The sequence below is a fragment of the Natrialba sp. PRR66 genome, assembly GCF_034808065.1.
Classification (GTDB): Archaea; Halobacteriota; Halobacteria; order Halobacteriales; family Natrialbaceae; genus Natrialba; species Natrialba aegyptia.
This window is the reverse complement of sequence record NZ_JAXHGN010000001.1, coordinates 57,672-115,342: the sequence shown is the minus strand read 5'-3', so window position 1 is coordinate 115,342 and position 57,671 is coordinate 57,672. Positions and strand designations below refer to the sequence as shown.

At 62.4% G+C, this 57,671-nt stretch carries 47 protein-coding genes, 1 tRNA gene and 1 pseudogene (2 of these 49 cut by a window edge); 26 read left to right on the top strand and 23 right to left on the bottom strand.

Annotated features, from left to right (window positions below):
• From SM755_RS00495 to SM755_RS00475, 5 genes are all read left to right on the top strand, one after another.
• Positions 1-169: the end of an FAD-dependent oxidoreductase gene (locus SM755_RS00495; protein ID WP_323170982.1), read on the top strand. Its footprint begins 1,349 nt before the window's first position; 169 of the gene's 1,518 nt are visible here — the last part of the coding sequence; the start codon falls outside the window, past its left edge; its stop codon occupies positions 167-169.
• A 6-nt stretch (positions 170-175) separates the two neighbouring features.
• Entirely contained in the window at positions 176-994 is an 819-nt protein-coding gene (gene nadC / locus SM755_RS00490) for a carboxylating nicotinate-nucleotide diphosphorylase (protein WP_323170981.1), read from the top strand.
• A gap of 260 nt (positions 995-1,254) precedes the next feature.
• On the top strand, positions 1,255-2,463 hold the full coding sequence (locus SM755_RS00485; RefSeq protein ID WP_323170980.1) for an ATP-binding cassette domain-containing protein: 1,209 nt from the start codon (positions 1,255-1,257) through the stop codon (positions 2,461-2,463).
• The gene (locus SM755_RS00480) at positions 2,460-3,338 is read left to right on the top strand and encodes an ABC transporter permease (RefSeq protein WP_323170979.1); all 879 of its coding nucleotides are present in this window, start codon (positions 2,460-2,462) and stop codon (positions 3,336-3,338) included. The genes SM755_RS00485 and SM755_RS00480 overlap by 4 nt, the downstream gene beginning before the upstream one ends.
• Positions 3,339-3,566: 228 nt before the next feature.
• Positions 3,567-5,045: an aldehyde dehydrogenase family protein gene (locus SM755_RS00475; protein WP_323170978.1), complete on the top strand. Its 1,479-nt coding sequence runs from the start codon at positions 3,567-3,569 to the stop codon at positions 5,043-5,045.
• Positions 5,046-5,204: 159 nt separating this feature from the next.
• On the opposite strand, the gene SM755_RS00470 is transcribed toward SM755_RS00475, so the two are convergent.
• From SM755_RS00470 to SM755_RS00450, 5 genes are all read right to left on the bottom strand, one after another.
• Positions 5,205-5,288: transfer RNA gene (locus tag SM755_RS00470), tRNA-Leu, on the bottom strand.
• 88 nt (positions 5,289-5,376) lie between these two features.
• A complete protein-coding gene (locus tag SM755_RS00465) occupies positions 5,377-5,730 on the bottom strand; it encodes a ferredoxin (RefSeq protein WP_006826527.1) in 354 nt (117 codons plus the stop codon).
• A 123-nt stretch (positions 5,731-5,853) separates the two neighbouring features.
• Entirely contained in the window at positions 5,854-6,249 is a 396-nt protein-coding gene (locus SM755_RS00460; RefSeq protein ID WP_323170977.1) for a hypothetical protein, read from the bottom strand.
• A 50-nt stretch (positions 6,250-6,299) separates the two neighbouring features.
• Positions 6,300-7,259 carry an oxidoreductase gene (locus tag SM755_RS00455; protein WP_323170976.1) on the bottom strand — a complete coding sequence of 320 codons (960 nt, stop codon included), beginning with the start codon at positions 7,257-7,259 and terminating at the stop codon, positions 6,300-6,302.
• Positions 7,260-7,447: 188 nt separating this feature from the next.
• Entirely contained in the window at positions 7,448-7,966 is a 519-nt protein-coding gene (locus SM755_RS00450) for a peptidylprolyl isomerase (RefSeq protein WP_323170975.1), read from the bottom strand.
• 193 nt (positions 7,967-8,159) lie between these two features.
• Here SM755_RS00450 and SM755_RS00445 point away from each other — a divergent pair, with 193 nt between their 5' ends.
• Positions 8,160-9,632: a sulfatase-like hydrolase/transferase gene (locus SM755_RS00445; RefSeq protein ID WP_323170974.1), complete on the top strand. Its 1,473-nt coding sequence runs from the start codon at positions 8,160-8,162 to the stop codon at positions 9,630-9,632.
• Between the two features lie 267 nt (positions 9,633-9,899).
• Positions 9,900-10,871: a succinylglutamate desuccinylase/aspartoacylase family protein gene (locus SM755_RS00440; RefSeq protein WP_323170973.1), complete on the top strand. Its 972-nt coding sequence runs from the start codon at positions 9,900-9,902 to the stop codon at positions 10,869-10,871.
• Positions 10,872-10,903: 32 nt separating this feature from the next.
• Here the strand turns inward: SM755_RS00440 and SM755_RS00435 are convergent, their stop codons facing one another.
• The 3 genes from SM755_RS00435 to SM755_RS00425 form a co-directional block, all read right to left on the bottom strand.
• Complete coding sequence (locus SM755_RS00435; protein ID WP_323170972.1) at positions 10,904-11,101, bottom strand: hypothetical protein; 198 nt, start codon at positions 11,099-11,101, stop codon at positions 10,904-10,906.
• A 30-nt stretch (positions 11,102-11,131) separates the two neighbouring features.
• Positions 11,132-11,896: an SDR family NAD(P)-dependent oxidoreductase gene (locus tag SM755_RS00430; RefSeq protein ID WP_323170971.1), complete on the bottom strand. Its 765-nt coding sequence runs from the start codon at positions 11,894-11,896 to the stop codon at positions 11,132-11,134.
• A 109-nt stretch (positions 11,897-12,005) separates the two neighbouring features.
• A complete protein-coding gene (locus tag SM755_RS00425) occupies positions 12,006-12,443 on the bottom strand; it encodes a hypothetical protein (protein ID WP_323170970.1) in 438 nt (145 codons plus the stop codon).
• A 437-nt stretch (positions 12,444-12,880) separates the two neighbouring features.
• Here SM755_RS00425 and SM755_RS00420 point away from each other — a divergent pair, with 437 nt between their 5' ends.
• Positions 12,881-14,866, top strand: coding sequence for an archaea-specific SMC-related protein (locus SM755_RS00420; RefSeq protein WP_323170969.1), 1,986 nt, complete (start codon positions 12,881-12,883; stop codon positions 14,864-14,866).
• A gap of 249 nt (positions 14,867-15,115) precedes the next feature.
• Here SM755_RS00420 and rdfA read toward each other — a convergent pair whose 3' ends face one another.
• The 3 genes from rdfA to SM755_RS00405 all read right to left on the bottom strand — a co-directional run bounded on the left by rdfA (position 15,116) and on the right by SM755_RS00405 (position 18,246).
• Positions 15,116-15,991 (bottom strand): rod-determining factor RdfA, encoded by an 876-nt coding sequence (gene rdfA, locus SM755_RS00415; protein WP_323170968.1) that lies wholly within the window; start codon positions 15,989-15,991, stop codon positions 15,116-15,118.
• A 140-nt stretch (positions 15,992-16,131) separates the two neighbouring features.
• Complete coding sequence (locus tag SM755_RS00410; RefSeq protein ID WP_323170967.1) at positions 16,132-16,923, bottom strand: IclR family transcriptional regulator; 792 nt, start codon at positions 16,921-16,923, stop codon at positions 16,132-16,134.
• Between the two features lie 159 nt (positions 16,924-17,082).
• Positions 17,083-18,246, bottom strand: coding sequence for an acyl-CoA dehydrogenase family protein (locus SM755_RS00405; RefSeq protein ID WP_323170966.1), 1,164 nt, complete (start codon positions 18,244-18,246; stop codon positions 17,083-17,085).
• Positions 18,247-18,444: 198 nt separating this feature from the next.
• Between SM755_RS00405 and SM755_RS00400 the strand changes: the two genes are divergently transcribed.
• The 4 genes from SM755_RS00400 (at position 18,445) to SM755_RS00385 (ending at position 24,731) form a co-directional block, all read left to right on the top strand.
• Complete coding sequence (locus SM755_RS00400) at positions 18,445-19,482, top strand: TAXI family TRAP transporter solute-binding subunit (RefSeq protein WP_323170965.1); 1,038 nt, start codon at positions 18,445-18,447, stop codon at positions 19,480-19,482.
• 135 nt (positions 19,483-19,617) lie between these two features.
• Entirely contained in the window at positions 19,618-21,723 is a 2,106-nt protein-coding gene (locus tag SM755_RS00395) for a TRAP transporter fused permease subunit (RefSeq protein ID WP_323171863.1), read from the top strand.
• 109 nt (positions 21,724-21,832) lie between these two features.
• On the top strand, positions 21,833-23,404 hold the full coding sequence (locus SM755_RS00390) for a long-chain fatty acid--CoA ligase (RefSeq protein ID WP_323170964.1): 1,572 nt from the start codon (positions 21,833-21,835) through the stop codon (positions 23,402-23,404).
• Between the two features lie 187 nt (positions 23,405-23,591).
• Entirely contained in the window at positions 23,592-24,731 is a 1,140-nt protein-coding gene (locus SM755_RS00385; RefSeq protein ID WP_323170963.1) for an acyl-CoA dehydrogenase family protein, read from the top strand.
• Positions 24,732-24,791: 60 nt separating this feature from the next.
• Here SM755_RS00385 and SM755_RS00380 read toward each other — a convergent pair whose 3' ends face one another.
• Complete coding sequence (locus tag SM755_RS00380; RefSeq protein ID WP_323170962.1) at positions 24,792-25,934, bottom strand: thiolase family protein; 1,143 nt, start codon at positions 25,932-25,934, stop codon at positions 24,792-24,794.
• A 134-nt stretch (positions 25,935-26,068) separates the two neighbouring features.
• Between SM755_RS00380 and SM755_RS00375 the strand changes: the two genes are divergently transcribed.
• From SM755_RS00375 to SM755_RS00365, 3 genes are all read left to right on the top strand, one after another.
• Positions 26,069-26,959 carry a 3-hydroxyacyl-CoA dehydrogenase family protein gene (locus SM755_RS00375; RefSeq protein ID WP_323170961.1) on the top strand — a complete coding sequence of 297 codons (891 nt, stop codon included), beginning with the start codon at positions 26,069-26,071 and terminating at the stop codon, positions 26,957-26,959.
• Complete coding sequence (locus SM755_RS00370) at positions 26,952-27,773, top strand: enoyl-CoA hydratase-related protein (protein WP_323170960.1); 822 nt, start codon at positions 26,952-26,954, stop codon at positions 27,771-27,773. The genes SM755_RS00375 and SM755_RS00370 overlap by 8 nt, the downstream gene beginning before the upstream one ends.
• 840 nt (positions 27,774-28,613) lie before the next feature.
• Positions 28,614-30,650, top strand: coding sequence for a flippase (locus SM755_RS00365; protein WP_323170959.1), 2,037 nt, complete (start codon positions 28,614-28,616; stop codon positions 30,648-30,650).
• Between the two features lie 56 nt (positions 30,651-30,706).
• Here SM755_RS00365 and SM755_RS00360 read toward each other — a convergent pair whose 3' ends face one another.
• Positions 30,707-31,798 (bottom strand): GNAT family N-acetyltransferase, encoded by a 1,092-nt coding sequence (locus tag SM755_RS00360; RefSeq protein ID WP_323170958.1) that lies wholly within the window; start codon positions 31,796-31,798, stop codon positions 30,707-30,709.
• Positions 31,799-31,807: 9 nt separating this feature from the next.
• On the bottom strand, positions 31,808-32,755 hold the full coding sequence (locus SM755_RS00355; RefSeq protein WP_323170957.1) for a polysaccharide deacetylase family protein: 948 nt from the start codon (positions 32,753-32,755) through the stop codon (positions 31,808-31,810).
• 562 nt (positions 32,756-33,317) lie between these two features.
• Here SM755_RS00355 and SM755_RS00350 point away from each other — a divergent pair.
• Positions 33,318-36,392: an FAD-linked oxidase C-terminal domain-containing protein gene (locus tag SM755_RS00350; RefSeq protein ID WP_323170956.1), complete on the top strand. Its 3,075-nt coding sequence runs from the start codon at positions 33,318-33,320 to the stop codon at positions 36,390-36,392.
• 123 nt (positions 36,393-36,515) lie between these two features.
• Here SM755_RS00350 and SM755_RS00345 read toward each other — a convergent pair whose 3' ends face one another.
• Positions 36,516-37,580: an Lrp/AsnC family transcriptional regulator gene (locus tag SM755_RS00345; RefSeq protein WP_323170955.1), complete on the bottom strand. Its 1,065-nt coding sequence runs from the start codon at positions 37,578-37,580 to the stop codon at positions 36,516-36,518.
• 255 nt (positions 37,581-37,835) lie between these two features.
• Between SM755_RS00345 and SM755_RS00340 the strand changes: the two genes are divergently transcribed.
• Both SM755_RS00340 and SM755_RS00335 read left to right on the top strand, forming a co-directional pair.
• A complete protein-coding gene (locus tag SM755_RS00340) occupies positions 37,836-38,825 on the top strand; it encodes a linear amide C-N hydrolase (RefSeq protein ID WP_323170954.1) in 990 nt (329 codons plus the stop codon).
• Between the two features lie 730 nt (positions 38,826-39,555).
• Entirely contained in the window at positions 39,556-39,774 is a 219-nt protein-coding gene (locus SM755_RS00335) for a hypothetical protein (protein ID WP_006110295.1), read from the top strand.
• 317 nt (positions 39,775-40,091) lie between these two features.
• Here SM755_RS00335 and SM755_RS00330 read toward each other — a convergent pair.
• Positions 40,092-40,434, bottom strand: a pseudogene (locus SM755_RS00330) (transposase); the annotation flags it as partial.
• Between the two features lie 351 nt (positions 40,435-40,785).
• On the opposite strand from SM755_RS00330, the gene SM755_RS00325 reads away from it, so the two are divergent.
• Together SM755_RS00325 and SM755_RS00320 are read left to right on the top strand one after the other, a co-directional pair.
• The gene (locus SM755_RS00325) at positions 40,786-41,268 is read left to right on the top strand and encodes a hypothetical protein (protein WP_006664747.1); all 483 of its coding nucleotides are present in this window, start codon (positions 40,786-40,788) and stop codon (positions 41,266-41,268) included.
• A 723-nt stretch (positions 41,269-41,991) separates the two neighbouring features.
• Positions 41,992-42,885 (top strand): hypothetical protein, encoded by an 894-nt coding sequence (locus tag SM755_RS00320; RefSeq protein WP_323170953.1) that lies wholly within the window; start codon positions 41,992-41,994, stop codon positions 42,883-42,885.
• Between the two features lie 182 nt (positions 42,886-43,067).
• Here the strand turns inward: SM755_RS00320 and SM755_RS00315 are convergent, their stop codons facing one another.
• Positions 43,068-44,771: a PQQ-binding-like beta-propeller repeat protein gene (locus SM755_RS00315; RefSeq protein ID WP_323170952.1), complete on the bottom strand. Its 1,704-nt coding sequence runs from the start codon at positions 44,769-44,771 to the stop codon at positions 43,068-43,070.
• A 310-nt stretch (positions 44,772-45,081) separates the two neighbouring features.
• Here SM755_RS00315 and SM755_RS00310 point away from each other — a divergent pair, with 310 nt between their 5' ends.
• The 3 genes from SM755_RS00310 (at position 45,082) to SM755_RS00300 (ending at position 48,467) form a co-directional block, all read left to right on the top strand.
• On the top strand, positions 45,082-46,419 hold the full coding sequence (locus SM755_RS00310) for a PQQ-binding-like beta-propeller repeat protein (protein WP_323170951.1): 1,338 nt from the start codon (positions 45,082-45,084) through the stop codon (positions 46,417-46,419).
• 121 nt (positions 46,420-46,540) lie between these two features.
• Positions 46,541-47,224 carry a hypothetical protein gene (locus SM755_RS00305; protein WP_323170950.1) on the top strand — a complete coding sequence of 228 codons (684 nt, stop codon included), beginning with the start codon at positions 46,541-46,543 and terminating at the stop codon, positions 47,222-47,224.
• Positions 47,225-47,399: 175 nt separating this feature from the next.
• Positions 47,400-48,467 carry an anthranilate phosphoribosyltransferase gene (locus SM755_RS00300; RefSeq protein ID WP_323170949.1) on the top strand — a complete coding sequence of 356 codons (1,068 nt, stop codon included), beginning with the start codon at positions 47,400-47,402 and terminating at the stop codon, positions 48,465-48,467.
• A 457-nt stretch (positions 48,468-48,924) separates the two neighbouring features.
• Here the strand turns inward: SM755_RS00300 and SM755_RS00295 are convergent, their stop codons facing one another.
• The 6 genes from SM755_RS00295 to SM755_RS00270 all read right to left on the bottom strand — a co-directional run bounded on the left by SM755_RS00295 (position 48,925) and on the right by SM755_RS00270 (position 54,452).
• Positions 48,925-49,635, bottom strand: a complete 711-nt coding sequence (locus SM755_RS00295) for a hypothetical protein (RefSeq protein ID WP_323170948.1) — start codon at positions 49,633-49,635, stop codon at positions 48,925-48,927.
• Between the two features lie 5 nt (positions 49,636-49,640).
• Positions 49,641-50,351, bottom strand: a complete 711-nt coding sequence (locus SM755_RS00290; RefSeq protein WP_323170947.1) for an ATPase domain-containing protein — start codon at positions 50,349-50,351, stop codon at positions 49,641-49,643.
• 65 nt (positions 50,352-50,416) lie between these two features.
• Positions 50,417-50,944, bottom strand: coding sequence for a chemotaxis protein CheD (locus SM755_RS00285; protein ID WP_323170946.1), 528 nt, complete (start codon positions 50,942-50,944; stop codon positions 50,417-50,419).
• A gap of 90 nt (positions 50,945-51,034) precedes the next feature.
• Positions 51,035-53,128 carry a chemotaxis protein CheA gene (cheA, locus tag SM755_RS00280; RefSeq protein WP_323170945.1) on the bottom strand — a complete coding sequence of 698 codons (2,094 nt, stop codon included), beginning with the start codon at positions 53,126-53,128 and terminating at the stop codon, positions 51,035-51,037.
• The gene (gene cheB, locus SM755_RS00275; RefSeq protein WP_323170944.1) at positions 53,116-54,171 is read right to left on the bottom strand and encodes a chemotaxis-specific protein-glutamate methyltransferase CheB; all 1,056 of its coding nucleotides are present in this window, start codon (positions 54,169-54,171) and stop codon (positions 53,116-53,118) included. Before cheB ends, cheA begins: the two co-directional genes overlap by 13 nt.
• On the bottom strand, positions 54,171-54,452 hold the full coding sequence (locus SM755_RS00270; RefSeq protein ID WP_006826490.1) for a hypothetical protein: 282 nt from the start codon (positions 54,450-54,452) through the stop codon (positions 54,171-54,173). Before SM755_RS00270 ends, cheB begins: the two co-directional genes overlap by 1 nt.
• A 148-nt stretch (positions 54,453-54,600) precedes the next feature.
• Here SM755_RS00270 and SM755_RS00265 point away from each other — a divergent pair, with 148 nt between their 5' ends.
• The 3 genes from SM755_RS00265 to SM755_RS00255 form a co-directional block, all read left to right on the top strand.
• Positions 54,601-55,395, top strand: a complete 795-nt coding sequence (locus SM755_RS00265) for a ParA family protein (protein WP_323170943.1) — start codon at positions 54,601-54,603, stop codon at positions 55,393-55,395.
• Positions 55,392-56,636 carry a chemotaxis protein CheW gene (locus SM755_RS00260; protein WP_323170942.1) on the top strand — a complete coding sequence of 415 codons (1,245 nt, stop codon included), beginning with the start codon at positions 55,392-55,394 and terminating at the stop codon, positions 56,634-56,636. The genes SM755_RS00265 and SM755_RS00260 overlap by 4 nt, the downstream gene beginning before the upstream one ends.
• Before the next feature lie 140 nt (positions 56,637-56,776).
• On the top strand, positions 56,777-57,671 hold the 5' portion of the coding sequence (locus SM755_RS00255) for a globin-coupled sensor protein (RefSeq protein ID WP_323170941.1). The gene runs 782 nt beyond the window's last position; only the first 895 of its 1,677 coding nucleotides appear in the window; it begins with the start codon at positions 56,777-56,779; its stop codon lies beyond the right edge, outside the window.

Below are 57,671 nucleotides of genomic sequence, written 5' to 3'. Positions count from 1 at the left end.
GGTGGACGCCTACATCCGCACCCGGACGGCGCGGGACCTGTACGAACTTCGCAACGCCTGCGTCGTGGCGCTGCTGATCGCGCGCGCCGCGGGCGAGAATCCGGAGTCAGTGGGGTGTCACTCCGTCGTCGAAGACGAGCCAGCGCCGGAACAGACGGCGAACGATTGAGCACCGATGATCACCGACGCACAAATCGAACGCTGGCTCCGCGAGGACGTCGGCCACCACGACGTGACGAACCAGGTCCCCGGCGAGACGACCGGTGAACTCGTTGCCAAAGAAGCCGGCACTGTCGCGGGACTCGAAGCCGCGGCGGCCGTCTTCGCGTTCATCGGCGCGACCGTGACGGACCGACTCGAGGCGGGTACACGGGTCGATGCCGGCGACGAACTCCTCGCCGTCGAGGGCGAGGCGCGCGACGTGCTCCGCGGCGAGCGCGTCGCCGTCAACCTCGCCGGCCACGCCTCGGGCATCGCGACGCGAACGAACCGAGCCGTCGCGGAAGCGCGGACCGAATCCGACGACGTACGAATCGCCGCGACCAGGAAGACCACGCCCGGCCTGCGCGGCCTCGAGAAGCGCGCCGTGGTGGCCGGCGGCGGCGACACCCACCGGCTTGACCTCTCGCACATGGTCATGGTGAAGGACAACCACATTGCGGAGATGGGGCTCGAGGGTGCCGTCGAACACTTCCGCGAGCGGGCCTCGTTCGCGACGAAACTCGACGTGGAAGTTGAAACGGTCGAGGACGCGCCCCGGGCCGCCGAAGCCGGGGCGGATATCGTCCTGCTCGATAACATGTCCCCCGCGGAGACACGCGAGGCCGTCTCGCTGCTCGCGGAGTACGAGGGCGTTCTCGCGGAGGCGAGCGGCGGGATCACGCTCGAAGCCGTCGCCGACTACGCCGCCGCGGGCGTCGACGTGATCTCCATGGGGTCGCTTACCCACTCCGCGCCGTCGCTCGACCTGTCGTTTCAGACGGCGAGTGACTGAACTCGATCGGTCGGGAACCGTCTCCGGCCGGCGATTTTGTCGGGGGAGCGAAAGTGAACAGACAGGGGCCGTGCCACCCGAATGTGGCGGATTGCAGCGCCTCGTTTTATCACTTTCACTCCGCCTGGCGCAGGTTCATACGTGTGCGAACCGTACCCACATTGAGGAGCGCGTATGAATCGTTCTACCCATCCCAAAACGACGACAGCGGAGTGCTTCGCCCGAAATCGGCCCCGACTCGTGGAAACGGAGGGGGTCGGATGACCGAACGCACGTCACCGACGAACGCCGCCGATCGCAAGCGTCACTCGAGTGCCGGCACGACCTCGACGGTCTCAACCCGCAACGGAGCCGCGTCGGTAACTGACGACCGGCAACGAGATCGAGGGACTCGCAGCACGACCGATGGAACCGATCCGACCGATACTGCGGCGACAGCGCAGACCGCGACCGAAACGGAACCGGAACGCGAGCACCCTCTCGCCATCGAAACGACGGGCCTCGTCAAACACTTCGGCGAGACGAAAGCCGTCGACGGCATCGACCTGGCCATCCCGGCCGGCGGCATCTACGGGCTTCTCGGTCCCAACGGGGCCGGCAAGACGACCGTGATTCGCATGCTCGCGACGCTGTTACAACCCGATGCGGGCACGGCGCGGGTGTTCGGTCACGACGTTGCGACCGACGGCGACGCAGTCCGTCGTCGCGTGAGCATGACCGGCCAGTTCGCCTCGGTAGACGAGGATCTCACCGGCCGCGAGAACCTCGTCCTCCTGGCTCGCCTGCTCGGCTACTCCCGAGCGCAGGCCGCCGAACGCACGCGTGAACTCATCGACGCCTTCGGGCTGACCGAGGCGGCGACCCGGCAGGTGAAGACCTACTCCGGCGGGATGCGCCGCCGTCTCGACATCGCAGCGAGCATCGTCGTCACGCCGGAGCTCCTGTTTCTCGACGAACCGACAACCGGACTCGACCCGCGGAACCGAAACCAGGTCTGGGACATCATCCGCGCGCTGGTCGCCAACGGAACCACCGTTTTGCTGACCACGCAGTACCTGGACGAAGCCGACCAGTTAGCCGACCGGATCGCCGTCATCGACGAGGGACGGATCATCGCCGAGGGCACGCCCGGCGAACTCAAAGCCTCCGTCGGTTCCGGCGTCCTGTCGGTCCGGTTGCGTGACCCCGAGTGCCGCGACGCAGCCAGGGACGTGCTGACCTCAGTCCTCGACGCGCCAGTTGAACTCGAGTCCGATCCGGCGGCCCTCTCCGCTCGGATCGAAGACCCCGATCGCGTCACCCAGGCACTCGACGCACTCGCAGAATCGCACATCGAAGTCACCGAGTTCACGCTCGGCCAGCCGAGTCTGGACGAGTTCTTCCTCGAAGTGACCGATCGGCCGACGCGCGGTGATGCGGATCGGGATACGATGACGGGCGATGAGATGCGTCAGGAGGGAGTCGAATGACCGCCGAACGGTCACCGACGGCCACGGAGACGGAGCTGAACTCGGATCCGGCTCGGCAGCCGGATCCCAACGTCGACATCCTTCACGCGGCGGTGTCGGACAATCCGCGGCCGCCGCGGCCGAGTGCGGTGTCGGCCTCGCTCACGTTCGGCTGGCGGGCGCTCCTGAAGATCAAGCACGTCCCCGAGCAACTGTTCGACGTGACCGTCTTCCCGATCATGTTCCTCCTGCTGTTCACCTACCTGTTCGGCGGCGCGCTCGCCGGCTCGACGAGTGCGTATCTTCAGGAACTCTTGCCGGGAATCCTGGCCATGACGGTCGTGTTCATCACGATCTACACCGGCGTCACGCTGAACGACGACATCGACGAGGGCGTCTTCGATCGCTTCCGAACGATGCCGGTCTGGCAGCCGTCGGTCATCGTCGGTGCCCTGCTCGGGGACGCCGTTCGGTACACGATCGCATCGACGATGGTCATCGGACTCGGCCTGCTGCTCGGGTTCCGTCCGGAGGGCGGCGCAATCGGCGTGATTTCGGCAGTCGCGCTCTTGCTGGTGTTCTCGTTTAGCCTGTCGTGGATCTGGACGGCGCTCGGGTTCATCATGCGGACACCGGAGTCGCTCATGGGCGTGAGCATGCTGATCCTGTTCCCGCTTACGTTCATCAGCAACGTCTTCGTCGATCCGCGGACGATGCCCGGGTGGCTCGAGGCGTTCGTCTCGATCAACCCCGTCAGTCACCTGGTCACGGCGATGCGCGGGCTGATGCACGGTACCGCCACGGCTGGAGACGTTGTCATCGTTCTCGGCCTCTCCGCGGTGTTCGTCGTCGTCTTCGGTCCCGCGACGATGTACCTCTTTCACGCTCAGCAGTAGCGGTCGCCATCCGTTCGGCTGCGAACGGTGGCGACTACAATTGCCGATTCGCTTGTGACTGTTGCTGTCCGCTATGGGCCGCTCGCGCGGCAGTCACCGAACGCGAGTTCGTATCGGGTCTCGACTCTCTGCAGGTCGAACGGATCGAGTGTTCGCCGTCCCCGAACGGAGTGCACGGTTGCAGTTGCTGGTTGCTCGCTTTTCGTGTCCGGTAGCAAACCACACCCCATGACGGAACGACCACTGCGTCCCGATTCCGAACTCGGCTGGAACGCGCTGTATCTCGCCGGCGAGTGGACAGCACCGGGCGACCGCGATTCGATCACAGTTGAGAACCCCTATACGCGCGAGGAGTTCGCGTCCGTTCCCGCCGGGACGCCGGATGACGTCGACCGGGCCTACGAAGCCGCCGCCGAGGCCCAAGAGTCGTGGGCCGAACAGCCGCCACAGGGGCGTGCACAGGTCGTAACCGCAGCCCTCGAGTTCATTCGCGAGAACCGCGAGGAGATCCTGGCGTTGCTCGCCCGCGAGTCCGGGAGCACGCGGGTCAAGGGCAACGCCGAACTCCAGACGGCCCGCGGGATGATGCAGGAGGCGGCGAGTTACCCGTTCCGGATGGCGGGACAGCACTCGGAGTCGATCGTCCCCGGCAAGGAGAACACCGCCGTTCGCGTGCCGGTCGGCGTCGTCGGCGTCATCTCGCCGTGGAACTTCCCGCTGCACCTCTCGATGCGCGCCGTCGCGCCCGCCATCGCAGCCGGGAACGCCGTCGTCCTCAAACCCGCCTCGAACACGCCGATCACGGGCGGCCTGCTGCTCGCGCGCATCTTCGAAGCCGCCGGGCTCCCCGAGGGCGTGCTCAGCGTTGTTCCCGGCTCCGGTTCCGACATCGGCGACGCGGTCGCCGACCACGAAATCCCCCGCGTGCTCGCGTTTACGGGGTCGACGGAAGTCGGCCAGCACGTCGCCAGCCAGGCCGCCGAAACCTGTGCGCTGCCCGCACTCGAACTCGGCGGCAACAACGTCCACGTCGTCACCGAGCACGCCGACCTGGACCGGGCCGTCGACGGCGGCGTCTTCGGTTCGTTCCTCCACCAGGGCCAGGCCTGCATCTCGATCAACCGCCACCTCGTCCACGAGGATCTGTACGACGAGTACGTCGAGCGCCTGGCCGACCGCGCGGCGAGTCTCCCCGCCGGCGATCCGACCGACGACGACACCGTCATCGGCCCGATCATCGACGAGAGCCAGCGCGACCAGATCGTCGCGTACATCGACGACTCGATCGAGGCGGGAGCCACGCTCGAAACCGGCGGCGATCACGACGAACTCGTCGTCGAGCCGACGGTGCTTTCTGCCGCCGATAACGACATGGCTGCGGCGGAAAACGAGCACTTCGGTCCCGTCGCTCCCGTGATTCCCTACTCGAGCGACGAGGAGGCGATCGAACTGGCAAACGACACGATCCACGGCCTCTCGGGCTCGGTCCACAGCGAGGATCTCGAGCAGGCCCGTACGATCGCGGACGGGATCGAAACCGGCATGGTCCACATCAACGATCAGCCGCTCAACGACGAACCCCACGTTCCCTTCGGCGGCATGAAACAGTCCGGCGTCGGCCGCTACAACGGCGACTCGATCCTCGACGAACTCACGACGACGAAGTGGATATCGGTCCAGCGCGAGCCGCGAGAGTACCCGTTCTAGCGGCGCTCCCGCGTTCTAGCGCGCTATGGCCGAGTACTCGAGCACAGTTCACCGTTTGGTGACTCCCAACTGGGAACGGATCTGGACTCGTGAGCTCATAGCCAGTCACGGACTCATCTCCGTTTCGCATACGCGACTCTCACTGGTTTCGAGTCAGCATGCGAGGGAAGGGATTTGAACCCTCGGACCCCTACGGGAGCGGGTCTTAAGCCCACCGCCGTTGGCCTGCTTGGCTACCCTCGCGCAAAAGCGCACTCGGGGATATCCGCCCCGCTACAATGTGCGTTTCGGTGTGCGTCGACCGACTCGCCCGATCGAAACTCGGTTTCGACTACCAGTCGACGCTCAACGTCCCGTCCCCATGCGGGTCCGGCGCGATCTCCTCGTCCGTCCGGCGGTCGATGACGTGAATGCACCCCTCGTCTTTCTTCGCCGGGCAGATCTCGGCAGCGCGGACGTTGTGATCCAGGTCCGCCTCGTCGATGAAGTAGGTGTTCGGTTTGGCGATACCCGAGGCGAGCGACATCTCCCAGTTGTCGCTGACTTCGGCGCACTTGCCGGCCCCGAAGCACTTGTTAGCCTCGAAGATGATCTTGTAGGGCTTTTCCTCGATCGATGGCGCATCGGCCGAGCCGACATCGCTCGCGCGCTGGATCTCGCCGCCGTTCTCATCGCCGTCGGTCATTATACGACTGTTCGACTGCGTCACCTTTCGCGTTACGGTTGGGTGCCGAACGCGCTTCCGGAACGAGTTCTCGAGCCGCGGCCGGGTTCGATCCTGAACTCGTCGCGAGCCCTCCGGGGCGCTTCACCGAGGTCGGGACGCGCGGTACCCGGCGACCGACTCGTTCACGAGGTACGCGACCACCGCGAGAGCGATCACTGCGAGTCCAACGGTCCGAAGTTCGAGATCGGTCGGTCCGATGGTACTCTCACCGGCATACTGGATCGTTGCACCCGCGCCGAGCACGACGACAAGCACGGCGACGTACCGCCATCTCGCTTCGACCGGAATCAGGCCGTCCTCGCCGCGGATAGCGAGGACCAAGTGCGCGCCGCCGAGAACGAGTCCGTAGAACAGCAGGAATACCGCGACCGATCCCGGGCCGGTTTCGAGCCCGATAGCGAGATAGTCGGCCAGCACCAGGACGAAAAGGCCCGACAGTACCGCCCCGATGTGAACGGTTGTGTCTCGAGAGAGCATACGAATGATTACCGCGAACTGGTCAAAACTGTTATGGAAACACAGGGCGCTCAGGGAGTGGCGCGCTCGGCCGCCGGCCGCGGGAGGTCGTACGTCACACCGGTCAACTCGCGGGAGACATCCCAGAGACGGCGGGCCATTTCACGGTCGTAAGACCGGTCCGAAGAGGCCTGGCGTTCGGGCGTGCCGCGCATGTTCGCGAGCCCGCCGGGACCGTAGTACGCGCCGCCCTCGGCGTCCGGCGCAGTCCCGGCGTACAACAGCGGAAGCGCGCCCCGTTCGGCCGACTGCGCCACCAGCGTATTCGCGAGTCGCATCGCGAGCTTTCGGAGCCGGTCCCCGCTCTGCTCGGGCCCGCGAATCTGGAGCTGCGTGGCCGCGTAACCTGGGTGGACGGCAATGCTCTTCGCGTTCAGATTCGCGGTAAGCAGCCGACGCTCGAGTTCATATGCGAACAACACGTTCGCCAGTTTCGCCTGGCCGTAGGCCTCCCAGCGATCGTAGGACTCCTCGTGGTGCAGGTCGTCGAAGTCGATGTCACCGCTCTCGTGAACGGCGCTGGAGACGGTGACGATGCGCGAATCCGCCTCGTCGTCGAGATGGAGGTTGTCCAGCAGCAAGCCGGTAAGAGCGAAGTGCCCGAGGTGATCGACGCCGAACTGCGTCTCGAAGCCGTCCTCGGTCTCCGAGCGTGGGATCGCCATGACGCCGGCGTTATTAACGAGCACGTCGAGTCGCTCGTCGCCGAGCCGCGTTGTGAACTCGCGGACGGAGTCGAGGCTCGCGAGGTCGCACTGTTCGACGCGGAGGTCGCCCTCGACGCGCGAGAGGTCGTCGCGAACGTCGTCGGCCGCCTCCTCGCCGCGTTCGACGCTTCGACAGGCCATGATCACGGTTGCACCCTTGCGGGCGAGTTCGCGCGTGGTCTCGAGACCGAGGCCGCTGTTTGCGCCGGTGACGACGAACGTCCGGCCGTACTGGTCGGGGATATCGGCAGCTGTCCAGCCCATAGTATCGGTACGGGTCGAACCACCCTAAAACCGTCTCCGCTCTACGGTGGTGGCGGGAGTCGAGCGGCGGATATGGTATTCACGTTCGATTTCGAACGTAACTCTCGCCGAAATATTGGCTTCGAGCGTGCTGTCAAGCGGTGACCTGTAGAACGGAAGATCGTCTTTCGAGTGCAGCCCAGCGCAGGTTACTCGTAGTCGATCGACACCGACTCGAGCACGACATCTTCCTGGGGCTGATCGTTTCGGTCCGTGTCGACGTTGCCGATCTCTCGGACGACGTCCATCCCGTCGGTAACCTTGCCGAAGACGGCGTGGCGGTCGTCGAGGTGGGGCTGGGCGTCGAGCGTGATGAAGAACTGCGAGCCGTTCGTGTCCGGGCCGGAGTTCGCCATGCTCAAAACCCCCTCGTCGTCGTGGCGGAGTTCGTCGTGGAACTCGTCATCGAACTGGTAGCCGGGACCGCCGCGGCCGGTTTCGGTCGGGTCGCCGCCCTGAATCATGAAGCCCTCGATGACGCGGTGGAAGGCCACGTCGTCGTACAGCGGTTCGCCCTCGATTTCCTCGCCCGTCTCGGGATCGGTCCAGGTCTTGCCGCCGGTTGCGAGGCCGACGAAATTGTCCACGGTGCGCGGGGCACGGTCGTCGTAGAGTTCAGCCTCGATGTCGCCGCGGTTCGTGTGCAGGGTCGCAGTAACGTTGCCCATACGTCGGCGACGATGGGACGCGTGAAAACGGTAGTGGTCTTCGCCAGTGTGATCCGGGATAGTTCGGAAGCGGTCGGTCGTCTCTAGTAGCCATTGAAAGCCGACAGCCGCTTATTATCGTGATGTAGTTCTATAAATAGCACACAAGGGAAGAATTTATTCGGTTCCGTTGCGATGCTGAGGAATATCAAAGATGGAATCGGACAGCGACAAACCCAATATTCTACTTGTTATCTTAGACACAGTCCGGGCAAAGAATACGAGTCTTCACGGCCATTACAACCGTACAACCCCCGCGCTAGAACAGTTCGCTGCGCAGGCGACAGTCTACCGACAGGCGCGTGCGCCGAGCATTCATAGCGTCGCAAGTCACGCGAGTATCTGGACGGGGCTTCACGTTCCGGAGCACAACGTCACAGAACACGAGGGGCGACTCTCCCCCGAAGCAACAATTTGGACCAGACTGCAACGGGAGTACGAGTATCAGACGGGGTTGTTCACCCCAAATTACGTTATCGCAAACGCGTCTAACTTATTCGAACCGTTCGAAACCGTTGAGACTCCCGATTTCGGAAACATAGAAAATGCTCGCTTGTTCGATGCCTTCGATCCGACTGACGTGAAAGAGCTAGAAGGTGTTTCCGGGAATCTAAAGCGCGCGATCACGTCCGGGAAGCCGGTGCGTGCGTTGGCGAATACGTTCTGGCGGGGGTACCGAGAGTTCAATCCCAAATGGCACGACTATCAGAAAGCCGACGGCGCTGAATTTGCGGACAGGTTCCTCGAGTGGGAAGCCGAACGGGACGGACCGTGGGCCGCGTGTGTCAATGTGCTCGATGCGCATTATCCGTATATTCCAACGGCAGAATACGATAACTGGTCCGGGGAGAAGATTCGTGATCTTCACGAGTCACTAGCCGGGCGGACGTTGAGTGACCAGTATTACGGCTCGAACGGCCGGCCGTGGGGAGAACTCAAAGCGCTCGAATCGCTCTACGACGGTGGTATTCGACAGGCAGATGCGGTGGTCAAACAGCTTGTAACGGCACTCCGAGAGCGCGGCGAGTTAGACGAGACGCTTCTCGTTATTACGAGCGACCACGGTGAAGGATTCGGGGAGCGGTCGTTCGTGGCCCCGGATTGCCGTGCGGTGACACACAGTTGGGGCGTCCACGAGGAGATAACGCACGTGCCATTGGTGGTGAAGTGGCCGGAGCAACACGCGTCCCGGACCGAGACGGCTCCTGCATCGTTGACCAATATTCCCGCAGCGATGGAGCGGGCTATAGACAGACCGACTGGTATACCCGATCCATCGGACGACCCGCTTCTCGACGGCCCGGTCCTCACGATGACCGAACGGCTCCGGAAAGAAGATCGACCCGACCGGCCCGAACCGTATTTCGGTCCGTGGAAAGCGGTTTACGAACCGATTGGAGATGATGGTGCCGTTCGGAAGCACGTGGTACGTGGGGAGACGGATCCGGACGTCGCTACCGTCGACTGCTTCAGCGCCCAGGCTGCCGTGGAATCGCATTCGAGCGATTCGAGAACGATCGTTACAGAGGCGTTCGATTCGCTGTCTCCAAAGCCGGTTGCTGATGGGACAAATGAGGTCGATGATGATGTAGAGAATCGACTGGCTGATCTCGGTTATCTCCGATAATCGCGCCGAGCAAGACGACCGAATCGGTTTTCGCGTGCGAGCGTCTCGCCACTGACCAGACTACGGACGATCGTAGCCAGTGTAAGTCACTGTGCATCCGATCGCACGACGGCTCTGCGATCGGTGGGTGAACTGTTGCACGTGTTCCTATTCCTACCACAGTCCTCAGGTAATTTCGTTCCTCTTACAGAGATAGCAGTACCCCGCTCTGCAACCGGCGGCCGCAACTACATACCGCCAGCCGTAGAACCACAGTACAAGAGGACTATGAGCCACGAAACGCACACCGATGAGGTGGTGACGCTCGCACGATTACCCTCCGGCGTCGCGCTCACAACGACAGTGCACACCTACAGCGGCTCTGCGGACGGCCCGACACTGTATGTCCAGGCCGCACAGCACGGCCGCGAAATAAACGGTACCGAAACCCTCCGGCGCTTTCACGACCGGCTACCCCTCGAGTCGCTGTCCGGAACGATCGTCGCCGTTCCCGTCGCAAATCCGCTCACCTTCGACCGCGTCTCCTACACCGCGCCGGAACAGTTCGACAGCGTCAACCCCAACATGAACCGCGTCTGGCCTGGCGACGCCGACGGCAGCCTCCACCAGCGGATGGCCGCCCGCCTCTGGGAGTTTGCCATCCAGGCCGACGCCATCGTCGACCTCCACACCGGAAGTCCCGATTTGCTTCCGCACGTCGTCTACCGGGAAGGCGATGATCGCGCTCGAGACCTCGCCAAAGCGTTCGGAACGGACATCCTGCTCTCGGAGGAGGCTGGCGAGGACGCCCCCGAAGAATGGCACCGCCGCGATTTCGCGGGCAAACTCCGCGTCGCCGCCGCCGAGGCGGGAGTTCCCGCAATCACACCCGAACTCGCACACAGCAAACAGATCGTCGAAGACGCCGTCGAAACCGGCGTCGACGGGTTGCTCAACGTCTGTCGCTCGCTCGGATTGCTTCCCGGAAACGCGCCACGCCGCGAGCAAACCGTCGCCCGAAACCACCTCGGGCAGGTCACTGCCGACGACTCCGGACTGTTCCGTCCCGCTCCTACCCCCGAGTTCGGCAGACTCGTTTCGGCCGGCACTGAACTCGGGACAGTGTACGATCCGACGACGTACGAGGTGTTGCAGACGGCGACGGCGGATCGGGAGGGGCTGTTGTACTCGCTGACACAGGAGGCGACGGTGACCGCGGGTGACAAACTCGCCAGTGTGGCGCTGGTGCGCGAGCAATAGCGGCGGCTGAGCCACGGGGATGGTCAGAAAGATCATAAGAGGCCGAGCAGCGAGAAGCCGTACGTGGAGGCGGAGACGAGAACGATTGTCCACGCGCCGAGTCCGACTGTTAGCCAGCCGACGGTGGTGCGAGGGCGATCGTCGACGAGTAGCGCGAACAGGGACGTGAGATGTATTCCGACGAGGATCGGTCCGACAAGGACGAGCCCGGGAATCCGTACCGATCCCACGCTCGGCGGGTGCTCGACGGATCGGTCGGCCTACGCGGAAAAGCCGCCGTCGACGACGAGGCCGTGACCGGTGATAAACGACGCCTCGTCGCTCGCCAGGAACAGAATTGCGTCCGCGACTTCCTCGGGTTCGGCGAGGCGCTTGAGCGGATACTGTTCGACCATCTGCTTGCGGGCTCGTTCGGGATCGTCCTGTTGGGACAGGTACTGATCGAGGAGTTGCGTCTCCGTAAAGCCGGGACAAACAGTGTTCGCGCGGACGCCGTACGGGCCTGCTTCGGCAGCGACCGCACGGGTCATATTGAGGACGGCTCCCTTCGTCATCGAGTACGCAGCCTGTTTTGGCAATCCGAGGATACTCGCCAGCGAACCGACATTGACGATCGAGCCGTGTCCCTGTTCTTTCATGTGGGGAAGCGCGGCGTGACAGCCGTTCCAGGCCCCGTTGATGTTCACGTCGACGACGAAGTCTCGAATCGAGTTCTCGAGTTCTTCGAGGCTCCCGCCCGGGTGGCCGGTACCGGCGTTGTTCACGAGCACGTCGAGCCCGTGCGTCTCGGTGATGTCGTCGATCACGTCGTGAAACTGGTCGCTGTCGGTCACGTCGAGTTCGTAGAACGAAGCAGTGCCGTTCGAGTCCGCGTTCTCGAGTTCGTCGGTGACGGCCTGTCCGCCGTCGCTGTCGACATCCGTGACGATGACGTGTGCGCCTTCCGCCACACACCGTTCGGCGGTTGCCTTGCCGATCCCTGCCGCTGCACCCGTGATGACGACGGTTTTCTCGGAGAGTCGCATGCATCCAGTATCGGGCGGACGATACATAAATTCGTTCATCGTTTAGCGGCTGTTCGTTGTCACTGTTTGCTGCTGTGACGATACGAAGAACAGTGGTAACTACACTGGCTTACAGGCAGTCACGTGTAGCGTCCGAGCGAGTTCCGGCGTGCGATCGTAGGGCGGTCTCCGGGTCGGCGTCCTCGCCAGGTGCTTTCGACTCGCGACACGGGCGCTCGGGGAGGATACGGTAGTCGATGAGTTCGTCGTCTGCAACGATGACGACCAGAATATCGCCCTCTGCGACGGTGTCGAACGCCGATCTGGAAACGACGAGTTGGTCGACGATCTGTCCGTCCTCCTCGAGCAGGAGCACGACGTGCTCGCCGTCGACGATTCGGTCGACGACGGCGACGTAGCGCTCCGTATCGGCGGGCGTCTCGGCGGCGGTTGGGCGGGTACCGGCGGCAGTAACCGTTCCGAGTCCACCGAGCGTCGTCCCGGTGAGGACGGCGAGTCCGGACAAAGCGGTGCGTCGCGACAGGATGCGGGAGCGATCCGAAACCATGGGCTCGTTGGCTGCGGTATCCTATATAAACCCACGTCGGCAGAGCATCAGTGGTGGCCACAACGTGTGAGACGATACCGTTGCTACTTCCACCGCAGAGAAATAGACACAATAAAAACATATACTGGGACATGACGAGTAGTATACATTCTGGACAGTAGTATTCTGACGATGGAAAGCGGATGTTCCGTGTATCTATCGCATATATACAGGCTGTTTAACCCAAAATATGGGCCACTAACGGAGACAGCAGACCAACAAGAACTGGACTGAACTGTAGGGACAACATATAGAAATAATGTCTATTATGCGCTCAGTATCTGTACTGACGACATTCACGATCGGCCAGGCAGTCGACCGATTACCCGACGCAACTCCGACCCACTAGCCGAGATTCCTCCAAAGCTTTATCAACTGACTAGGAAGTAATTCGAATGATGGCTACACAGGAGTCCGTCGCCCATGAGGCACGATTACGGGCGCAGAACATCGGTGGGATCGACGAGACGACAGTCGAACTCGAATCAGGGATTACCGTCCTTGCAGGACGAAACGCGACGAACCGAACGTCGCTTCTCCAGGCGTTTATGGCCGCTCTCGGGGGCTCATCAGCCTCCCTCAAGGCCGACGCCGAGGAGGGATACGCCGAGCTCGAACTCGACGACCAAACCTACACCCGAACGCTCAGACGAGCGGGGAACTCCGTCGTCACCGACGGTGAGCCGTATCTCGACGACCCCGAACTCGCCGATCTCTACGCGTTCCTGCTGGAATCGAATCCGGCCCGTCGCGCCGTCACGACCGAAGACGACCTGCGCGAAATCATCCTTCGACCGGTCGACACCGACGAGATCGAGCGCGAAATCTCGCGGCTAACTGACGAGAAAAACGAAATCTCGAACGAACTCGATCGTCTCGACTCCCTCAAGAACGACCTCCCCTCACTCGAACAGCAACGCACCGATCTCGAGGGGAAAATCGAAGACAAACGGGACGAACTCGAGGCCGTCAAAGCGGCAATCGAAGAGGCCGAAGCGAACGCGGACACCCAACAGGAGGGCCAGGACGAACTCGAGGAGAAACTCAGCGAACTCCGCGAGCGACGCTCCGCGCTCGAAGATGTCCGATTCGACCTCGAGACCGAACGCGAGAGCCTCTCCGCCCTGCGCGAGGAACGTGACGACCTCGAAGCCGAACAGGAAGACCTCCCCGCACTCGACTCGCTCGACCGCGAGGAAGTCGACGACGAAATCGACCGACTCCAGCGCCAGTCCCAGTCGATCGACGGAATTATCAGCCAGCTACAGAGCATCGTCCAGTTCAACGAGGAGATGCTCGAGGGCTCTCACCCCGAGATCCGACAGCTTCTGGCCGACGACGACACCGAGTCGACCGACCAGGCGATCACCGACCAGCTAGTCGACGACGGAGCGGAAACCGTCCGCTGTTGGACCTGCGGCAGCCAGGTCCAGCGCAGCGAAATCGAAGCGACGATCGATCGCCTTCGCGAACACCAAGAGACCAAACTTAGCGAGCGCGACGACCTCGAATCCCAGATCGAATCGCTGCGCAGCGAACGGCGAGAGATCGACCAGACGCGACAGCGCCACGAGCGCGTCGACCGACGACTCGACTCCGTCACCGACGAAATCGAACAGCGCGAAGCCCGACTCGACGACCTCACCGATCGCCGCGAAGAACTCGAGCACGAAATCGACGACCTCGAAACCGAGGCCGCCGAACTCGAAGCCGAAGCCGACGACGACACCGAGGACGACGACGAAGAGAGCCTCCTCGAACTCAACCGCCGCGCGAACGAACTCGAGTTCTCCCTGGGCAGACTCGAACGCGACCTCGAGACGACGACCGACGACATCGAGGACATCGAATCCGCACTCGAAGACGAAGACCAACTCGAACAGCGCCGCGACGAGATTCGCGACGAACTCGAGGAACTCCGCACTCGGATCGACCGGATCGAGCGCGAGGCCGTCGAGTCGTTCAACGAGCACATGGACGCCGTACTCGAGGTGCTCGAGTACGAGAACATCGATCGGATCTGGATCGAACGCGTCGGCAAGACGGTCCGCGAAGGCCGGCGGAAGGTCGAGCAGACGGCGTTCGACCTCCACATCGTGCGCAGTACGGCAGACGGCAGCACGTACGAGGACACGATCGATCACCTGAGCGAGAGCGAACGGGAGGTCACCGGCCTGATATTCGGGCTCGCTGGCTATCTGGTCCACGAAGTCTACGAGGAAGTGCCGTTCATGCTGCTCGACTCACTCGAAGCGCTCGACTCGAACCGTATCGCGGCACTGGTCGAGTACTTCGAATCCCACACCGACTTCCTCGTCGTGGCACTGCTGCCCGAGGACGCGTCGGCGCTCGACGACGAGTACGACCGCGTGACCGAAATCTAGCGCTCACTTTTAGCACCCGTTCTGGTTCCGAACGTGGGTTCCGATTTTCGAAATCAGTACTGTCCCCGAGCGTTCCGCAGATTGCCACGAGTGGTGACCAGTATTCCGCAACTTGAAATCCGATCACTGTTCCCGATCGTGGCCGTATCCCATAACAATAGTACGGCTGTTATGGGTTGTTCGAGAAGCAAGGTGGTCTACAGTCCAACTGGCACCCGGACACCGACGGTCTCCGGCCGACGATTCCCGCTACGGCTCATAACAGTCACACGCGCCCGATTCCAGTAAGTCCGCTACATCGTACTGTTTTCCACACCGTTCACACAGTACCTGCACGTCCGCGAAAACCCGGCGCGGACCGACCCGCAACTGCTCTGTCTCCTGTAGTCGATCGAGTTTACTCTCCGTGACCGAGACCGTTCGCTGGCGCAATTCCTCGATCGTTCGAGCCGTCGCCGCTGCACTCGGACCGTCAGTACTCGACGGCGCAGTGGCGTTTCGACATCCCGTCAAGTACGACCTGATCGCTCCGTACGAGACGAACTCGTCGGTTACCGTCTCGACAGCGACGCCATCCCGTTCGAGTCGCCGTTCGAGCTGTGTTCGTTCGCCGCGGCTCCCGGTTTCCCCGGAGAGCACCGCATAGAGATGCGAGACGTCTTCCGTGATCGTTTCGATTCCTGCCGCCGTGAGGACCGCCCGCAGCAGTTGCTCGTTGAACCAGTCTGCAAGCGATCGAAGACTCGCATCGGTTTCGGGGTTCGTCCAGCGGGCCTCGAGTTCATCGCCGACACCTGCAAGTTCGCGGTCGTACTCGGAGATGAGTCGGGCGACCTTCGGTTGCGGGCCGGGTTTCGAGCGCGATGCGGGGGCAGCAGGTGTGGACGTATCGGATTCGGTCGACCCGGAAGGAGTCGTCTGGGGGTCCTGTCCCGCGTTTTCGTGGGCGCTCCGATCGGGGCTGTCGTCCTGGTCGTCCATCGAGAGTCGTCCGAAGAGTTCACGTTCGCGAGGAAAGCCGTTTCGGTGCTCGGCGTTGGACTCGCGGTCGAGTGTTTCGGCGTGGCCGGTGAAAGATTCCGCATACTGGAACGCGACGGGAAGAGACGACAGCGTGCACACCACGCGGCAAGAACGCATATGTATGCGGTGTGAACTGGCAGGGTAGCAGAGAGATTGGTTCCGTATTGCGGACGGAGGGGGATATTCGACGGGACGAACGGGTGTCTGCAACGGACGATTCCAGCATCCGAATCGAGGGGGCGTTATCCGTAGGCGAGCGTGACCCTGATCTCCCCGGCTTTGTCCCGGAGCCGGTTCGGGAGGTCGTCGTGGACGTACTCGTCCGTGAAGCGACTCGTCGGGCCGAACACGCTCAGCGCGCCGAGGAGGTCGTCGTCGGGCGTATAGACGGGGACGGCAACGCTCCGGAGGCCGTCCATGTGTTCTTCGTTGTTGACGGCATAGCCCCGGTCGCGGATCTGCTCGAGTTCGGCGGCGAGGGTGTCGGGATCGGTGATGGTGTTGTCCGTAATCGCGTCGAGGCCGGCCGTCGCGACGAAGTCGGCGACGGTGTCGTCGTCCCATTCCGAGAGGATCACCTTGCCGGAGGCCAGCGAGTGAAGCGGTCTGCGTTTGCCGATCATGGTATCGGAGAGGCTGCCGTACCGGTGGACGTAGACCCCCTCATATTCCTCTTCGACGATGAAAACGGCTCGTTCGTCCGTCTCCTTGCCGAGTTCGAACACCGAGCGCTTGGCGGCGGTGTAGCCGCGCCGTCGGGTTCGTGCCTGCTCGCTGATTTCGAGAAAGCGAAAGCCGACGTAGTAGGCCCCGTCGCGTTCGATCACGTAGCCGAGATCGACCAGCGTGGTGAGGTGGCGATAGACGGTGCTCTTGGTGAACTCGGTTCGGCGCGTGAGTTCGGTGATCGTCACGCCGTCTGCGTCCGCGAGCGTCTCGAGGATTGCGAACGTCTTGCGGGTCGTCGAGACACCCGCGTCGTTTCGTTTTCCTCGGCCGCGGTCCCTGCTCATATCGAGAGTATTCCGCGGCATCTCAATGAATGTTCCGAATAATAAAACAGAATCTGCGGAGTGTGAAACGCGGGGGAGAACGGGTGGATCATGGTGAACCGAGAACCAGAAACCGGGAATTGAGAATTGGGGAACCGAACGGGGAAGAGGAGAAGAAAGGGACGACCGCACACCGGTAAGTTACTGGTACGCCGGAATGCCGGTTAGATCCTCGCCGAGAATCAGCGTGTGGATATCGTGGGTGCCCTCGTAGGTGTAGACCGTCTCCATGTTCGCCATGTGGCGCATCGGCGAGTAGTCGGTCGTGATGCCGTTGCCGCCGAGCATCTCGCGGGCGACGCGGGCCTGGTCACGGGCCATGCGGACATTGTTTCGCTTCGCCATCGAGACGTGCTGGGGCCGCAGGTCGCCGCGCTCTTTGAGGTCCGCGAGTCGGTAAGCGAGCAACTGGCTCAGCGTAATCTGGGTCGCCATCTCTGCGAGTTTGCGCTGCTGAAGCTGGAACTGACCGATGGGTCCGCCGAACTGCTCGCGGTCGGTCGCGTACTGGCGGGCTTCTTCGAAGGCGTCGCGAGCCGCGCCGATTGCTCCCCACGCGATGCCGTAGCGGGCCTGCGTGAGACAGGAAAGCGGCCCCTTCATCCCGGAGACGCCGGGAAGCACGTTTTCTTCGGGGACGTGAACGTCGTTCAGCCCGATCTCGCCGGTGATCGACGCGCGCAGCGAGAGCTTCTCGGTGATCTTGTTCGTCGTGATTCCGTCGCGGTCGGTTTCGATGAGGAAGCCGCGAACGGGGTCGTCCTCGGCCGAGCGGTCGCGCGCCCAGACGATCGCAACGTCCGAAATCGGCGAGTTCGTGATCCACGTCTTCGAGCCGTTGATGACGTAGCCGTCGCCGTCGGCCTCGGCGTAGGTCTCCATCGACGACGGGTTCGAGCCGTGTTCGGGTTCTGTGAGGCCGAAACAGCCGACCGCCTCGCCCTGTCCGAGCTTGGGCAGCCACTCCTCCTTTTGCTCTTCGCTACCGTAGGCGTGGATGGGGTACATGACGAGTGCCCCCTGCACGGACGCCATCGAGCGCAGCCCTGAGTCGCCGGCCTCGAGTTCTTGCATCAGGAGTCCATAGGCGGTTTCGGAGACGTTCGGCGAGCCGTACCCCTCGAGGTTCGGCGCGTAGAAGCCGAGTTCACCCATCTTCGGGATCAGCTCTTTTGGGAACGTGCCCGCCTCGAAGTGCTCGCCGATGTCGGGCTTGACGTGTTCCTCGACGAACTCGCGGGCGGTGTCCCGGATCAACCGCTCTTCCTGGTCTAAATCCGCTTCGAGCTGAACGAAATCCAGCATGTATCATACTTCGCCAACGATGCAATAGGCGTTGCGATACGTGTTACCAGTACAACACCTCAGTGACACGCCCGCGCTGGTTCCCAGTTTCTTCCTCACCCCGTCTTCTGTATAATTCTCTTGTCTGAGGCTCTGATAGACAGGTTTGATCAAATGATAACGGAAGAATTATACGATGGAAATATGTAACGGCTTGTCATGGAGGATCGACCGATTTCCACGAACAGGGGGACGACTCGACGATCGCTGCTTGCAGCAACCGGAATCGGAACGGCCACGGCGCTGGCTGGGTGCCTCGGCGGTGATGAGGGCGATGTCGAAGCAGGAACCGTTCGAATGCGAACGTCTCAGTCGACGACGACGGCCTACTCTGCCAACGAGGGGATTGCAAAGGTCATCAGCGATAACAACGACGACCTCACCGTCGAAGCGCGGACGAGCGAAGGGACCGAAGCGAATCTCGGTGCTCTCAACAGTCAGGAGGCGGAAATGGTCTACATCCAGAACTGGTCGGCCCAGGACGTCCAGGAGGGTGCCGGTGACTTCGACCAACTCGAGTTCGAGATGGCGCAGGTGTTTCACTTTTATGACCTGCCGTGGTTCTTCCTGTCGCCGGGTCTTGAATCGCTCTCGGGCATCGAGTCGGGGACGACGGTTTCGCCGACGCCGCGGGGTTCGGGGACAGCCCCTGCGCTCGAACGGGCACTCGACTATGCGACGGACGACTACAATCGGACGAGCGTCGGATACGGCGACCAAAGCGGGTCGCTTAACGAAGGCAGCCTCGATGTCGGTGTCGGGACGTACATGAACTTCAGTATCGTGCCCGGGTGGGTACAGGAGATGCTGAACTCCGCCGACCTGAACATTCTCGACGTGGACGACTCGACGCTCGAGGAGTGGGAGAACGACGACCGCCTGCTCATTCAGTCGTTCAGTGGCGACGAGATCGACGGCACTCAAAACGCTCCCGAGGAGGTTCACTGTCCGACCTTCGCGTACAACTTCGTCTCGCGAGCGGACCTCGACTACGATACCGTTTACGACTTCCTCGAGACGATGCACGAGAATCGCAGCGCGCTCGAGGAATACAGCGCCGTCCTCGCTCGGCTCGACGACGAGGCGTTCTGGGTCGAAAACATGTACAGCGATGTTCCGTTCCACGCTGCCGCGGCGGACTTCTACGAGGAGATCGGCGTCTGGCAAGACGAGTTCGAACGGGCTGACGAACCGTAACTCACGATGACTACTAGTAGCCGCCTCACCCGCCGTGCCCGACAGTTGATCAGTGGAATCGGGCCGCTGGCTGTCCTCACCGGGATCGTCTACGTGCTGGGCTTGGCGTTAACGCTGTTGACTGTCGGATACGCGATGAAAATCGCGTTCGCGATCCAAACCGACCTGTTCGCGGAGACCGACGAGTACGTGAACGTTTTCCTCGGGCTCGGGTTGGCGCTGTACTACTTCGATTACGCTCGCACGCAGTACACCGATTCCGCAACAGGCGACGATGCTGCGACCGCTCCTTCCGGGGATGACACGGCCCAGCCGGCCGATACCGCCGGCACTGGTCGAACTCTTCGGTCGCTCAAAGCAGCGTACGCACGGGTTGATCCGATTATCGCCCTCTTACTCGGTGTGGCGGCGATCGGCGCAGTGCTTTACGTCCACACCAATTACGCTCGGTTGACCGAGTCGGCGCACCTCCTCGGATACAATACGACCGACCATCTGGTCGGTCTACTCTTGATCACGCTGGCGATCGACGCGACGCGACGGGCGTTTGGGAACGTCATCGCGGCCGTCGCCGTCCTCTCGATCGCCTACGCCCACACGGCGGTCGGGCCGAACTTGCCGGGCCTGTTCTACCACACCGGAATGACCTGGGAAACGATCGCGGAAAACGGCGCGATCAGCGTCAGCGGCGTCTACGACGAGACCCTCATGCGGATCGGTTCGACGTGGGTCGCGATCTTCATCATGTTCGCCGGTATCGCCAAGGCCTACGGCCTGATGGATTTCGTCCTCGACGTCGGTCGTGAACTCGGGACGAGTCTGCGGACGGGCGTCGTGCAGATTGCCGTCATCGCGAGCATGGTCATGGGATCGATTACCGGAAGCGCCGCGGCAAATACGGCGACGACTGGCAGTTTCACGATCCCGATGATGAAAGACCAGGGCGTTCGCGACGAGTTCGCCGCCTCGATCGAGGCGGTCGCCTCCGCTGGTGGACAGATGTTGCCGCCCGTGATGGGGGTCGCGGCGTTCCTCATGGCTGACTTCACCGGCGTCAGCTACGTCGAAATCGTCCAGGCCGGCGTCGTCCCCGCGGCGCTGTTCTATCTCAGCGTCTGTATCGCGGTCCACTTCACGATCCTCAAGTTCGGCTGGGTCTCTCGGGACTTGTCGGCGTTCGACTGGCGGGCGCTCGTCGGCGGGCTTCACTTTACGATCCCGATCGGTGTGCTCCTCGTCACGCTCGTCTACCTGCAGTACACGCCGCTTTCGGCCGGACTGTACACCATCATCACGCTCGTCGGCGTGATGTACGTCCGAAATATCCTCGTCGGCGTCTTCGACGTGGGCGAGGAAGATATCACGCTCGAGATCGGAGAGACGAGTATTGCGGGAGACACGATCGGCTGGAACGTGCTTGCAACGACGAAGCAGACCCTAGATGGGCTCAAGCAGGGTGGCACCGAAATGGCACCGCTCGTCGGCGTCCTCGCCGCGATGGGGCTCATTATCGAACTGCTCGAGGGGACCGGCCTCACCCAGGGGATCGCGACGACGATTATCGGACTGGGCGACGGAGTCTCCCTCTTCGGACTGGGAAGCGGGCTCTTCATCGTCCTCTTCCTCGCAATGATCGCGAGCATCATGTTCGGTCTCGGAATGCCCACGCCGGCGGCGTACGTCCTCGTCGTCGTTCTGGTCACGCCCGGGATCATCGGCATGGGCGTGCCCCAGATCACGGCACACATGTTCGTGTTCTACTTCGCGATGCTCTCGGCGATCACGCCGCCGGTCGCGATTTCGGTTGCGATCGGCTCCCGGATCGCGGATTCGAGTTTCCTGCAGTCCTGCCTGCAAGCGCTCAAACTCGGTGCGCCCGGGTTCGTGATCCCCTACGCCTTCATCGCGAATAACAGCCTTATCGACTGGTCCGGCGAAACGCTGATCGCGTTCCCCGTCGTGCTGGCGGGAACCATCGGGCTGATCGTCGCGACCGTCGGCTTCGACGGGGCGCGGGATCTCTCGATTCCGGCTCGCGGACTCTACACCGTCGTGGCGCTCTGTGCCATGTTCGGATCGGTCGCTCACATCGCGGTCCAGATCGTCGCCGCCGCCGCCATCGTCGGCGTGTTACTCCACGCCCGGTTCGTCGTCGGGTACGAAATTCCGGTCGAAACAGACACAGACACGGACACTGACACTGACGCCGAACCCGGCATCGACACGTCGACCGGGGACTGATCGGTCCCGTCAACCGACCCGCGCGGGCCCGCTCCTCGCGAACGACCGAAGTAACTGGGATAGAGAAGTAATAACCCTTTTGTGGCCCTCAAACGACCCTACACAAAGTATGACAACTCTCGTGAGAGACGTTGGCGAGACGGTCGAGTCGACCCCCGATGCTCCCGCGATCGTCTACGACGGCCGGACGCTGACCTACGAGCAGTTCTGGACGCGCGCCGGGCGGTTCGCGACGGCGCTCGAAAACAACGGCATCGGCGAGAACGACCGCGTCGGCATCTATCTCCCGAATCTCCCCCAGTTCGTAACGGCGTTCTACGGGACGCTGCGCGCCGGCGGCATCGTCGTCCCGATGAACCCCCAGTACAAGGCCCGCGAAATCGGCCACCTGCTGGGCGACAGCGGCGCGAAAGCCGTCGTCTCGCTCGCGGACAACGTCTCCAACGTCGTCAACGTGCTCGACGATACCGACGTCGAACAGGTCGTCAGCGTGGGTGGCGATGTCGACGGTGCGACCGCCTTCGACGAGTTCCTCGCGGACGAGACTAACGCGGTCGTCGACCGGGCCGACGACGACGTGGCAGTCCAACCCTACACCTCGGGGACGACCGGGACCCCGAAGGGCGTCCTGCTCACGCATCAAAACATCCGCTGGACGACCAAGGCCAACGCCGACGTACCCCACGGCGGCTTCCAGGCCTCGGACCGACTCGTCGGCACGCTGCCGCTCTTTCACATCTACGGCATGTCCGTCGTGATGAACGGCGCGATGTACAGCGGCGGGGCCTACTACCCCGTCCCCGAATGGGACGCGACGACGGTGATGGACCTCATCGAGACTGAGGACCTCTCCATCATGTTCGGCGTCCCGGCGATGTTCAACGACATGATCAACCACTCCGACGCCGCGGCGTACGACCTCGATTCGCTTCGGTTCGTCAACTCCGGCGGCTCGAGTCTTCCGCGAGACGTCCTCGAACGCTTCGAAGACCGCTTCGGCGTCGAACTCTACGAGGGCTACGGTCTCACGGAGACCAGCCCAGTCACCCACGCTAACCGCGAAGGCGCACGCCGCAAGGGCAGCATCGGCACGCCACTCGACGGCCCCGGCGACACGAGCGTCGACGCCAAGATCGTCACCGAGGATTTCGAGCCCGTCCCACGCGTCGACGAAGGTCCGATCGACGAAGAGGAGGCGGATCTGCACGAAATCACCGGCGAACTCGTCATCTCCGGGCCGAACGTGATGAACGGCTACTACGAACTGCCCGAGGCGAACGACGAGGCCTTCACCGAGGAAGACGGCACGCGCTGGTTCCACACCGGCGACATCGGCTACTGGGACGAGGACGAGTTCTTCTTCGTCGTCGACCGGGAAAAGCACATGATCGTCACCGGCGGCTACAACGTCTACCCGCGCGAGGTCGAAGAACTGCTCTTCGAACACGAGGACATCGCCGATGCCGCCGTGGTCGGCGTGCCGGACGAGCGCCGCGGAGAGACCGTCAAGGCGCTGGTCGTGCCGACGCCAGCTGCCGACGCGACGCCCGAGGAGATCAAAGCGTACTGTCTCGAAAACCTCGCGGAGTACAAACACCCCCGCGAAGTCGAGTTCGTCGAGACCCTTCCGCGGACGACGACGGGAAAAGTCCAGAAGTTCAAGATCCGCGACGAAGACTAGCCGCCTCGCGACTACTCGCCTCTCAACTCCGGGAGTGAACTCGAGTTGCCGACCGTTCGCCTGTGGCACCGTCAGTTACGAGTATATGACAACGGAGTTAGTTTACAACGGTTGCTTATCGACACCAATCGTTTGCAGCGTTTGAGATCATCGAAGCTATTTTGTGACTCGCCGGTGAGCATCGGATATGGCTTTCAGTCTATCCGACGAGCACGAGGCGATTCGTGAGGCCGTTCGCGAGTTCGGCGAAAACGAGATGAAGCCGGTCGCAGAAGAGTACGACCGCGAGGGTAAGTACCCGCTCGAACTGCGCGAGAAGGCCGCCGAGTACGATTTCGTCGCGCCGGGCATCCCGATCGAGTACGGCGGGGCCGGCATGGACAAGATCTCGAGTACGATCGTCACGGAAGAACTCTGGCGCGCCGATCCGGGTATCGGCTCGGCCGTCGGTTCCGCCGGCTTCGGGACGAACATGATCGTCGAGTTCGGCGACGAGTGGATGAAAGAGGAGTGGCTCCCGAAGATCGCGGGCGGGGAGATAGCCTCCTGTTCGATGATTTCCGAACCCGCACACGGGTCGAACGTCGCGGGTATCGAGACGGTGGCTGAGAAGGACGGCGACGAGTTCGTCCTGAACGGGAACAAGATGTGGATCACGAACGGCACGGTCGCCGATATCGGCGTTCTGATGGCCAAAACCAGCCCTGGTGAGGGCCACCGCGGGATCACCGCGTTCCTCGTGCCGATGGATTCCGACGGCATCTCGACGGACAAGATCGACAACAAACTCGGCATCCGCGCCTCAGATCTCGCGGAGGTCGTCGTCGACGACGTCCGCGTTCCGGAAGAGAACGTTATCGGCGAGGTCGACAAGGGCTTCTACCAGCTCATGGAGTTCTTCGCCTCCGGCCGGACGAGCGTCGCCTCGCAGGCGGTCGGTGCCGCACAGGGCGCGCTCGACGCCGCGATCGAATACGCCGGCGAGCGCGAGCAGTTCGGCCAGAAGATCAAGGACTTCCAGGCCATCGAGCACAAGCTCGCCGAGATGGCGACCCGCGTCGAAGCGGCCCGCTCGCTGACCTACCGGGCCGCGACGGAAGTCGAGCAGAACAACCAGGACATCGCCGCGCAGTTCTCGAGCATGGCGAAGCTGTTCGCCAGCGAGATCGCGGTCGAGGTCGCCGACGAGGGCATCCAGGTCCACGGTGGGTCGGGCTACGTCACGGACTACCCCGCAGAGCGCTACTACCGCGACGCCCGCATCACGAAGATCTACGAGGGGACCTCGGAGATCCAGAAGAACATTATCGCCGACCAGTTGCTGTAGACGGTTTCCTTTCCGCTCCGTTTGCTTCGTTCTCCCGTTTCTTCGTGTTCTCCGTTTTCGTCAAGGCGCAGGAACGCTGAACTCGACCGCAGCCCCCTGTCCGTAGCCGACACACATCGTCGACAGGCCGAGGCCGCCGCCGCGCTTTCTGAGTTCGTGAATCAGCGTCACCGGCAATCGCGCGCCCGACGCGCCGAGGGGGTGGCCGAGCGCGATCGCGCCGCCGTTGACGTTGAAGATCTCGTCGTCGAAACCCAACTCCTCCTGGCAGTAACGCGTCTGGCTGGCGAAGGCCTCGTTGAGTTCGACGAGGTCGTAGTCGGCCGCCGAGCGGCCGTTTCGCTCCCAGATGCCCCGGACCGCCGGCACCGGACCGATGCCCATCACTTCGGGGTCGACGCCCGCAACCTCGTGGTCGCCGACCTCGGCCATGATCTGCAGGCCGTGGTCCTCGGCGAACGCGCGGCTCGTGAGCATGACAGCGGCCGCGCCGTCGGAGATCTGGGAGGCGTTGGCGGCGGTGACGGTACCGCCTTCCTCGAAGGCGGGCGGCAGCCCTGAAATCTTCTCTCTGGTCGTGCCGGGACGGAGACCCTCGTCTTCCTCGACGACCTGCTCGCCCGTGTCGATGGGTACTATTTCGTCGTCGAAGCGACCCGCTTCGCTCGCCTCGCAGGCGCGTTGCTGGCTGCGAGCGCCGTAGGCGTCTTGCTCCTCGCGGCTGATGTCGTATCGGCGAGCGACGGTTTCTGCGGTCTGGCCCATCTGGAGATCCGCGGCGTCGTACTGGGCTGCAATGGCGTCGTAGGACCCGATTCCCTTCCGACGCTCGTTGCGGGTCATGTTCTCGACCCCGCCGGCGACGATGACCTCGCGCTGGCCGGCCCGGATGGCGTCGCTCGCGCTCATGATCGCCTCGGCCGAGGAGGCACAAAGCCGGTCGATGGTGGTTCCCGGTACGCTTTCGCCCAGGTCCGAAGCGAGGGCGATCACGCGGGCGAGGTTGTTGCTCTGCTCGTCGACCTGCTTCGCACAGCCCCACCGGATGTCGTCGACGTCGTCACCCGCGAGCCCGGTGCGCTCGAGCATCGTATCGACCAGCGGCACCGAGAGTTCGGCGCTCCCGGTGTCGGCGAAGACACCGCCGTGTTTCCCCTGTGGCGTCCTGACTGCTTGTACGACTACTGGTTGGGTGTCGCTCATCGGTTGTCACAGGGTTTCAGGGGGAGGGGTAAAGTCGCTCCGTTCTCGGTGAGATTCTCTCATTCAGGCGCTGTCCGCACCCCGTCGGTGTGTGAACAAGAACGCTTTTGATCGATTCCTGTGTGGGTTTGACCATGCAAGTCACAGTGCTCGGAGCCGGGAGCATGGGCCACGGAATCGCACAGGTCTCGGCGATGGCGGGCTATGATGTCGTCCTTCGGGACATCGAGTCCGAACTCGTCGAGAAGGGTCTCGAAGGAATCCGCGAGAACCTTCAGGGCGGCGTCGACCGGGACAAGGTCACCGAAGACGAAATGGAAGCGACGCTCGGACGCATCGAGGGCACGACCGACCTCGCCGCGGCCGTCGCCGACGCCGAACTCGTCGTCGAAGCCGTCCCCGAGGATATGGACTTAAAGCAGGACGTGCTCTCAGAGGCCGAAGCCGAAACCGGCGAGGAGACGGTGATCGCCTCGAACACCTCCTCGCTCTCGGTGACCGAGATGGCGAGCGCGCTCGACCGGCCCGAGCGAGTCGTCGGCCTGCACTTTTTCAACCCGCCGCACCTGATGGACCTGGTCGAGATCGTGATCGCCGAACAGACCGACGACCGGACCGAAGCGTTCGCCATCGACTACGTCCGCGAGATCGACAAGGAGGACGTGGTCGTCCGCGACAGCGCCGGCTTCGCCACCTCGCGACTCGGTCTCGTGACTGGACTCGAAGCCATCCGGATGGTCGAGGAAGGCGTCGCCAGCCCCGCAGATATCGACGAAGCGATGAAACTCGGCTACGGCTACCCCATGGGCCCGATCGAACTCGGCGACCACGTCGGACTGGACGTGCGCCTGCACATCGCCGAACACCTCCGCGAGGAACTCGGCGAGCGGTTCAAGCCGCCGCAGGCGCTGCGCCGGAAGGTCCGCGCGGGCAACCTCGGCAAGAAATCCGGCGAGGGCTTCTACGTCTGGGAGGACGGCGAACGCGCCGGCATGAGCGGCGACTGGGGTGAGGACGATGCGTGAGGACGACCTCGCCGCACTCGATACCGAACTCGAACTGGTCTCCGTCTCGGTCGGCGAGCACGCCGAGAAGGTCGGAACGATCGCCATCGAACGTCCCGACGCCCGGAACGCACTCAACGGCCAGGTCCGCACCGAACTGAAAGAAGCCGTCGCCGCCGCGGAAGCGGACGACGCGGTGCGCGTGCTCGTCCTCACCGGCGGCGAGGGTTCAGGTGCGTTCGTCGCCGGCGCGGACGTCACCGAGTTCAAAGATCGCGGCCTCGTCGAGCAGCGCGAAGCCAGCGAGCGCCCGCGGGTCTACGAGACCGTCGACGACGCGTCGATCCCCGTCATCGCGCGGATCAACGGCCACGCCCTCGGCGGCGGTTGTGAACTCGCACAGGCCTGCGACGTTCGTATTGCAGCGGCGGGGTCGAAGCTCGGCCAGCCCGAGATCAACCTCGGCCTCATTCCGGGCGGCGGCGGCACCCAGCGGCTCGCCCGCCTCGTCGGCGAGGGCCAAGCGATGCGGCTGATTCTCTCCGGTGAACTCATCGACGCCGCGGAGGCGAAGGAAATCGGCCTCGTGGATCAATGCTACGAGGAAGAGGAACTGGACGACGGCGTCTATGAACTCGCGAGTTCAATGGCCGCGAAGAGTCCGATTGCACTCGAGTTCGCCAAGAACGCGGTGAAGGCGAGTTCGCGGATGGGGCTCGAGGAGGGGATCGAGTACGAATCGGAGCTGTTCGTCCAGTTGTTTGCGACCGAAGACAAGGATGAAGGAATCGGGGCGTTCCTCGAGAGTCGCGACCCGGAGTTCACGGGCGAGTAGTACACCGACGCAAAGAGTTCGGTAAGTGAGTGGACCGTAATCTAATCGGGAATGAGATATTTTAGTTCATCCATTTGATTTCGACTGGAAGTGGGGGATTGATGGCCGGCGGTTCTGGGAGCGGTACTATCAAAACCCAAGAAACCGAGAGTAGACCGGCGAGTGGGCGCAATTGAACACAGTGTAAATTTTGCTTGAGCGTGCCAATAGTGGTACAGTAATTGTTTCACTGAGTTCCAGTATTGGAAATCCACGCAAAATCATAGTGAGCGAACATATGATCGGAGATGGTAGATCTACGGGCGAACGCTAGTGCGGAAGTGATCTGGTCGGCCGCTTGCTTCGCGCGGCGATGCTGCCCGAACGATTCGTGGTACCACCGGTCTCGCCGTGCCCGAAACCGCTTCGGGAACATACCGACGCGACAAGGGTCACATCCGGGGAGTACCCCCGTTCCGTGGCCGAGCAGAGACTTGGGATATTTCGAATCACTCGGGGTCATAGCGGCTTATTCGCTGTATAATAAACCCAGAATAGCCACGATGAACGATCGATGAATCTGCTCTGTCGGTCATCACTCTCTCCACTTCGGCAATCGAACGCGCGGACGGGTTCTCCGACAGAACAGCGTGATCACGGGTCTCTTTTCGCCGCCATCGACGACGGGCGCTCGATCGTCGCTGCGTGCCTTCGGGACGCCGACACCGTAGTGGCATCACTGGTGGCGTCGACGTCGAAAGTCGTGGGCGAGTGCACGCTGGGACTCGGACTCGGGGCGCCGGATGGGTCGGTCACCGTCGAGTCGGACGACACCGAATCGCGACGATTGCACCAGAACGCATGAAACGGAGCATCACGAGCGGATTTCTCTCGATCGTCAGTATCAAATTTCTCCTGATCAGCCTCGACTTTCTCTCGTCACCGCTTTTGACACGATTCCTGGGCAAGGGATACGGTGACTACGCAGTTCTGATGTCGATATTTGCGATCTACATGATCTTCGTCAGTTCGGGCGTCGGTGACGGCGTGCGAAAGTACGTCGCAGAGGAACGCGACAGGGACCACTGGGACGAACACGTCGTCGGGTTCTACCTCCGCCTGGCGATCCTCCTCGCAGCGGTTGGGTGTTTCGGGCTCGCTCTCGCGGTCCAGACCGGGTTCGTGACCGCCCGACTCGGAACGTCGTATCGGACGTACTTTTATCTCCTCTCGCTGCTCGTGTTCACCTCCCAGTTCCGCGAGTACACGCGGCGGACGCTCATGGGATTCGGTCTCGAGCGCTACTCCGAGCCGCTGCTCTTCCTCGATAAAATCCTGTTTATCATCGTCGGCGTCGGCCTCGCGTCCCTCGGCCACGGCGTCCCTGGAGTCCTGATCGGTCACATGGTCGGCGCGGTCACGACGTCGGTCGTCGGAATCGCACTGATAAACCGGACGGTATCGCTGCGGACCGCGCTCACCCGATTGCCGCCCAAGGACTTCCCGCGCCGTGAACTGTTCACCTTCAATGCGCTCAGTATCGTTCTCATCCTCTGTTTGACGTCACTCTACGAACTCGACGTCATGATGCTCGGAGTGCTCGGAACGACGCAGGAAACCGCCTACTACAAGATTTCGCTCACGATCGCGGAGTTCCTCTGGATCGTCCCGTTGGCGCTGCAGAACGTGCTCTTGCACTCGACCTCGAACATCTGGTCGAACCACGACCGCGAACGGATCGACTCGATCGCCGCCCGCGTCACCCGATACACGCTGTTGTTTACGTTACTGCTCGCGATCGGCATCGGCTCGCTTGCCCCGGTCGCGCTACCGATCGTGTATCCCGCCGAGTACATCGCGAGCTACGTCCCGATCCTCCTGTTGCTTCCCGGCTGCGTCGGGTTCGCGCTTGCGCGGCCGATCCTCGCGATCGGACAGGGCAAGGGCGACCTTCACATACTGATTGCCTCGACCGGCGCAGCGGCCGTCGGCAACATCGTACTCAACGGGCTGTTGATCCCTCGATACGGAATGTACGGTGCGGCCGTCGCCACGAGTCTCAGCTACGGATTCATGTTCGTGTTTCACGTCTGGAGCGCCAGAGAAATCGGATTCGACCCGGTCACCGGCGCGCGGATTCCACAGGTCGTTTTCGCGGGCGGACTCGCCGCGATTCCGATCGGCCTGCTGGCGCGAGTTCTCGGCGATTCGGTCCTCTCGCTGGCCGTCGTCCCGCCCGTCGGCGCGGCGGTCTTTCTCGCGGCCGCGCTCCTCGTCGGCGCACTCGACGTAGACGAGATCATCGTCGTCCTCGAGGCCGCTCCGGACCCGATCGGTGCACTCGGCTCGACCCTCCGCGCCGAACTCGATCTCGCTGATACCGACCGCGAAGCGGACGGCGAGACGACGATGGCCGACGGTGACGACGGTGTGTCGCCCCAGACCACCCCCTCCGCTGACAACCGACGCGAGACTGAAACGAGTTCCGCCGGCACGGGAGGGCAGTCACAAACGGCTGTGCAAGCGACCGACGAGTTCAGTGGCAGCGAGAGTGGAAGTGACGGAGGCAGTGGCGCAGAACGGACGATGCTGACGAACCGGAACTGGAACCAGCTCGGTGACGCGACGACGACGATCCACTCACAGGCCCTGTCTGATAGCCGCACGGACGCATCGGCCGCTGAAGAGGGACAGCGACTGGAGGAACGAGAACGAGAACGAGAGCAGGAACAGGAACGAGAACGGAACGCAGCGCCGGCGGACGGTTCAGCGTCGGATGCCGACGTGCACGAGCGACTGGAGACGCTCGAAACGGGGATCGAACGGCAGAACGACCGGCTCGAGAGTCAGCGACGGACGATCGAGCAGTTGATCGATGAACTCCGGCGAGGGCGGTAACGGGTTCGTGTCGCCGCGACCGGACGGGACGGGGCGCGACCAAGCACCGCGTTCAGTCAGCCGCTATCGGCTTCGCAGAACGCGAGTCGCCAGTTCGAGTCGTCCGTGAGCCGTCGTCCGGACCGGGTCCAGTCCAGCGGCGGCTCCCCGGCCGGTCGGGAAACGTGTGTCGACGACGAGGTGACCCACTTCAGCGGCGCTCGCTGATCGCTGTGGAATCCCCGTGCTCGCAGCACCGACTGAGGGATCACCGATCCGGGCGCAGCGATAACGTCCGCGTCCCGGTTTTCTCGAACCACCGCGTCGAGAAGCGCAGCCAGTCTAGCCCGCCGAGCTGAACTCGTCCCCTCCGCGAGCGGGAGGACATCGGCGATTCGGACGGTCGTCGGGCCGTTCGTTCGGTCCCGGCGGCCGTAAACGACCGCTGCAACGGGCGCTTTGCCCCGAGTTGTGACGATCGTTCGGTACGTCCAATGGGGATTTGCAAAGCGCCACTCGTAGAACGTCTCGTCGCGGACGACGTGAAACGGCGAAATCGTCTCGGATGACGCCAGCGTCGCGAGCAGCGAGGCCGGCACGTGATCGTACCGCGAGAGTTCGATCGCGTCGCTCGAATCGGCGAGCCGATCCCGGATCGAGACGTACCCGCTCGCCAGCGACCGGACGACCGGCTCCACGGGCGCGAGTCGCGACAGCCACGCGGTCGGATTCTGGAGGCGGTAGAACGTTTCCCGGTCGCTGACGACCTGCCACCCGAGTTTGAGGTTCCCCGGAAGCGACCGGTGATTCGGGAAATTGAAGAATACATCCGCGTCATCGTACCGGTCGATCGCCCGCTCGGTCAGCCGCGTGAACACCCCCTGTCGCTGGTGTTCGGGACGGACCATCGAATCGCACGGCTGAAAGGCACTGAACTCGTCGTCGCCCGCAGCGAGAGAGAGCGGGAAGAACGCTCGTGCACCGACGAGTTCGTCGCCTCGCTGTGCGACCATGATCGGGACGTAGTCGACGTACGGATTGCGCTCGTACTTCCACTCGAACCAGTCCTCGCCCATCCGTCCGCCCAGCACGTCGGCGAACAGGTCGAGAAACGCGTCCCTGTCGGCCGGTTCGTACTGTCGAATCTCGTACGGGTTCGGATCAGTCATCGGCAGCCGTTATGGAAGGGTCGTGGATTTGTGTCGTGGGCGACTCTCGCGTCGCACCCTGTCGGCGACCGTGGCCATCGTTTCGACGCGCACGTCGTCCGTCCGCCGACGGCGGTCGATGTATCGGATAATCGACCGCAGCCGCTGGTAGTGAGCCGGTGTTTGGAGGTTGTGAGGGTGAAGCCACAGGTGCAAGACGCCGTCGGTTCCCGCAACGCGGTCGACCCCGAATTTCACTTGTCTAACTACGGGATCTTCTCCGAACGCGGAAAACGGTTTCTTGTACTCCGCGTCGAAGTTGAACAGGTAGATCGATGCCGGAACGTTGACCAGACCGTACTCGTCGACGTACGGGTCGACGATCGGGGGTGTCGGTTTGCCGACCACGGCGCTCGAGACTTTCGTCAACTGTCGGACCAGCGTGCTCTGAGAGTCGCGCAACTGATTCGTACCGCGATAGCAGTCGAATCCGTGCGCTTCGAGGGTGTCGCGGTGTCGAATTCGGTTGACGGGGAAGACGAACGACGTCAGGTCGTGACCGCGTCGTTCCGCGGCCTGAACGCAGTTTTCGATCTCTCGCGTCGCAAACTCCTCGTCCATCCGTTCGTGATCGAAATGAACGTGTGTGAAACCGTGACCGGCGATTTCGTGGTCGACGGCGGCGGTTTCGATCTCGCGGACGAGTTCGGCTCCACACCAGATATCGTTCGCAGCGAGTCCCTCGACCGACTCCTGGCAGCAGCGTTCGCCGGCGGGGTGATTCCGATGAGCGGTAGAACACGAGTTCAAGAACAGATGCCCAGTAACTGCCCACGTAGCCGGGATTTCGTAGGTATCGAAGAGTTCACAGAGGCGACGCCAGTTCCGCCGGGTGTCCTGCAGAAACGACTCCGAGACGGCTTCATCGTGGAATCCCCAGCCGAGTTCCGCGTCGAGAGAGAGAACGATCGTTCCCATCGGATCACGTGAGCGGGCCGGGCGTGGTCGCTGCTCGGAACTGAACTCGCATCGTCTGGCAGGACAACGAGAGAGATTGGGTTCGATTCGTCCTCGTCGCGTAACGTTGGCGGCTCATTCTGATGGAAACGTTGATACCGCCGCCCATAGTACCCCAGACATTAAATTGATCGTGATATTGTCCTACAAATATGAGCCATCTGAACCCGACTAGAGTGGCCGAAAGTCGCCCAAACTAATCAGGTTTCGTATGGTAGTTAGAACCCGAAACTGAGAGCCACAACTGCCGGCTCGAGCGCGTCACGTTCGTCTGTGTTCGACGGAATCGACCAGTTGAACCGCTAGTTACTACTAGTTATGGCTGTTGTCATCGTCGTCCGTTGTTCGTGGCAAATCTGTTCACCGAAGCGACTGCGGCGGCACGAGTCGATGTTTCACTTTCGAAATGGTTAGATCACCACAGATATCGACACCCCGTCCATGGAGACGTCAACCGGACCGCTCGGACGATCTCCGTTTGCAAAGGACGACGATTTAAGCCGCCACCGGGCAAGGGACAGATATGTCCCTGGAGCCGAGTGCCGACCCGGCCGCCGACCGGCGCGCGACTTACGACTACCGGAGTTCGGACGTCGATCGGCCGGCGCTGGTCGATGACCTCATGCGGCTCGTCACGTGTGAGATACGGGCGGATACGTATTCTCGACAGCTCTATGCGACCGATGCGAGCGCCTACGAACTAACGCCGATTGCCGTCGCGTTTCCGGAGTCGACCGCCGATGTCGCCGGCATCCTCGAGTACTGTGCCGAACGCGAGATTCCAGTCTTGCCCCGGGGTGGCGGGACGAGTCTCGCCGGACAGACGGTCAATCGCGCCGTCGTGCTCGATTTCACGCGGCACATGAACGAGATTCTGGAGATCGACCCTACCGGCCGAACGGCGACCGTCCAGCCCGGAACGATTCTCGGCACCCTGAACGAGGCACTCGCGCCCCACGACCTCAAGTTCGCACCCGATCCCGCCTGGGGAGACAAAAGCGCCATCGGCGGTGCAATCGGGAACAATTCGACCGGCGCGCACTCGCTCACCTACGGCAAGACCGACGCCTACATCGAGTCCGTCGAAGCCGTCCTCGCCGACGGCACCGTCACCGAGTTCGGCGCGGTTACGCGCGACGAAATCGACGACCGCGCCGACCCGGACGGCGATCTGGAGGCCCGGATCTACGCCGAAGTGGCGAGGATTCTCGACGAGGATGCTGAACTCGTCGACGAGACGTATCCGGACCTGAAGCGAAACGTCTCGGGGTACAACCTCGATCGACTGGTCGCGGAGTACAGGGGAGAAACGCTTCCCGGCGGCGAGGAGACGGGTGAACCGAAGACCGTCAACCTCGCGCGCCTGCTCGCCGGCAGCGAGGGCACGCTCGCGATCGTCACCGAGGCGACCGTCTCGCTCGAGTCGGTTCCCGAGACGAAGGCGGTCTCGCTGCTTTGCTACGCCGACCTCCACCAGGCGATGGCGGAGGTCGAACCGATCCTCGAGCACGACCCCGCGGCCGTCGAGGTGTTAGACGACGTGCTACTCGATCTAGCGCGAGAGACAGCCGAGTTCGGCCCCGTCACCGAGATGCTCCCCGAGGGAACGAACGCCGTCCTCCTCGTCGAGTTCTACGCGGACGACGCGGCCCACGGCCGCGAACAGGTCGCCGGCCTGCTCGCCGATCGCTGTCCGGACGCGGCGGCCGAGGGTGAGCCGGCAGCCGATGCACCGCGGACCGACGACGAGCACCGCGCGATCGACGCACTCGAAGCCTACGAGAAGGAAGCGCGCACGACGTTCTGGAAACTGCGCAAATCCGGCCTGCCGATCCTCCTCTCGCGGACGACGGACGAAAAGCACATCTCGTTCATCGAGGACACCGCGATTCCGCCCGCGCAACTCCCGACGTTCGTCGAACGGTTCGAGGAAATTTTGGAAAATCACGACACCTACGCAACGTTCTACGCCCACGCCGGGCCCGGCGTCCTCCACGTGCGCCCGCTCATCAACACGAAGACTGAGGTGGGACTCGACCAACTCCACGGCATCGCGGACGCCGTGACCGATCTCGTGGTCGAACTCGGCGGCTCGGTCTCGGGCGAGCACGGCGACGGCCGCGCGCGCACCCAGTGGAACCGCAAACTCTACGGCGACGAACTGTGGGAGACGTTCCAGGAGCTGAAGACCGCCTTCGACCCCGACTGGATTCTCAACCCCGGCCAGGTCGTCTTCCGCGAGGACGATCCCACCGACCTCCGAGAGCACTTGCGGTTCGATCCCGACTACGAGTTCGATTCCGGCTTCGATCCCGAACTCGAGTGGGACAACGACAACGGGATGCAGGGGATGGTCGAACTCTGTCACGGCTGTGGCGGCTGTCGCGGCGAGCAGGAGACGACCGGCGGGGTGATGTGTCCGACCTACCGGGCGAGTCGGGAGGAGATCACGGCGACCCGCGGGCGGGCGAACGCGCTTCGCCAGGCGATGAGCGGCGAGATGGACCGGGGCGAGGCCGTCTCGGACGAGTTCGTCGAGGAGGTGATGGACCTCTGTATCGGCTGCAAGGGCTGTGCCGTCGACTGTCCGAGCGAGGTCGACATGGCGAAGCTCAAGGCGGAAGTGACACACGAGTACCACCAGCGAAATGGCGCGTCGCTGCGTGACCGGCTCTTTGCGAACGTCGCGACGCTCTCGAAGTGGGGCTCGCGACTCGCACCGCTGTCGAACGCCGCGACATCGGTGCCGGGTGCGCGCAAACTGCTCGAGGCGACGGTCGGCATCGATTCGAACCGGTCGCTCCCGACGTTCGAGCCGGTGACGTTCCGGGAGTGGTTCGCGAATCGCGGCGGCTCCCGCATCGCCGAGCGAGAGGCCAAGCGCAAGGCGGTCGTCTACCCCGATACGTACACCAACTACAGCAACCCCGCCGCCGGGAAGGCCGCGGTTCGCGTGCTCGAGGCCGCGGGCGTCCACGTGACGGTTCCGGGCGAACTCGACGACACGGGCCGGCCGGCGTTCTCGAAGGGGTTCCTCGAGAAGGCCCGAACGACCGCCCGCGAGAACGTGGCGGCGCTCTCGCCGCTCGTCGCCGACGGCTGGGACGTCGTCGTCATCGAACCTTCCGACGCGGTCATGTTCCAGTCGGACTACCTCGATCTGCTCTCGAGCGACTCTGCGGAGCGACTCGCCGGGGCGACCTACGGCGTCTGCGAATATCTCGATGCCTTCCGGCTGGACGAGGCGATCGAGTTCGATGACAGGTCGACCGACCGGTCGCTTACCTATCACGGTCACTGCCACCAGAAGGCGACGAAGAAGGACCACCACGCCGTCGGCGTCCTCCGCCGGGCGGGCTACACCGTCGACCCGCTGGACTCCGGCTGTTGCGGGATGGCCGGCAGTTTCGGCTACGAGGCCGAACACGGCTCGATGAGCGACGCCATCGCGTCGATCCTGTACGAACAGGTCGCCGACAGCGACGGCGAGCGCGTCGTCGCCCCCGGCGCGTCCTGTCGCACCCAACTCGAGAACCGACCGACGGCGACCGAAAAGCCGCCGACGCCGATCGAACTGGTTGCAGCGGCGCTCTCGTAACGGGCCAATTCGGGCCGACTCGAGCAGAACTGGATCGCTGTCGTCGGCGCGGCCGGCATGGACAAGCGCTTCGCCGCCGTTCTTCGTGGGCGAGCACTACGTCACGCCATCCGAACTGGCGCGCTACTCGCCGTCGGCCGCTGCGTTGGAGGCGATAACGATGTCGTCGTACCGTGCCCCGGTCTGTTTCAGCGTCTCCGTCGAATAGAGTCGATCGTGGTCGACGGGGAGGTACTCCGTCGCGAGTTCATCGATCTTCTTCTCGACGGCTGCGGCATCGCGGCCGTGGATCATGGTAAACAGGTTATACTTCCAGTCCTGTGCCGGTCTGCGGGGACGGTGATAACAGAGCGTGACGTAGGGTAACCCGCCGGCGCGCTCGCCCCAGGCGTCGAGTTCGTCGTCGGGCACGTCCCAGACGACCATGCAGTTGGCGTCGAAGCCGGTGACGACGTGGTTGATGATACAGCCGATGCGTTTGATGCAGCCGTTCGCCTGGAGTCGCTCGATGGCCTCGAGAACGTCCTGGGTCGGATAGCCGAGTCGCTCGGCCACGTCGCGGTACGGCGTCGGCGAGAGCGGAAAACCGTCCTGGATGGCGAGCAACAGGTCGGCCTCGAGTTCGGAGAGCGAGCCGGTGGCCTCCTCGCTGATGCGGGTAGCCGAGGTGTCCGTTCTGGTCGTCAGCGACTCGCGAGCGAAGCGATCGGCGTTGACGACGGGGAACTCGAGGTCGATGTAGTAGTCCGTGAGCATCGGGAGGTTGAGCACCGAACAGCCCGTTCGCTCCTCGATTTCCGTCAGGATGGCGTCGCGCCGGGCGCGAGAGCCGGCGGTGACGACGAACCAGATGTTCCACTCGTGGTCGCGGGCGTAGTTGTGATTGACCTGGCGGAACTCGTTGATGGTCGCCGCGATTTCGTCGAAGCGGTCCTCGGGTGCCCGCACCGCGGCGAGCGTCGAGGAGCCGATGACGGGCGGGTTGAGCACGGCACCGAAGCGGCGGACGATACCGGCGTCCATGAGCGCGCGGACGCGGTCGACGGCGGCCGTCTCGTCGATACCGAGGTCTGTACTCACCCGCCGGAAGGGACGCTCCTCGATCGGGAAGCCGCTCTGGTAGCCGTCGATCAGCGCCGCGTCGATATCGTCGATGGCGTCGCGCCAGTCCCCCGCCGGAGTGGTCATTGGCGGATCTAGGGAAACGGGACCCGTATCGCTTTCGGGTCGGCCTCGATAGCGAGCCATCCGTCTCCGGGACGGAGAGTCACCGAGACTGGTGATACCGACACACATGAAATACGTTTAACAGCTCTGCGAGCATGGAACAGTGCAGATGATGACCCCAACCGGACAGGTGTTCGAGATCCGAACCGGCACACAGCACGTCCGTACGGACGACGATCAGTTTCGACCGGCAGCCGCGACCGTGAGGTGACAGCGATGTGTACTCGCCTGGTCTACCTCGGCCCCGACGGCCGCGTGCTTACGGCCCGCTCGATGGACTGGAAACGGGATATCGGAACCAACATCTGGGCGCTTCCCCGCGGCATCGAGCGGACCGGCGAGGCCGGACCGAACTCGCTTTCCTGGACGGCCGAGTACGGGAGCGTCGTCGCAACCGCCTACGACGTCGCCACCACCGACGGCATGAACGAATCCGGCCTGGCGGCCAACCTCCTCTGGCTGCCCGAATCCGAGTATCCCGACCCCGATGACGAGACGCCGACACTCTCGATTTCGCTCTGGGCCCAGTACATGCTCGACAACTTCGCTACCGTCGCCGAGGCCGTCGAGCACGTCCGCGAGGACGAGTTCGCGGTCGTGACTGACCGGGTGCCGGGCGAGGATCGCCTGGCCGCGCTGCACCTGTCCCTCTCGGATGCGACCGGTGATAGTGCGATCATGGAATACGTCGACGGCGAACTCGTCGTCCACCACGACCGCGACTACCAGACGATGACCAACTCGCCGACCTTCGACAAGCAGCGGGCGCTCGCCGAGTACTGGGAGCAGATCGGTGGCACGGTCATGCTGCCCGGCACGAACAGACCGGCCGACCGATTCGTTCGGGCACGATTCTACACGAACGCGATTCCACAGGTCGAGGATCGCCGCACCGCAACGGCGAGCGTGTTCAGCGTGATCCGCAACGTCTCCGTGCCACACGGCATCAACACGCCGGATGCGCCGCATATCTCTTCGACGCGCTGGCGAACGGTCGCGGACCACAAGGACGGCATCTACTACTTCGAATCGGCGCTCACGCCGAACGTCTTCTGGGTCGAACTCGATGAACTCGACTTCTCGCCCGACGCCGCAGTCAGGAGTCTCCAGTTGGGACCGGATCAGTCCGCCGTCTTCGCCGGCGACGTGTCCGATCAGCTAGCCGCCAGCGATCCCTTCCCGTTCCTCGGCGTTTCCGCCGGGTAGTGACTCCCGTGTTTCCTCACTGACCATCGTGGCGGTGAACTCGATGCTCGGCGTGTGACGGATGACCGAAGCCGATACCGCCTAGTTGATTCGGATCGCCGTCGCTGATCGACTTCGGGATTCTGCAGCGGTCGGTGCCGGTTAGTAGCGGTGACGAACTTCCCGGGGTTATTCTTCGGTTAGTCGACGGCCATACTCGGATTGCATTACGTGTAGGGTGAGAAGCACCGGGAAGAGAAGAAGTGGCCACAACCACGGAACCACCAGAACAAATAGGGTGAACTGCACGGCAAAGAGCATCAATAGAATATCTCTCTGCCTCTCGGTATCGATAGACATTGTATTATCATGCTGTGAGGATTGCGATACACATTTCGATTCTAACCAGTTACTTCGAACGGGTACTGAAGAGTTCTGTCGCCGAATTCTCCCTCCTACTAATCGAATTGCAACGGCGTCCTCATACCGGAAACATCTCTTTGTCCCCACCAGGCGGTAGATATAAGTCACTACCGTTCAACAATTAGAACGGAAGCCATTAAACGGACACGAAAGTGTCCCGGATGTTGGGACCATCCGAGACGTGGCTTCCAAACCCACGAGGGTTTGCAGCCATGATTGCATACATACTCACGGGATATAAACATCCCGCACGACTGATGCATCACCCAATTCGACCAGCAGCAAGCATCTCCTGCCGACTTACGAGCGCAACGAGGTGTCAGTTGGGATGAGCGACGACGCCGACGACAGCGCCCATGGTGGCGATGGCGGGGACGATACCGACCACCCCGAACGACTCGACCAGTGTAAGCTACCGCGCTGTCCCCGCTGCGGAACCCCGATCGCACAGCGAACCATGATCGGCCCCGGCGAGGCCGTCGCCGGCCCCTGCGGCTGTCGCGTCGCTCCGAACGTCGGCACGCGATCCGACTCGGACCCCGACTGAGCCACGGCCACCGCAGGCCGAGTTCACACGCTGAACTCGGGTCGCGGCGGCCAGCCGAGTTGCCGGTTGGTGTTCGAGGGCACCATCGGGATCACCACTCCCGTTATCACCATCACATTGACCCACCATCGACCCACCATCGATCCACCACTGCCCTCGTGCCCGCCGGTGAACTCGGCCCGGAATCGCGACAGTCCGACAGGAGAAGACCGCGGACAACTCGGAAAACAAAGAAAACGGAATCGGAAGGCAAGCGTTCCGATCCGTTGGTCAGCGATCTCGTTTTCCTTTGCCCAGAGCGTGTCATAGAATCCATCTCAGAATATCTCACAGCTCGGATCGTTTCCTCGCTCGTAGTTGGTGATGGCAACGACGAGTCGTAGACAGAGCGCAACAAATACTTCTGTTCGTGCGTGAACCCGGCTCGGGCACGTCCGCGCGCCCGAGGCTGCAGTCCTTGACCGCGTCGGTGGTTCGTTCGACGCCTGTCCGGTTGTTGTACGTCTCGTCCAAGATAGATTGCTTTAGCTGAACGTCCTCGCTATGTTCCTCAATGCGATCTTCGACCCTGTATCCGATGTCTTTCGGGTCGTCAGTGTTTCGTGGATTGTACGGAGCGATTGGCACGACCCCTCCGGCCAGCAGGTGGTCGTGCCAATCGAAACGCTCCCGATTGTGTTAGCAGCGGCGGCCGTCCTCGCGACGGTGACTGCGGCCTATATCGCTATTAGCCTGACATCTTCCCTGCCACTCGAAAGGTGTCATAGAACTCTTCCCAAGAATTGCTTTCACCCATTATGTCGGTGAATCATCCGATATGTGGGTCTGCAAACATACCAATAAGTGTATGCGAAACCAGAGAAAATGCTCACGCCGAAATGTTTAGTGAGATCAGTCCTGCGACGAGCATGGTCGAACTGAATCGACTCATTTCGTCTGAATTGCTCGTGGAGATCGAAACAACTGCGATCATTACCAGCGATAGTGTAATCAAAACGGCGAAGACCAGTTATGACCGCTAATATCGACGAATCTGCTCGGATTGTTGAATCTACGATTGGACAGTCGGAGATCAGAGAACACGTAACTGTACACGACTCTAGTATTGGAGACGAATGCAACATCTATGAGCGGACATCCATCAAAAAGTGCGAGATCAGTGACGCTGTCGTTGTCAATGCGGGTTCGTACGTCGAGAACACGAGGATCGAAACCAATGTCCAGGTTGGTCCCAATAGCAATATTGTCGGAGTAACACACGAACTGAGCGAACAGGGTATGGAGTTCCGGAATGATTTGTTCGAGGAGATTGTACTGCGCGAGGGATCCTTTATCGGCGCGGGAGTTGTTCTTGCCCCCGGTGTTGAACTCGGAGCAGGATCAGTAGTCGCAGCAGGGTCAACCGTACTCGAAGATGTCGACCCAGGAAAGATCGTCCTCGGCTCTCCACCAGCTCAACGCGTTATTGATCTCCATGAATGGGTGAATCGATAAGTCCATCCCAGCTGCTGGTAGGCTCTCCGAGTAGACCTTGTCTGGAATCGTCGTGGGACACCGCCTAACGAAATGAGATTATTCGGTGTGTGGTTACCCTGTATGTAACGTTCGCTGGGATCAACACAATCGGTACGCGGGCCATTCTATGACAGCCTCCGCTATTACTAATGAGGGATGTGGCATTGAAATTGATGAGGGGCAAAATAGCGTATCTTCACAGCATTGTGGCTGCTAAGACTGGCACTTCCCAACAGACGTAATCAGCTGAATCGTATCGACGAGTTGATCACGAGAAAGTCTGCGTCTGGATGTGTTCAGCATCCGTTTACAGCCGTCGTCCGACCGCGACAGGGCGGGCGCGACTTGCCCGAGCAGTTCACATTCCAGACGTTCTGTGGCTGGATTCGCCACGAACTATAGTAGCCACTGAAAGTCAGTGCACACCTGGTCGTGCGACAGCTGTACGATCAGTGTGTAAACCGTTTCAGTTGTTACTATAGAAGCAGAGGTAGCGCAGCGGTGGAAGATCGAGACGAACGTATCGGCGTCCCGACGCGTACGCTCCGGTCGCGGGCTGACAGCCAGCCCGCGACCCTGGGCCGGCGAGTCTTCAGTAATAGCACTCGTCAGAAACCGCTTCAACTCCCTCCTTCACGCTGAGGTCAACACTCAGTTTTCAGCGTACCTAAATACTTTATACACCTCACATCAAAATCAAATATGAAATATATTACCGAAAACTCGGTAGTTTCACCGGATCGATTGGGTCCTCGATTCGGCGTGCTCGTCGGCAGCTACGTAGCCGCGCTGATTGCGCCGACGCTTACTCTGTTCACTGTGGAGTATTTGGGCTTGCGCAGCAAAGTGCTTGCATTCGCCGTTCTAGGAACGATCGGTATTACTACCGGTTCCGGGACGGCATTCCTAACAACCGCCAACGGACAAATAGCCTCTTGGCTGAACTCAGGTTGGGTAGCCTGGTTCTTCCCGCTTCTCGGACTCGTTCCAATGATAGCTTACCATTTTAGTGTCCTCGAGGTGGTCGCTTTCTATCTCATTGACCCGGCTTCCATCCCCGTGTCAAGTCTCGTCGGTGCGACTGGGTTCCTACTCGGGATTGTCGCAGCTGTGGCAGGTGAGATTGCCATACTCACGGCTCGTAATCGGGTTGCGTCTTCCGCTATCGCATCCGAGAACGTCCTGATAGAATGGACTTCCAGGTGGCCGCGGGCTCACAGAATAAAAGTGCAGATATTCACCATGGTCACTGGATTGGTCCTAGTTGGGCTACTCTCATTTTGGTCTCCTCCATATCTGACTGTGTTAACTGCTCTCGTTGTCGTCACACTTGTTGGTACAACAAACACACTGCTGTCTGATAGAGCGTATAAGCTTACTCCAGCTGGGTTAGAGCAGCGTCGGAGTGGAAGTGGAAAATTGGTAACCTGGCACCAGTTTATACCAAAGTCACAGATAAAATACGTTACAGTATCGGAGAACGGTGTAATATTGCATCGATCAGGTCTGTTACCGAGTATTCGATTCGATCGAAACGATCTCCGGTTTGATGACGAAGAGATCATCAATAATCTCGAAGAATACCTTAATAGATGAGAATAAGGTGACACAGATCCGTCCCATAGCGTGATAACCCTGCTCACGGAGCGTCTTCTTGCCCTGTGCTTTCGCCTCGTCGTCGCTATCACAAACTACGAACACGGAGACAATCCGGGAAGCACGATCATCACGATGTGAGAAGAGTTCTATGACACCCTCTTGCCCAACCTGAGGTCTCCTTACTCAGATTGGTCGTTCACGCTAGTCGAGTCGTCGACGCCGGCCTTCCGGCGCAGCCACTCGAGGCCGAACGCTCCGCCGAGAAGGCCGGCACCGGTCGTGAAGCCGGGCACGGTGTCGTCAGTGTCGTTCCCGGTGTCCGTCTCGTTTTCAGCGTTCGACTCGTTTCCAGTGTCCTCCATGCCGCCGTTTCCGGTTCCGGCATCGCTATCATTGCCGTCGGCAGACGCTCCGTCGTCGCCGTCGCCGTCATCTCCCACCGTGTCGCTGTCGTCATCGCCGTCTTGGTGATCGTCTCCTCCGTCGGATCCGTCTCCCTCGCCGTTTCCTCCGTCCGTCTCGTTGTTTCCGCCACTCCCGTCGGATCCATCCTGCTCGCCGTTTCCGCCGTCCGCGTCGTCGTTTTCGTCACTGTCATCGGATCCGTCACCCTCGTCGTTTTCGCCGTCCGTCTCGTCGTTCTCGTCACCCTCGTCGGGCTGGTCGTCCCCGCCGCTTTCGTCGCGAAGCGCCACGAGTTCGCCGTCGTGGTCGACGTAGATCGTCTCGCCGCTGATCGCACGAATCCGCCCAACCGGCGTATCATCCTTCGAGAGCGCCCACTTCTCGGACCCGTCGTACTTGTTCAGGGCGACGAGTTCCTCGTCGTAGTCCCGCCACTCGGGATCTGGGGGGCCCCCGTCCCGAGTGAAATACACGAACACGGTTTCGCCGCTGATAACGGCTTGCCCGTAGGTGTACATAACGTCGAGACCCCAACTGTATTCGTCACCGCGGATCGAACCACCGCCGTACCCGTTGTCGCCACCGCCGACGTGGATCTCCTCGCCGAACGCTATTTGTCCGTACCCGATGTCTACGGACTCGCCCGTTTGCGCATCGTGCAACGGTACCTCCGGAGAGCCACTGACGTCGTAACCGACTGCTGCCGACGTTGCGTAGATGGCATTGGTATAGTCACTGGAGCTAATGTAGGCTCCCTCCTGCCACACTTCGGTACCTGTCTCGGGTTCGAGAGCGATCGGACCGGCACCCGTGACACTGTATATCACGCCGTTTGCCGCGGCGGTCGCTGCAACGAACTCGTACTCGTCCTCCTCGTTACCGTACGGCGCAGCGGTGATCGACTCCTTCTTCCACCGAACCGAGCCGTCATCGGCTTCGAGTGCGTACAGCGTGCCGTCGGCGACGGCGTACACGCCGCCGTAGGCGACCGTCTGCCAGGCGATTTCCGCCTCGGGATCGAACTCGGTTTCCCAGCGAACGCTCCCGTCGGACCGGTCGAGCGCGACGACCTCGGTCCCACTGAGATAGACGCTCTCACCGGCGACCGACGGATCGCTCGCATCCACCTCCGTGTTCTCCCAGACGACGGTGCCGTCAGTTGCATCGAGAGCGACGACGCCGCCGTCGGTCGACGTATAGACCGTCTCGTCGGCGACAGCGATGGTACTCCCGCCCGCACCCTCGACGGACCACGCGGCCTCGAGTTCACCGCCGCTGAACTCGTGGCCGTCCGCGATGTATCTGGCGTGACCGGGGTCGCCTCGGTGTGACGGCCAGTCCTCGTTCGGTCCCGGCTCGCGATCCGGATCCGGAAGTTCGTCGACATCAGCCTCAGAGGCTCCAGCCCCCACCGAAGCGAGTCCAGTCCCGATTGATAGCGCTGCACCAGTCGCCAGTACGGATCGACGGTTCCACATAACAACACGTCCGTAGAAATACCAGTTATAATCCTATCTAGCAGTTAACGTTACTTTGTAGCGGTGCAACTGTTTCAAACGATACCAGCCCTACCCCCTATCTGGTAGTTAAGACGACTTGTTAGCTGTCCAAGTGTCTCGAACGTTCTTTCTCGCGGAGGGTCTTTCCGCAGGGTTTCGGTACGATCACGACCGTCCGATTCGTTTCAGTCGTAGTTCTGAATACAGAACCCGTGTTACCAACTACTGGTAGAAGCATCCCGTCTACAGGTAGAAAATTATACACGTGTCGGCTGACTAGACGGAGGCAATGCCCTCTTCACGCCGATCGTTTCTCGCAACGTGTGCCGTCGGCTGTAGCGCCCTCGCAGGCTGTTTTTCGACCGCCGATCCCGCCGCCGAGGGTTCGTGGTCGCGTCGAACCCTCGGGAACGCTCACACCGGGCGGTCGACCACCAACGGTCCGACGGCGGACCTCTACACGGTCTGGGACCGAGAGCGCCCCGACAGCGGCGTGGTGAACTCCTCGCCGGTCGTCGAAGACGGCACTCTCTACCACGCCTACTCGCAGGAAGCGATGTCCGACGAACCCGGGGGCGCGTGGGTCGAGGCGTTCGACGCGGCGACCGGCGATTCCGAGTGGACGACCGAACTCTTCCGAACCGACGAGTCCTATTACTTCTATCACTCGGACTCGATGGTCGTCGACGGGGACCGGCTGTTCGTCCAGACCAAACCAGGGTTGACGATGCTCACCACCGATGGAGAGGAACAATGGACGTTCGAGAACCTCTATGAGAACCAACAAACCCCCGACGTAGTCACACCCGTCGTGACCGATGACATTGTCGTGTGCGGAACGTACGGTTCGGGGATCGACGAGCAGAACCCGATCGTCTACGGTGTCGATCCCGAAACGGGAGCGGAGCGCTGGCGAACGACCCTCCCCGAGTGGGGAGGAATGTGGCAACTGTCCGCGAGCGAGGAGGTCGTCTACGTCCCGTCCGTTCGACAGGGTCTCATCGGTCTCGATCTGGCCACGGGAGAAGAACAGTGGCGCTGGGAGGGACCTATTAGTGGGACGCCCACGGTCGTCGACGACCTGTTGGTCTTTGCCCTCCGAAATGAAGACGAAAATCAAAACGAAGACGAGAACGAGTTCACCCTCGCCGCGATGGATCGACACGATCGCTCGCTTCGCTGGCAGGTGCCGATCGGTTCTCGGTGGGCGGATGCGGGGCTGAGCGTCGCCGACGGCCGCATCTACCTCGAAACTGACTTCGGCGTCGAAGCGCGGCGCCTCGAGACGGGTGAACGCGTTTGGCGATTTGGCGGTGATCAAGACGACTACGGCAAGAGTTCGTCGGACGAACCGCTGGTTAGCCTCGCCGCGACACCCGTCGTCTCCGGGGACGCCGTCTACGCTCCGGGATACGTCCAACGCGAGACGACGTTCGGTCACTTGTTCGTCATCGACGCTGATACGGGAGAGGAACTCGATCGAATAGAGATGGGACGAAATGAAAAAGCCCGGGCGGCGACGCCGGCGGTCACGTCCGACCTCGTCTTTCTCACCGCAAATCACGGAACCCTCTACGCGTTCGGCGAGTGCGAGTTCAGCGTGGCCGGGCGGTGCCTGCGCAGCTGAGACCTCGACCGGCGGTTGACCGTGTCGTCGGTCAACCCGGGCCATGACGAATCAGTGAACTCGTTTCGTTCTCGGAATCGAAGACGGCCGTTTTATTACATGTTGTTTTGACGTGTTTTGTATGCTCTCCACGCTCACCAAACCCGCCGTTGTGCTCGTCGTCGGGATCGGGTTGCTGCTGAATCCAGTCTACTTCGCATCGGACGATCTAACCGGAAGTGGGACTGAAATTACCTACACTGTCGAAGCGATCGAAAACGAAAGCGATGCGGAACGTGTCGTCGAGTTCTCCGAACAAACGCTTCGTTGCGGAACCGAGCGGGCCTGTGCGCTCGAACGGCAAATCGCTTCGGAGGGGGCGGTCGAATACAACGGATCGGTTCAAACCCTGTACGGGAGTGAGTTGGATCAGTGGAATCCGTACACCGACGCGTGGAAACGATACAAACTCGTTACCATCGGCGGCGAGTTCTACATCCCGACGACGGAGTACCGGGACAACGTGACGGTGTTGGGACACGAGAACGCGACGACGATGGAGGCGCTCGATCACATAGCGGTTCCGAGTAACGAGACGACTTCGAACGTCCGCAAGGCGATCGAAACCGGATCGATTACCCTCACCGACCAGCGGATCCCCGAGTTCGAACGGGGCGATCCGATCGCACACGATGGAGACGTGTATTACGGGACCACGAGCGCCTCCAACTGGGGGTTATCGGAGGGCGTCCTACTGGGGCGGCTTACCCTCTTCATCACCGGCGGATCACTGATCGTTTCCGCTTGGTCTCGGCAGGGTCGCTGATTCAGCGGCCGGTATCGTAAACGGCGTTCACGCTACTTCGCTCCGAAGAGAGCAGCGAGCGGAGACGGTGGGTGACCGCAACAGCGTTCCTCGGGTAACGCGTACAACGGCGAACGTGTCGGTAAACGGGCCCAGAAGCGGGAGGCTTTTGCGCCGCCCGTCCGAAGAAACGATCATGGCTCAGGCAACCCAGGAGTTCGGCGAGTGGCCGCTCAAACGGCTGATGACGGAGGTCGTCGGATCGGGACACAAGTCCGCCGACGACATGACCCGCGAACAGGCGCGCGAGGCGCTCCAGCGTATCCTCGCGGGCGAACCAGACGAGACGACCCTCGGCGCGTTCTGGCTCGCAAACCGCTGGAAGCGAAACAACCCCGAGGAGCTGGCGGCCTACACCGATGTCATGCGCGAGGAGTCGGTGATCACCGCCGAACCGGACGCCGACCCGGTCGACTGCGGCGCGAACTACGACGGCAAGCACACCTCCGCCATCCTCGGCGTCGGTGCCGGCGTCGTCGCCGCCGCCGCGGGCACGCCCGTCGTCGTCCACTCCGGCGACCGCGTCCCGACGCAGAAAGAACCCGCCTACAAACACGTCCTCGACGAACTCGGAATCCGAACCGAACTCACACCCGATGAAAGCGCCGACATGGTCGACGAAACCGGCTTCGGCTTCTACTACCAGCCCGAGTTCAATCCGGGCATCCACGACCTGCACGGTCGGCGCGACCAGATGGGCGTTCGCACGTTCGTCAACACCGTCGAAACCGTCGCGAATCCGGCGAACGCCGACGTCCACCTCGGCTCGTTCTACCACCTCGCGTTCGCGAAGAAGATGACCGATCTCCTGAAAGAGAGTGCTGAACTCGAGTACTCGCGGGCCATCTTCTTCCAGGGGATGGAAGGGTACGACGACATCCGCCCGGGCTATACGAAGGTGGCCGAGTGGGACGAGGGCGAGGAGTTAGCCGACGACGAAATCGAGACCGCCGAGTACGGCATGGCGATGGAAGCCGAGGATCTCGCCGTCGACGACGTTGCAGGAGACTCGGCCGCGATTACCGACGCAGTCCTTGCTGGCGACCGCAACGACGAGTTCGCTGACGCGATCGCGCTCAACGGTGCGGTCCGAATGTACGCTCGTCGAGACGTTGACAGCCTCGATGCGGGACTCGAACGCGCTCGCGAGGTCATCGGCGACGGCAGCGCCGAAGCGGTGCTCGAGGAACTGCGAGCGTTCTAGGGCATCCGCGACCACGCATCACCTCCATTACGTATCCGGGAACCTATTCCAGGTACGATACAACTGCGGCCGGTTGTGCCACTATCGATCGATTCATCCTGATCCGCTCACTCGGAACTGCTATCGTCCAGTGAGTGAATTTCGGTCGCGGAATGACCGGAACGAGTTCACTCACGCATGCGGTTACAAACATGCGGTTACAAACCGGCATCCATTTGGAACGCGTTCAAACAACCGGCGTTCACCGGCGCTTAGCTGACGTTTCGGCGCGCTGTCCGGTAGCAAAACCCGGACGAGGTATCGCGGACGCAGTTCGACGTGTAGGGCGGTCGCGATACCTCTCTGATTGAAAACATAGTTGGGAAACTGGTACTCGTCGATCTGCGCGTGGGTTTTCCGCACACCCGTTCGGTGTTCGATCGCCAAATACGGTTCGTTCGATTCGCCGGTTCGCCGATCAGTTCGTTCGATCAGAACCGTTGTCGGAAGCGTTCGTCGACGACTGCGATCGGTCGTTGCGACCGCTGTCACTGCTGCGCGTCTCGCTCTCGGTGTCCGTGGCGTTCGGTGATGACTGTGCTGACTGCCGGTCGTCACCCTCTGCGTTTCCGTCTCGATCGCCCGCTTCGCCTTCGTCTCCGTCGACAGATTCACCGTCATCCGGGTCGCCGGCGTTCTCCTGTGATCGTCGGATTTTGGCCATCGAACGGCCGAAGATCGATCGACCGTCGCCGAACAGGCTCGGTTTTCCATCGTGAGCGTTGGACTGGGTCGCCCGCTGGCGCTCGAGAAACGCCGGTTTGCGAAGCGTTTCGGTGCTGTCCGCCGGGGGCGTATCGATGTCGACACCGCGGATCGCATCCGGCAGCGTGTCCTCGGGGTCGTCCGTCTCCTCGGCGTCGATGATCGTCTGGCCCTCGACGAGTTCTTCCCAGACTGCACCTGGCGACTCGCTTGCCCGACCGGCCGCCTCGTCGCGGCCCTTCTGATAGGCGAGGTCGACGAAACTCTGGTCATAGGTCGTCCCCACCTGTTCGGTCAAGCGGTCGAGTTCCTCCGGATACGTCTCGCCCAGTCGCGTCGCGACGCCGAGTGCGTACGCGCGTTCGACGACCTCCTCGCGGCCGTCGATCGACTCCCAGTCGGTGCCGAATGTGTCGTCGTACATCGGAGTCAGGTCTGGATGTTCGTGTTCGGATCGACTCGCAGGCCGCGATTCGTGAACTCGGCCTGTCGAATGTCACAATCGATCCGGGTGCCGCGCATTTTGATGATCTGGACGCCGCGGGTCATCCCGCCGGACTCCAGGTAGTTGTGCATGAAGATGACGCCGTGAGCAAGGTAGTGGCCGTCCGAGTACGAGGAGGGATCGGTCATCTCCGAGATGAGGACGACCGTCGCGTCGGCGCGCTTTAACTTCGTCAGGAACTTGATCAGCGCGTTGAGGTCGTCCGAGAAGTAGTACTCGAGCAACATCGTCGAGTCGATTACCAGCCGATCGACATCGCGCGATTCGACGAACGCGACGAGTTGATTCGAGAGGTTCTCGACGTTTGATGGAAACTCGCCCGATCCTCGAGACGACGAAGAGAAGAGTCGTTGCGCTTCCGTATCGAAGACGTTGAGCACTTTCACGTGGCCGGAACTGACCGCCTTGTCGAAGCCGAACTCGTAGTTCGCCATGTCGTTGACGAGTTCGGTTTGGGATTCGTGAAGCGTCAGAAACAGCGTGGTTTCGCCGTCGATGGCTCCTTTCGTGACGAACTGCGAGCAGAACGTCGTCTTGCCGCTGCCGGGCGGGCCGCTGATGACGTACAGGCGGTCTTTCAAGATGCCGCCGTTGACCAGTTCGTCGAATCCCGGTACGCCCGATGAAATTCGCATTGTCGGGAATCAGGAACGTATCCGGTAAATAAATTCTGGCGGCCCGCCCGGCGACGGGTGGGCGCTCAGAGGCGTCGAACGACGCCGTCCCCGCTCGTCACCGTCAGCGTCTCCGTCGACGGGTCGAACGCGAGCGAGCGGCCGTGGTAGCCGCCGAAGTCCGTCGCTCGAATGCGGACGTTCGCGGCTTCGAGTTCATGCCTGACGGCCGCGACGTTGCGCTCGCCGACGGGTGCGAGCCGGTTGAACTCGAGCATCCGCGCGCCGCCGGCGACTTTGGCCCACGAGCGCGCGGGGTGGCCGCCGTGCTCGCGGAACGCGTCGAGCATCGATTCGATGCCCGTATCGGCGAACTTCGCGTCGGGGTGGGTGCCGTTCGCGTCGGCGGCAGCCGGGAGCATGAAGTGCAAGAGTCCGCTCACGCCGGCGGTTTCGTCGTGGATCGCGACGCCGATACAGGAGCCGAGTCCGCTCGTCTTCAGCGTCGCGCCGTCCGTCGTGAGTGCGAACTCGGCGAGCCCGACTGGGATGGCACCGGTTTCGTCCGGCTCGCGGGTTCCCGGCGGTCGATCGATCCGCGTGTGGTCAGGCATTTCTTGTGTCCTCCGTGTTGTGGTGGTTGGGGTGGTTGTGGGCGGAGTGGTCGTTGTACTGATCCGATGTGACTCCGTACCGGGAGGTGATCACAGCGTATCTACGTCGAGGATCATCACGACTTCGCCCTCGCCGAGGACGGATGCCCCGCTGATCCCGGGCGCACCGCTCAAGACGCCCTCGAAGGGCTTGATGACGACCTCCTCCTGGCCGATAACGTCCGAGCAGCGGATGCAAACCTGTCTGACGTCCTCCTTGATGCGGACGACCATGTCGTCTCCGTCGGGTTCGGTGTCCGGAACGTCGAGGCGGTCGCCGAGCGAGAGCAGCGGGTAGACCTTGTTGTCGTGAGTGACGGTCTGTCGGCCCTCGACCGACTCGAGCGTCACGTCTTCGAACTCGGAGATTTCGTCGATGTTCTTGATCGGAACGCCGTAGGTTTCGTCGCCGGCGGTCACGAACAGGACGCGGACGATGGCGACGCTGACTGGCAGCATAAGCGTGATAGCGGTCCCCTCGTCGGGTTCGCTCTCGACGTTGATCGAGCCGTCGACACCGCGGACGACCTGGTTGACCACGTCCATCCCGACGCCGCGGCCGCTGACTTCCGTGACCTCGTCGGTCGTCGAGAAGCCGGAGTGGAAGATGAGGTCGTAGACCTCGGAGTCGTCCAGAAGCGCGACCTCGTCCTCGCTCATGATACCCTGCTCGACCGCCTTGGAGCGGATTTTCTCCACGTCGAGGCCGCCGCCGTCGTCTTCGACCGTCACGGAGACGCGATCGCGTTCGCGTTCGCCCGAGAGCGTGATCGTCCCCTCGCGGGGCTTGCCCTTGCGTTCGCGCTCTTCGGGCGACTCGATCCCGTGGTCGACGGCGTTCCGGATGAGGTGCATCAGCGGATCGCTCAGTTCGTTCAGGATCGAGCGGTCCATCTCGATATCGACGCCCTCCATCCGGAAGTCGATCTCCTTGTCCTGCTCGCGCGCGAGGTCGCGAACGACCCGCGGGAAGTTGCCGACGATCTTCTTCAGCGGCACCAACCGGATTTCGAGGACGGTATCCTGCAGGCTCGCCGTGATCTTGCCGTGCTCCTCGAGTTCGTCTTCGGCCTCGACGAGGTCGCTGCCTTCGATGATCTTGCGGAGCTTGATCCGGCTCGTGACCATCTCCTCGACCTGGTTGTAGAGCTGATCGACCTGTTCGACATCGACCCGAATGGATTCGACTTCCTTGCTGCTGTGGGTGACGCTCGATTCGCTCGTCGAGTCCGAATCGCCGTCGGTCGACTCGTCGGCGTCGGCGTCGGCACCGGCATCGGTGATATTGTCGGCCGCATCATCCTCGACCCCGCCGTCGCCGTCACTGTTCCCGTCGTCTCGCTCCTCGGCGACGATCCCGTCGGTCACTTCGGCGACGGTGACGCCCTCGACGTACCGGTCGTCCTCGAAGAACGACGCGACGGCGTCCCGGTCCGCGTCCGAATCGGTCGTCGCGACGTAGGCGTCGAAGGCGGCGTCGAACTCGCCGTCCTCGATCGCCGCGTTCGAGGGGACCGTCCGAAGCAACTCGAACTCGTCGTTCGCCGAGTCGATGACGAACATCGCGTCGACCTGGGGCGAGCCGGTGTCGGCGACCTCGAGTGCGGCCCGGTAAACGCTCGTCTCGGCCTCGAGTTCGGCGAGATCGATGTCGTCGGCGAGTTCGGCGAGCGGGACGTCGCGGTCGCTGTCGACGGTAGCTGCGTTTGCTGCCGTCCCGTCAGTAGCGCCAGTCTCGTCGCCGTCGGCTCCAGCAGCCGCCTCCTCGTCGATCGACGCTCGAATCGCCTCGATCGTCTCCGCCGGATCGGTGTTCGTCTCGCCCGTGTCAGAGATTTCCTCGACCATCCGAGCCAGGTGGTCGACGCCGCTGAAGATGAGGTCCATGCGCTCGGCCGTGACCGCGAGTTCGCCGTCGCGGATGCAGTCGAGCAAGTCCTCGATCGCGTGGGCGAGGTTGCTCGCCGTCGTATAGCCCATCACGCCGAAGTTGCCCTTGAGGTTGTGGGCGACCCGGAACACGGTCTCGATGGCATCTGAACTCTCGGGGTCGTCCTCCAGATCGAGCAGGGCGTTGTTCAACTTCTGGATGTCTTCCTGGCTCTCCTGGACGAAGGTGCTGGTCGCGTCGCTCATGCGGACCACCCCCGGAAGGCGTTCGTGATTCCTTCGGCGATCCGGTCCTTCGGAAGGACCATATCGACATCGACCCGTTCGGCGGCGACCTTCGGCATGCCGTAGACGCGGGACGTGTCCTCGTCCTGGACGATCGCCTTCCCGCCGGCGTCCGTGATCGCCGCGAGTCCGGCTGCGCCGTCGGCACCCATCCCGGTGAGAACGACACCGGCGAGATTGCCGGTGACCGTTTCGGCTGCGGTTTCCATCGTTACATCGATCGCCGGCCTGACGTTATGTCGTTTGGGGCCGTCGCCGTGAGAAACGGAAAGCGTCCCGCCGGTCGCGTCGGTCACCCGAAGGTGCGAGCCCCCCTTCGCCAGGACGCCCTCACCGGGGCCGACGGTATCGCCGTCTCGCGCCTCTCGAAAGTCGTACGCCGTTCGGTCGTTGAGCCGTTTTGCGAACCGCTCTGTGTAATGATCTGCCATGTGTTGGACCACCAGTACCCGCAACCCTGCCCGCGGTGGCAGCTCGGACAGCACTCGTTCGACGACCCGCGGGCCGCCGGTCGATGCACCGATGACGAGCGTCGGATCGCAGGGGAACTCGGCGTTGACGGCGATCGGCTGGGGGTCGGACCGCTCGCGATCCGGCCGTCCAGTCTCCATCCCCGCCACGTCCGCCTGCGCGACCGCCCTGACCCGATCGACGATCGTCTCCTGCTGGGACCAGATATTGACCGAGCCGTCCCCCGACGGCTTCGCCAGGAAATCGACCGCCCCGGCCTCCAGCGCGTCGAACGTCGCATCCGCGTTGCGTGTCGTCTGGGAACTGATGACCAGCATCGGAATCGGATGCTCGGCCATCACCCGTTCGATGACCTCGTGACCCGTCAATCCCGGCATCTGGATGTCGATCGTCGCCACGTCGGGATCGTGACGCTCGATGAACTCGACCGCCTCGGTGCCGTCTTTGGCCCGGGCGACCACGTCGATGCCGCCGTCTTCGAGGATCTTTCCGAGCGTCTCGCGCATCACCGCCGAATCGTCCGCGATAACTGCTCGAACCATCAGCTGCGTCTCCCGTCTCCGTGACGGGCAGGCGGCCGATCCTGCACGCAGTGGTGTGTTCCGCCGCGATCCCATCCCGATCGGTTCGCCGTCCACGTCGTCCCGTCCTGTCTCTCCGGTGCCCGAGTCGGACCACCGAGGTTCCTCTCCCGGCGTTCGGTCCACCCGACCCCATCGCCCGACGCGCCAGCACTGACCGCCCGACGGACGGGAGAACCAGCCACCGCGGCCGCCGCAACCGCCGTCTCGACGGTGTCGACGCTCGATCCGTTCACTGCCATGGCACTGGTTTGTAATGACCTCCGCATAAAGCGTTCGGCCGCTGTGGTCCGCCGCGAGCGTGACACCGCAGCCGCCGCCACTACTGCTGTCGCCACGACCCCCCTGGCCGTGTGAGTTATGTAGGCAGAGTTGAAACGACTCACTCGAATGGCGGGAGCTGCTCGGCTGTGTGTGACAAATCAGAAAGGAGGCGTCGGAAAGACGACCGTCGCGATCAACCTCGCCGGTGCGTTGAACGAACTCGGACGGGACGTGCTCTTCGTCGATCTCGATCCGCAGGGCAACGCGACCGAGGGGCTCGGACTGCTCGAGGCCTACGACGACGAGCCGCCGTCGCTGCTCGACGGCCTCGTCGATCCGGCCGGCGTTGAACTCGACGCCTTGCGCCGTGAGCACGCGGAGATGGACGTCGTCACGAGTAACGTCGATATGAACGCGGCCGAATCGACGCTCGTCCAGGAACCGGACGGCGAGACGCGGCTGGATACGCTGCTGGACCGGTTCGAGGCCGACGGCGACTACGACGTCACGATCGTGGACTGTTCGCCACACCTCGGGCTGTTGACGGACAACGCGTTGTACGCGACGGAAAACCTCGTGATCCCGGCGCTCGCCGAACCGACGAGCAAGCGCTCGCTCGAGTTGCTGTTCGACTACGTCGGGGCGCTCGAGATGGACCACGACGTGACGATCGAACCGCGGGCGCTGGTCGCCAACCGGATCGAGAACACGCGGGCGGCGACGGAGATGCTCGAGTGGTTCGACGAGGCGCTGCCGAGCGTGCCGCTGTTTCGGGTCCGAAAGCGAGTCGCTCTCCAGCGGGCGTTCGCTGCCGGCAACTCCGTCTTTGCAGTCGACGAGGAGACGGACATGACCGAGGTGTTCCTCGACATGGCCGAGACGGTCGACAAGCAGTGCAGCTCACAGGAGGTACCGGCATGACCGACGACAGAGCACGACGCATCCGAGAGATGCGCAATCGCGCGACCAGTGGTACCGAAAGCAACGACGCTGAGACGGCGTCCGAATCTGAATCCGAATCCGAGGCTGAAGCTGAGACAGAGACTGAATCGACGGCTCCAACCGAAACCGAACCCACTCCGTCGGGCGCAACGGAGACAGAGCGGGAAACAGCGACCGCTGCCGACGCGGAACCGAACCCGGATCCGTCCGCAAATTCGGATCCGGACACAGACACGGACGCAGACGACGCGGTGAACTCGAGTCGGAACACGGACGCGGCCCACGCAGAAAACACGTCGACAACCGAACCAGCACCTCTCGACGAGACACAGGAGGACGAGGTGGCCGTCACTGATGGCGATGGCATCAGTGCCGAAACCGGCACCGGTGGAGCCGCTACCGAAACTGAGAGCGCACCCGCCGACGCTGCCGCCACCACCGACACCGACACTGGAACCGATACCGACACCGGCGACGTCACAGTCAACTACGACGAAACCGAGACGACCGCCGACGCGACCGTCACCGCAGACGCGACCGCCACCGCCGACGCCAGTGCCAACGCTACCGCGACCACCGAACTCGGCGGCGCAATCGCCGGCCAATCCGCCGTCGCAAACCTCGCAGACGTTGGCTCCGAGCCGACCGTCGACGCCTCGGCCATGATGGAGGATACCGACGGCTACGGCGAGGGCACCGCCGGTCGCAAGAACGAGGTGTTCGAGCAGGGCAACACGCTGATCCACTCCGCCCACGACGACGAGTCGACCATCCAGATGCTCGAGTTCTATCTCAACGAGAACCGATATGCCATCGAAATCGATCGAATCAGCGCCATCGTCGAGATGAAAGACATCACGCGCTTCCCGCGCGGACCGGAAGCGATCGACGGCGTGACGGATCTGCGCGGCGAGATCACGGGCGTTCTCGATCCGACGACGATGCTCGACGTCGAGCGCAACGACCTCTCGGACGACCAGTACATCGTGGTGCTCGAACGCGACGACGACAAGCAGAAACTCGGCGTCCGCGTGACCGACGTCTCCCAGGCGGTCACCTATCGCGACTCCCAGATCGACGAGACGGGCAGCGTGATGGACGCCGCGGGCGACCACCAGCACGACTGCGTCCGCGGCATCATCAAGAAACAGGACGGCGACGACCGGACGACGCTCGTTGCCTGGCTCGACATCGACGAACTCATCGAAACAATCGACTAGGTGAGACGCCGTTGTCCGTTGCGACTCGGGTCTCGATCACCGGTCGAGTAGCCACCGTATATGACTGTTATGGCCGGCCAGCGCCCGTCTCACCCGAATCTGCAAAAACACTTATTTAGCTGACTATCACTGTCACGACTATGCCCAGAACGGACGGCGGAGCCTCCCGTCTCGAGACCGCGGCCGACACCGACCGCGCCACCGAGCGCAACGGCCCGGCCTCGAACGCGGACGGAGACGCCATCGCGAACGTCACCGTCGACCCCGCAAGCGTCGACCGTGCAACCGAACTCGTGTCGCTGGACGCCGAGGACGAGGCCCGACTCGACTCGCTATCACACATCTTCGAGAGTGCTCGATCGGATCTCCCCGAAGCCGCCACCGAGGCCGCCTGTCGCCATCCCGCGGTCTCGACCGCCCTCGACCAACAGCCCGACGCGAGCACGCGCGACCTCGAAGCCGCCCAGTCGGCGCTGCTGGACGGTCTCGAAGGGGGCCGAACCGACGCTGCGTTCTTCGACGACCGGCTGTCGAGTTCAGCCATCGCGACCCTTCTCGCGGCTGGCCCCGACGCCTACATCGGCTCGTTCGGTGCCATCTACGAGACGCTCCTCGCCGAACTCGGTGCTGACGTGAAAGCCGAGTTCGGGAGCGCGGGTGGAGACGGTGTGCCGGGTGGCGATCGTAATCGTAATCGTAATCGTGATCGTGACGACGACACCGGCTCCATCGATGCTACCACCGGTGACGCCGTCGACGACGCCGTCGACGCGGTCGTCGACCGAACGCTCTCGCTGCTGCGCCTGACCCTGGTCGACCAGCAACTCGCGATGCAATCCTACGCGAGCGCCCACGAATCGCAGGTCGAATCGTACGAACGGCAACTCGAAGAGGACGACGCCCGGCTCGCGGAGTACGAGTCCCGACTCGAGGAACAGGCCCGAACTCGCGACGACCGCGAGAACACCCACGCGCGCATTCAGGACACGCTCAGCGACGCCGCGAACTCGACCGCCGCCGTCACCGACCGGACGA

Bases quoted from the DNA above. Each gene is read 5' to 3' on its own strand.
- SM755_RS00355 (WP_323170957.1), bottom strand. From the start codon at position 32,755: ATGGGAACGATCGTTCTCTCTCTCGACGCGGAACTCGGCTGGGGATTC.
- SM755_RS00410 (WP_323170967.1), bottom strand. From the start codon at position 16,923: ATGCCGCGGAATACTCTCGATATGAGCAGGGACCGCGGCCGAGGAAAA.
- SM755_RS00300 (WP_323170949.1), top strand. From the start codon at position 47,400: ATGGCTCAGGCAACCCAGGAGTTCGGCGAGTGGCCGCTCAAACGGCTG.
- nadC (WP_323170981.1), top strand. From the start codon at position 176: ATGATCACCGACGCACAAATCGAACGCTGGCTCCGCGAGGACGTCGGC.
- SM755_RS00335 (WP_006110295.1), top strand. From the start codon at position 39,556: ATGAGCGACGACGCCGACGACAGCGCCCATGGTGGCGATGGCGGGGAC.
- SM755_RS00460 (WP_323170977.1), bottom strand. From the start codon at position 6,249: ATGCTCTCTCGAGACACAACCGTTCACATCGGGGCGGTACTGTCGGGC.
- SM755_RS00475 (WP_323170978.1), top strand. From the start codon at position 3,567: ATGACGGAACGACCACTGCGTCCCGATTCCGAACTCGGCTGGAACGCG.
- SM755_RS00440 (WP_323170973.1), top strand. From the start codon at position 9,900: ATGAGCCACGAAACGCACACCGATGAGGTGGTGACGCTCGCACGATTA.
- SM755_RS00325 (WP_006664747.1), top strand. From the start codon at position 40,786: ATGACCGCTAATATCGACGAATCTGCTCGGATTGTTGAATCTACGATT.
- SM755_RS00270 (WP_006826490.1), bottom strand. From the start codon at position 54,452: ATGGCAGTGAACGGATCGAGCGTCGACACCGTCGAGACGGCGGTTGCG.
- SM755_RS00420 (WP_323170969.1), top strand. From the start codon at position 12,881: ATGGCTACACAGGAGTCCGTCGCCCATGAGGCACGATTACGGGCGCAG.
- SM755_RS00400 (WP_323170965.1), top strand. From the start codon at position 18,445: ATGGAGGATCGACCGATTTCCACGAACAGGGGGACGACTCGACGATCG.
- SM755_RS00380 (WP_323170962.1), bottom strand. From the start codon at position 25,934: ATGAGCGACACCCAACCAGTAGTCGTACAAGCAGTCAGGACGCCACAG.
- SM755_RS00450 (WP_323170975.1), bottom strand. From the start codon at position 7,966: ATGGGCAACGTTACTGCGACCCTGCACACGAACCGCGGCGACATCGAG.
- SM755_RS00465 (WP_006826527.1), bottom strand. From the start codon at position 5,730: ATGACCGACGGCGATGAGAACGGCGGCGAGATCCAGCGCGCGAGCGAT.
- SM755_RS00385 (WP_323170963.1), top strand. From the start codon at position 23,592: ATGGCTTTCAGTCTATCCGACGAGCACGAGGCGATTCGTGAGGCCGTT.
- SM755_RS00455 (WP_323170976.1), bottom strand. From the start codon at position 7,259: ATGGGCTGGACAGCTGCCGATATCCCCGACCAGTACGGCCGGACGTTC.
- SM755_RS00405 (WP_323170966.1), bottom strand. From the start codon at position 18,246: ATGCTGGATTTCGTTCAGCTCGAAGCGGATTTAGACCAGGAAGAGCGG.
- SM755_RS00260 (WP_323170942.1), top strand. From the start codon at position 55,392: ATGACCGACGACAGAGCACGACGCATCCGAGAGATGCGCAATCGCGCG.
- SM755_RS00395 (WP_323171863.1), top strand. From the start codon at position 19,618: ATGAAAATCGCGTTCGCGATCCAAACCGACCTGTTCGCGGAGACCGAC.
- SM755_RS00285 (WP_323170946.1), bottom strand. From the start codon at position 50,944: ATGCCTGACCACACGCGGATCGATCGACCGCCGGGAACCCGCGAGCCG.
- SM755_RS00485 (WP_323170980.1), top strand. From the start codon at position 1,255: ATGACCGAACGCACGTCACCGACGAACGCCGCCGATCGCAAGCGTCAC.
- SM755_RS00320 (WP_323170953.1), top strand. From the start codon at position 41,992: ATGAAATATATTACCGAAAACTCGGTAGTTTCACCGGATCGATTGGGT.
- SM755_RS00290 (WP_323170947.1), bottom strand. From the start codon at position 50,351: ATGCGAATTTCATCGGGCGTACCGGGATTCGACGAACTGGTCAACGGC.
- SM755_RS00370 (WP_323170960.1), top strand. From the start codon at position 26,952: ATGCGTGAGGACGACCTCGCCGCACTCGATACCGAACTCGAACTGGTC.
- SM755_RS00295 (WP_323170948.1), bottom strand. From the start codon at position 49,635: ATGTACGACGACACATTCGGCACCGACTGGGAGTCGATCGACGGCCGC.
- SM755_RS00390 (WP_323170964.1), top strand. From the start codon at position 21,833: ATGACAACTCTCGTGAGAGACGTTGGCGAGACGGTCGAGTCGACCCCC.
- SM755_RS00305 (WP_323170950.1), top strand. From the start codon at position 46,541: ATGCTCTCCACGCTCACCAAACCCGCCGTTGTGCTCGTCGTCGGGATC.
- SM755_RS00350 (WP_323170956.1), top strand. From the start codon at position 33,318: ATGTCCCTGGAGCCGAGTGCCGACCCGGCCGCCGACCGGCGCGCGACT.
- SM755_RS00425 (WP_323170970.1), bottom strand. From the start codon at position 12,443: ATGGTTTCGGATCGCTCCCGCATCCTGTCGCGACGCACCGCTTTGTCC.
- SM755_RS00340 (WP_323170954.1), top strand. From the start codon at position 37,836: ATGTGTACTCGCCTGGTCTACCTCGGCCCCGACGGCCGCGTGCTTACG.
- SM755_RS00360 (WP_323170958.1), bottom strand. From the start codon at position 31,798: ATGACTGATCCGAACCCGTACGAGATTCGACAGTACGAACCGGCCGAC.
- cheB (WP_323170944.1), bottom strand. From the start codon at position 54,171: ATGGTTCGAGCAGTTATCGCGGACGATTCGGCGGTGATGCGCGAGACG.
- SM755_RS00315 (WP_323170952.1), bottom strand. From the start codon at position 44,771: ATGTGGAACCGTCGATCCGTACTGGCGACTGGTGCAGCGCTATCAATC.
- SM755_RS00480 (WP_323170979.1), top strand. From the start codon at position 2,460: ATGACCGCCGAACGGTCACCGACGGCCACGGAGACGGAGCTGAACTCG.
- SM755_RS00345 (WP_323170955.1), bottom strand. From the start codon at position 37,580: ATGACCACTCCGGCGGGGGACTGGCGCGACGCCATCGACGATATCGAC.
- SM755_RS00310 (WP_323170951.1), top strand. From the start codon at position 45,082: ATGCCCTCTTCACGCCGATCGTTTCTCGCAACGTGTGCCGTCGGCTGT.
- SM755_RS00375 (WP_323170961.1), top strand. From the start codon at position 26,069: ATGCAAGTCACAGTGCTCGGAGCCGGGAGCATGGGCCACGGAATCGCA.
- SM755_RS00445 (WP_323170974.1), top strand. From the start codon at position 8,160: ATGGAATCGGACAGCGACAAACCCAATATTCTACTTGTTATCTTAGAC.
- SM755_RS00265 (WP_323170943.1), top strand. From the start codon at position 54,601: ATGGCGGGAGCTGCTCGGCTGTGTGTGACAAATCAGAAAGGAGGCGTC.
- SM755_RS00430 (WP_323170971.1), bottom strand. From the start codon at position 11,896: ATGCGACTCTCCGAGAAAACCGTCGTCATCACGGGTGCAGCGGCAGGG.
- SM755_RS00365 (WP_323170959.1), top strand. From the start codon at position 28,614: ATGAAACGGAGCATCACGAGCGGATTTCTCTCGATCGTCAGTATCAAA.